The organism is uncultured Allobaculum sp. (assembly GCF_948576815.1).
Classification (GTDB): Bacteria; Bacillota_I; Bacilli_A; order Erysipelotrichales; family Erysipelotrichaceae; genus Allobaculum; species Allobaculum fili.
In genome coordinates, this window is sequence record NZ_CAPAEZ010000010.1 from 1 (window position 1) to 47,517 (window position 47,517).

The 47,517-nt window shown below is 50.8% G+C and carries 36 protein-coding genes, 9 tRNA genes, 1 other RNA gene and 2 pseudogenes; 19 read left to right on the plus strand and 29 right to left on the minus strand.

What is annotated here, in order from left to right; genetic code table 11:
- The first annotated feature begins 341 nt into the window (after nt 1-341).
- Nucleotides 342-869 (plus strand): hypothetical protein, encoded by a 528-nt coding sequence (locus Q2J39_RS02315; RefSeq protein WP_230267205.1) that lies wholly within the window; start codon nt 342-344, stop codon nt 867-869.
- Between the two features lie 129 nt (nt 870-998).
- Here the strand turns inward: Q2J39_RS02315 and Q2J39_RS02320 are convergent, their stop codons facing one another.
- Nucleotides 999-1,895 (minus strand): DegV family protein, encoded by an 897-nt coding sequence (locus Q2J39_RS02320; RefSeq protein ID WP_288339050.1) that lies wholly within the window; start codon nt 1,893-1,895, stop codon nt 999-1,001.
- A complete protein-coding gene (locus tag Q2J39_RS02325) occupies nt 1,870-2,757 on the minus strand; it encodes a DegV family protein (RefSeq protein ID WP_230267203.1) in 888 nt (295 codons plus the stop codon). Before Q2J39_RS02325 ends, Q2J39_RS02320 begins: the two co-directional genes overlap by 26 nt.
- Before the next feature lie 606 nt (nt 2,758-3,363).
- On the opposite strand from Q2J39_RS02325, the gene Q2J39_RS02330 reads away from it, so the two are divergent.
- Both Q2J39_RS02330 and Q2J39_RS02335 read left to right on the plus strand, forming a co-directional pair.
- Nucleotides 3,364-4,065, plus strand: a complete 702-nt coding sequence (locus Q2J39_RS02330) for an ABC transporter ATP-binding protein (RefSeq protein WP_288339051.1) — start codon at nt 3,364-3,366, stop codon at nt 4,063-4,065.
- Nucleotides 4,065-7,430: an FtsX-like permease family protein gene (locus Q2J39_RS02335; RefSeq protein ID WP_288339052.1), complete on the plus strand. Its 3,366-nt coding sequence runs from the start codon at nt 4,065-4,067 to the stop codon at nt 7,428-7,430. The genes Q2J39_RS02330 and Q2J39_RS02335 overlap by 1 nt, the downstream gene beginning before the upstream one ends.
- Before the next feature lie 274 nt (nt 7,431-7,704).
- On the opposite strand, the gene Q2J39_RS02340 is transcribed toward Q2J39_RS02335, so the two are convergent.
- The 10 genes from Q2J39_RS02340 to Q2J39_RS02385 all read right to left on the minus strand — a co-directional run bounded on the left by Q2J39_RS02340 (nt 7,705) and on the right by Q2J39_RS02385 (nt 24,121).
- Nucleotides 7,705-9,060 carry a sodium-dependent transporter gene (locus Q2J39_RS02340; protein ID WP_288339053.1) on the minus strand — a complete coding sequence of 452 codons (1,356 nt, stop codon included), beginning with the start codon at nt 9,058-9,060 and terminating at the stop codon, nt 7,705-7,707.
- 402 nt (nt 9,061-9,462) lie between these two features.
- Complete coding sequence (locus Q2J39_RS02345) at nt 9,463-13,737, minus strand: beta-N-acetylglucosaminidase domain-containing protein (RefSeq protein ID WP_288339054.1); 4,275 nt, start codon at nt 13,735-13,737, stop codon at nt 9,463-9,465.
- Between the two features lie 394 nt (nt 13,738-14,131).
- Nucleotides 14,132-18,355: a beta-N-acetylglucosaminidase domain-containing protein gene (locus Q2J39_RS02350; protein ID WP_288339055.1), complete on the minus strand. Its 4,224-nt coding sequence runs from the start codon at nt 18,353-18,355 to the stop codon at nt 14,132-14,134.
- Nucleotides 18,356-18,857: 502 nt separating this feature from the next.
- Nucleotides 18,858-19,100: a hypothetical protein gene (locus tag Q2J39_RS02355; protein WP_230267197.1), complete on the minus strand. Its 243-nt coding sequence runs from the start codon at nt 19,098-19,100 to the stop codon at nt 18,858-18,860.
- Between the two features lie 35 nt (nt 19,101-19,135).
- Entirely contained in the window at nt 19,136-19,369 is a 234-nt protein-coding gene (locus tag Q2J39_RS02360; RefSeq protein ID WP_230267196.1) for an InlB B-repeat-containing protein, read from the minus strand.
- Nucleotides 19,370-19,426: 57 nt separating this feature from the next.
- The gene (locus Q2J39_RS02365) at nt 19,427-19,825 is read right to left on the minus strand and encodes an InlB B-repeat-containing protein (protein ID WP_230267195.1); all 399 of its coding nucleotides are present in this window, start codon (nt 19,823-19,825) and stop codon (nt 19,427-19,429) included.
- A 76-nt stretch (nt 19,826-19,901) separates the two neighbouring features.
- On the minus strand, nt 19,902-21,320 hold the full coding sequence (gene pyk, locus Q2J39_RS02370; RefSeq protein ID WP_230267194.1) for a pyruvate kinase: 1,419 nt from the start codon (nt 21,318-21,320) through the stop codon (nt 19,902-19,904).
- A 70-nt stretch (nt 21,321-21,390) separates the two neighbouring features.
- On the minus strand, nt 21,391-22,353 hold the full coding sequence (gene pfkA / locus Q2J39_RS02375) for a 6-phosphofructokinase (protein ID WP_230267193.1): 963 nt from the start codon (nt 22,351-22,353) through the stop codon (nt 21,391-21,393).
- 203 nt (nt 22,354-22,556) lie between these two features.
- On the minus strand, nt 22,557-23,024 hold the full coding sequence (locus Q2J39_RS02380) for a peroxiredoxin (RefSeq protein WP_230267192.1): 468 nt from the start codon (nt 23,022-23,024) through the stop codon (nt 22,557-22,559).
- Nucleotides 23,025-23,437: 413 nt separating this feature from the next.
- Entirely contained in the window at nt 23,438-24,121 is a 684-nt protein-coding gene (locus Q2J39_RS02385; RefSeq protein WP_288339056.1) for a Fic family protein, read from the minus strand.
- A gap of 726 nt (nt 24,122-24,847) precedes the next feature.
- On the opposite strand from Q2J39_RS02385, the gene spx reads away from it, so the two are divergent.
- On the plus strand, nt 24,848-25,279 hold the full coding sequence (gene spx, locus Q2J39_RS02390; RefSeq protein WP_230267190.1) for a transcriptional regulator Spx: 432 nt from the start codon (nt 24,848-24,850) through the stop codon (nt 25,277-25,279).
- 255 nt (nt 25,280-25,534) lie between these two features.
- Here the strand turns inward: spx and Q2J39_RS02395 are convergent, their stop codons facing one another.
- Nucleotides 25,535-26,494, minus strand: coding sequence for a Type 1 glutamine amidotransferase-like domain-containing protein (locus tag Q2J39_RS02395; protein WP_288339057.1), 960 nt, complete (start codon nt 26,492-26,494; stop codon nt 25,535-25,537).
- 307 nt (nt 26,495-26,801) lie between these two features.
- On the minus strand, nt 26,802-27,290 hold the full coding sequence (locus tag Q2J39_RS02400; RefSeq protein ID WP_353935197.1) for an XRE family transcriptional regulator: 489 nt from the start codon (nt 27,288-27,290) through the stop codon (nt 26,802-26,804).
- Between the two features lie 744 nt (nt 27,291-28,034).
- Here Q2J39_RS02400 and Q2J39_RS02405 point away from each other — a divergent pair.
- Nucleotides 28,035-28,160, plus strand: a complete 126-nt coding sequence (locus Q2J39_RS02405) for a hypothetical protein (RefSeq protein WP_255658196.1) — start codon at nt 28,035-28,037, stop codon at nt 28,158-28,160.
- Nucleotides 28,161-28,553: 393 nt separating this feature from the next.
- The gene (locus Q2J39_RS02410; RefSeq protein WP_230267187.1) at nt 28,554-28,763 is read left to right on the plus strand and encodes a hypothetical protein; all 210 of its coding nucleotides are present in this window, start codon (nt 28,554-28,556) and stop codon (nt 28,761-28,763) included.
- Between the two features lie 173 nt (nt 28,764-28,936).
- Here Q2J39_RS02410 and Q2J39_RS02415 read toward each other — a convergent pair.
- The 7 genes from Q2J39_RS02415 to Q2J39_RS02445 all read right to left on the minus strand — a co-directional run bounded on the left by Q2J39_RS02415 (nt 28,937) and on the right by Q2J39_RS02445 (nt 34,453).
- A tRNA-Ala gene (locus tag Q2J39_RS02415) sits at nt 28,937-29,012 on the minus strand.
- 67 nt (nt 29,013-29,079) lie between these two features.
- Nucleotides 29,080-29,456, minus strand: a transfer-messenger RNA (tmRNA) gene (ssrA, locus tag Q2J39_RS02420).
- Nucleotides 29,457-29,594: 138 nt separating this feature from the next.
- On the minus strand, nt 29,595-30,065 hold the full coding sequence (gene smpB, locus Q2J39_RS02425) for an SsrA-binding protein SmpB (protein WP_230267186.1): 471 nt from the start codon (nt 30,063-30,065) through the stop codon (nt 29,595-29,597).
- A 282-nt stretch (nt 30,066-30,347) separates the two neighbouring features.
- The gene (locus tag Q2J39_RS02430) at nt 30,348-30,569 is read right to left on the minus strand and encodes a helix-turn-helix transcriptional regulator (RefSeq protein ID WP_230267185.1); all 222 of its coding nucleotides are present in this window, start codon (nt 30,567-30,569) and stop codon (nt 30,348-30,350) included.
- A 577-nt stretch (nt 30,570-31,146) separates the two neighbouring features.
- Nucleotides 31,147-31,584 carry a hypothetical protein gene (locus tag Q2J39_RS02435; protein WP_288339058.1) on the minus strand — a complete coding sequence of 146 codons (438 nt, stop codon included), beginning with the start codon at nt 31,582-31,584 and terminating at the stop codon, nt 31,147-31,149.
- 69 nt (nt 31,585-31,653) lie between these two features.
- Entirely contained in the window at nt 31,654-32,256 is a 603-nt protein-coding gene (locus Q2J39_RS02440) for a PTS glucose transporter subunit IIA (protein ID WP_288339059.1), read from the minus strand.
- A gap of 406 nt (nt 32,257-32,662) precedes the next feature.
- Nucleotides 32,663-34,453, minus strand: coding sequence for an ABC-F family ATP-binding cassette domain-containing protein (locus Q2J39_RS02445; RefSeq protein ID WP_288339060.1), 1,791 nt, complete (start codon nt 34,451-34,453; stop codon nt 32,663-32,665).
- Nucleotides 34,454-34,802: 349 nt separating this feature from the next.
- Between Q2J39_RS02445 and Q2J39_RS02450 the strand changes: the two genes are divergently transcribed.
- From Q2J39_RS02450 to Q2J39_RS02465, 4 genes and pseudogenes are all read left to right on the plus strand, one after another.
- Nucleotides 34,803-36,563, plus strand: coding sequence for an ABC transporter ATP-binding protein/permease (locus Q2J39_RS02450; protein ID WP_288339061.1), 1,761 nt, complete (start codon nt 34,803-34,805; stop codon nt 36,561-36,563).
- The gene (gene cydC, locus Q2J39_RS02455; RefSeq protein ID WP_288339062.1) at nt 36,541-38,226 is read left to right on the plus strand and encodes a thiol reductant ABC exporter subunit CydC; all 1,686 of its coding nucleotides are present in this window, start codon (nt 36,541-36,543) and stop codon (nt 38,224-38,226) included. Before Q2J39_RS02450 ends, cydC begins: the two co-directional genes overlap by 23 nt.
- A pseudogene (locus Q2J39_RS02460) lies at nt 38,213-38,548 on the plus strand (nitrous oxide-stimulated promoter family protein); the annotation flags it as partial. The gene cydC and the pseudogene Q2J39_RS02460, both read left to right, overlap by 14 nt.
- Before the next feature lie 21 nt (nt 38,549-38,569).
- Nucleotides 38,570-38,917: pseudogene (locus tag Q2J39_RS02465) on the plus strand (YbaN family protein); the annotation flags it as partial.
- Between the two features lie 180 nt (nt 38,918-39,097).
- Here the strand turns inward: Q2J39_RS02465 and Q2J39_RS02470 are convergent.
- The 4 genes from Q2J39_RS02470 to Q2J39_RS02485 all read right to left on the minus strand — a co-directional run bounded on the left by Q2J39_RS02470 (nt 39,098) and on the right by Q2J39_RS02485 (nt 42,316).
- Complete coding sequence (locus tag Q2J39_RS02470; protein ID WP_230267179.1) at nt 39,098-39,313, minus strand: hypothetical protein; 216 nt, start codon at nt 39,311-39,313, stop codon at nt 39,098-39,100.
- A gap of 614 nt (nt 39,314-39,927) precedes the next feature.
- On the minus strand, nt 39,928-40,875 hold the full coding sequence (locus Q2J39_RS02475; protein WP_230267178.1) for a DNA-directed RNA polymerase subunit alpha: 948 nt from the start codon (nt 40,873-40,875) through the stop codon (nt 39,928-39,930).
- A gap of 77 nt (nt 40,876-40,952) precedes the next feature.
- Nucleotides 40,953-41,171 (minus strand): translation initiation factor IF-1, encoded by a 219-nt coding sequence (gene infA, locus Q2J39_RS02480; protein ID WP_230267177.1) that lies wholly within the window; start codon nt 41,169-41,171, stop codon nt 40,953-40,955.
- Nucleotides 41,172-41,344: 173 nt separating this feature from the next.
- A complete protein-coding gene (locus Q2J39_RS02485) occupies nt 41,345-42,316 on the minus strand; it encodes a rod shape-determining protein (protein WP_230267176.1) in 972 nt (323 codons plus the stop codon).
- Nucleotides 42,317-42,377: 61 nt separating this feature from the next.
- Here Q2J39_RS02485 and Q2J39_RS02490 point away from each other — a divergent pair, with 61 nt between their 5' ends.
- Both Q2J39_RS02490 and Q2J39_RS02495 read left to right on the plus strand, forming a co-directional pair.
- On the plus strand, nt 42,378-42,836 hold the full coding sequence (locus Q2J39_RS02490; protein ID WP_230267175.1) for a hypothetical protein: 459 nt from the start codon (nt 42,378-42,380) through the stop codon (nt 42,834-42,836).
- Nucleotides 42,837-42,864: 28 nt separating this feature from the next.
- A tRNA-Gln gene (locus Q2J39_RS02495) sits at nt 42,865-42,940 on the plus strand.
- 169 nt (nt 42,941-43,109) lie between these two features.
- Here Q2J39_RS02495 and Q2J39_RS02500 read toward each other — a convergent pair.
- From Q2J39_RS02500 to Q2J39_RS02510, 3 genes are all read right to left on the minus strand, one after another.
- Complete coding sequence (locus Q2J39_RS02500) at nt 43,110-43,580, minus strand: hypothetical protein (protein ID WP_230267988.1); 471 nt, start codon at nt 43,578-43,580, stop codon at nt 43,110-43,112.
- A gap of 350 nt (nt 43,581-43,930) precedes the next feature.
- A complete protein-coding gene (locus Q2J39_RS02505) occupies nt 43,931-45,160 on the minus strand; it encodes a cell wall metabolism sensor histidine kinase WalK (RefSeq protein WP_230267989.1) in 1,230 nt (409 codons plus the stop codon).
- Nucleotides 45,153-45,836 carry a response regulator transcription factor gene (locus Q2J39_RS02510; protein WP_230267990.1) on the minus strand — a complete coding sequence of 228 codons (684 nt, stop codon included), beginning with the start codon at nt 45,834-45,836 and terminating at the stop codon, nt 45,153-45,155. Before Q2J39_RS02510 ends, Q2J39_RS02505 begins: the two co-directional genes overlap by 8 nt.
- 446 nt (nt 45,837-46,282) lie before the next feature.
- On the opposite strand from Q2J39_RS02510, the gene Q2J39_RS02515 reads away from it, so the two are divergent.
- The 4 genes from Q2J39_RS02515 to Q2J39_RS02530 all read left to right on the plus strand — a co-directional run bounded on the left by Q2J39_RS02515 (nt 46,283) and on the right by Q2J39_RS02530 (nt 46,606).
- Nucleotides 46,283-46,358: transfer RNA gene (locus tag Q2J39_RS02515), tRNA-Val, on the plus strand.
- A gap of 3 nt (nt 46,359-46,361) precedes the next feature.
- Nucleotides 46,362-46,437: transfer RNA gene (locus Q2J39_RS02520), tRNA-Thr, on the plus strand.
- An 8-nt stretch (nt 46,438-46,445) separates the two neighbouring features.
- Nucleotides 46,446-46,521 (plus strand) — tRNA-Lys (locus tag Q2J39_RS02525).
- 11 nt (nt 46,522-46,532) lie between these two features.
- A tRNA-Gly gene (locus tag Q2J39_RS02530) sits at nt 46,533-46,606 on the plus strand.
- A gap of 84 nt (nt 46,607-46,690) precedes the next feature.
- Here the strand turns inward: Q2J39_RS02530 and Q2J39_RS02535 are convergent.
- Nucleotides 46,691-47,005, minus strand: a complete 315-nt coding sequence (locus tag Q2J39_RS02535) for a hypothetical protein (protein ID WP_288339063.1) — start codon at nt 47,003-47,005, stop codon at nt 46,691-46,693.
- Between the two features lie 9 nt (nt 47,006-47,014).
- On the opposite strand from Q2J39_RS02535, the gene Q2J39_RS02540 reads away from it, so the two are divergent.
- The 3 genes from Q2J39_RS02540 to Q2J39_RS02550 all read left to right on the plus strand — a co-directional run bounded on the left by Q2J39_RS02540 (nt 47,015) and on the right by Q2J39_RS02550 (nt 47,253).
- Nucleotides 47,015-47,090: transfer RNA gene (locus Q2J39_RS02540), tRNA-Val, on the plus strand.
- Between the two features lie 3 nt (nt 47,091-47,093).
- A tRNA-Thr gene (locus Q2J39_RS02545) sits at nt 47,094-47,169 on the plus strand.
- An 8-nt stretch (nt 47,170-47,177) separates the two neighbouring features.
- Nucleotides 47,178-47,253, plus strand: a tRNA-Lys gene (locus Q2J39_RS02550).
- The last annotated feature ends 264 nt before the right edge of the window (nt 47,254-47,517 follow it).

Genomic DNA, 47,517 nt, shown 5'->3' on the forward strand with positions numbered 1-47,517 from the left:
CTAGAAAGGCAAGGCACTGCTCACTTGTGAAGCTTAAGTGAACAGCATTGGAAAACAGACGCTTTTCTTACACGCTTTCAGCGTGTCATTTTCATTACGTTTTCATCATTTTTGCGCTTGCCTTTAGCCGCAATCAGTGACAGTATTGTGTCTTGCGCAGAGGTCGTCTTTTTTTATTTTCTCCGGTCTTTCCCCGCATCTTTTGCAGACCGGTACCGTTATTGAAATTGGCTGCGCAAGGCAGGAACATCATGTATTTCAATCCGATTCAAGCACGCCGGGCCCGCTCGGCTAGAGCGCGTCGTCGATTTTATCAGAAAAAACGTCGTTTCTTACTTCATATGCGGCAGTCCCAGACGCCGCGTCTTGTACTCAGCTCCATTCTGGCGATTACTGTACTGGCTGTTTTTTCCAGTCTGTTCAACCCGCTCATGGCTTCCGAAGCGATTACCTTCAAAAAGGAAGTAAGCCCCGTCGAAGCCGGTTCGGACTATTCGCTGTATGACATGATCGATAAGATTCATTACGAAACTGAAAGCACACCCGTCTGCTCGACCAACCTCAACATCAATAAGGCCGGCAGCTATACCGGAGCCTGCACGATCGACGGGCACCAGTCCCAGGTCGACATTCAGGTTGTGGATACGACTGCGCCGAAACTCGAAGTGCAGAATCTGACCGTCGGCGTCAGCGACGAAGTGGACGCCCAGAGTTTTGTAACCAAGCTCAGCGACTGTTCGCGCTGCAAGCTCTATATTCTCAATCCGTCCATGCTGATCCACGAACCCGGATCGCGCATGGTACAGATTCGCGCGCTCGACGAATACGGAAACTTCACCGTACGAACCGCGCTGCTGACCCGCAAATAAATTCACAGACCGAGTTTCCTCGGTCTTTTCTTTTTGAAAAACGCGAAATGCCGCCGCAGGTTTTCCTCGCCTACAGCGGCATTTTATTGTCTCTCCAATTTTTAATTTCGTTTTCGTACGAAAGTCGCATTAAATGCGGATCGTATCTTCGTCGGTATAAACCATGACCGGATAGCCGACTGGATCAAAAACCTGAACCGCCAGGCAGTTGAGTCCGGTATGAATGCCGACGGCGCTGACCAGATCGATTACGCGAACCGTAGCCCCGTCAAAGTTTTCCTTGATCTTGCGGGCGAACGCCTTCGCGCTTTCGAGAGAATCCACGTGAGCGACGGTAAAGTCATAGTCCTTATTGGTGCCCATATCCTTGAGCAGGCTGATCGTACGATCCTGCGCGCGGGACATCGTGCGGACTTTATCGACCGCGTCAACGCGGCCTTCAGTCTTGCGGTTGACGTGAAGGATCGGCTTGATTTTGAGCAGTCCGCCAAGAGCGGCTGCTGTTGCGGTCAGACGGCCGCCGCGGCGCATGTGCTGGAGGTCGTCGCAAAGAACGAACGTATCGCAGTTTCCCGCAATCTGTTCGAGCTTTTCCATGATTTCCTCAATGCTCTTTCCCTGCTCATACATCGTTTTGGCGGTGATAATGCAGTGGGACTGGGTTACGGCTGTCGTTCCGCAGTCAAACCCGTAAAAGGCCAGATCCATCTGGTGCGCAGCGGACTCCATGGCATTCAGGGTGCCGGAAAGTCCGCGGCAGATCGGAACGCAGAATACGCCCTCATATCCGTCTTTTTTGAGCTGTTCAAAGAGATCTTCGATTTTTCCAAGCGAAGGCAGCGAGGTCTTCATCAGTTTCTGCTGGTGAAGGTTGTCAATGACCTGGGCATAGGAGATATCTTCAAACTCGTCGTAGGTGTTCTGTCCTTCTGTAATCTGCAGAGGTACGGAATAAATTCCCTGCTTTTTCCAGTATTCACTGCTGAATCCGGTTCCGCTGTCAGTCACAAATGCGAGTTTCATCATATTCCACTCCTTCAATTTTCGGGATGTACTGTACGCCGACCGAGCCAAGTCCGGTGTGCGCCGCGATGACCGGGAACATGTTCAGCACATGAACCTTTGTTCCAGGACGCAGCGCCGCCATCATTTCTCTTGCCGCCTCTGCCGAAGCATCCGCGTTGCCGTTCAGAACGAACAGTTCGTAGTCGACGCCGTCCACAAGACCCTTGGCTACCTGTTCTACGCCGCGGCTGACCGCCTTATGGAAGGTGCGGACTTTTTCAAAGGAGTCGACTTTGCCCTGCGTATCTTTGGAAACGCGCAGAACCGGCTTAATCTTGAGCATGCCGCCAAGTTTGGCAGCAAGCGGCGTCAGACGTCCGCCTGCGGCGAGATGGTCGAGATTGTCGACCATCAGATAACCGGCTGAACCGTCGACTGACTTGCGCAGCGCGTCGACGATGGCTTCCGGATCCCTGCCCTGTTCGAGCAGCTGCTGGGCCGCAATGACCAGATACTGCTGCACGGCGAGGGTCGTATAAATATCGAGCGTATGCACGACGATATCGAAGCGTTTTGCGGTCGCCTGGATGATCTGGTTGGTTGAAGAGAGGCCGTTGGACAGATTGATGACAATCACGTCCGTTACGCCTTCGCTTTTCAGCCGTTCGAAAAGCTCTTCTTCAAGAAGAAGAGGCGGCTGGCTGGTCGTGGGCATTTTGCCTTCATCGAGAAGCTCATACAGCTTTTCGCAGGTCAGATCCACGCCGTCGAGATACTGTGTCTCGTCGACGAGAACCTGCAGGGGAAGAAATTCTATTCCTAAGGATTCGGCCTGCTTCTGCGTTAAGCCGCTGCCGGAATCCGTAATGACTTTTACTTTCATAATTGATCTGTTCTCCATTTTGCGGGAGCCATCGTTTCATGGTCCGCCTACATTTTAGCGGACCAGGCTCCGTTTTCCACTAATCGGACATGACTGAAATATACAGATCGACAGCTGTGTGTGCAAATGGCTTTGGCAGGCCGAAAATACAAGGAGAGAACAGATCGACAGACGCCATAACCAAATCCGCACAGAAATCCATCCGCATTTCATTCGTCCAGAAAACATGGAGCAGAAACACAGGAAAACAGGATCTATTTAAGTAATTTGGAATATTCTTTCATCTGGTTTTAAAAACAAGATGCCATTGCTTAGTATATCAGATCGTTTCATCCTGTCTGTACAGGCCGGCAACAGTTTCCTTTTTCGACAGTCTTTGCATCGTTTTGTCCGGATTTTTCCATTTTTCCTCTCGGGATAGAATCCGGCCTGAAAAACGCTTTCCAGCCGTTTTGGTCCTCTCTTTGGCCCCGGCTTTTCGTATTGCTGCCAAACGGTCAAAAGAGAGGCAGGAAATGAAGGTTTTCGCACAGTCCTGCTCAAAAGCAGGTCATAATAAAAGATAACTAACCTTCCCTATTTAGAGACTTCAGGAGGTGTTCTGCGATGAGTTTTATTGAATTCAAGGACGTCCGCAAGGACTATCAGATGGGTGAAGTATGCATTCATGCCCTGGACGGCGTCAGCTTTTCGATTGAAGAAGGCGAGTTTGTGATTATCGCCGGCGCCAGCGGGGCTGGAAAATCCACCATTCTCAACCTGCTTGGCGGCATGGATACCGTCAGCTCGGGAACCATTCGCGTCGGCGATAAAATCGTCAGTGATTTTGATTCGAAGCAGCTGACGCTCTATCGGCGCGATGACGTCGGGTTCGTCTTCCAGTTTTATAACCTGATTCAGAATCTGACCGTCCGCGAAAACGTCGAACTGGCGGCCCAGATTTCCAAAAGCCCGCTCGATATTACCGGAACGCTGAAATCCGTCGGACTGCTCGACCGGGAAAACAACTTCCCTTCCCAGATTTCCGGCGGGGAACAGCAGCGTGTCGCAATCGCCCGCGCGATTCCCAAAAATCCGCGCCTGCTCCTTTGCGACGAGCCGACCGGCGCGCTGGACTACCAGACGGGCAAGCAGGTTCTCGAAGTCCTGCAAAACATCTGTAAAAAGGAAAAGACGACAGTCGTCGTCATTACGCATAATCTGGCGCTGACACCGATCGGCGACAAGATTATTCGAGTGCGTTCCGGAAAAATCGAAAGCATTACCCGCAACGAGCATCCGATGAGCGCACGGGAGATTGAATACTGATGACACCCGCACTATGGAAAGACCTGTTCCGTGAAATCCGCCATTCCCTGGGGCGCTACCTGTCCATCCTGGCCATCACCGCTCTGGGCGTCTCGTTTTTTGCGGGCATCAAAGCCAGCGCGCCGGATATGAAAAATTCGGCCGACGTCTACTTTGACCGCTACAACCTGCAGGATATACAGGTGTACTCCACCGTCGGCTTAAGCGACAAGGATCTCGAGGCGCTGAAAAAGGAACCTGGCGTGAAGGACGCGCAAGGTCAGTTTTCCGCCGATTATCTCTGCCGCAAAGGCAGCCGGGAAATGACCGTTAAAGTCCTCTCCTATACGGACGGACAGACGATCAATACGCCGCGTCTGGTCGAAGGCCGCCTGCCGCAAAACGACAGGGAGTGCATGGTGGAAGGCGACAGCGCCACGGGAAACATTTTCGGGTCTTTTGAGATCGGGGATACGGTTCATCTGTATTCCGGAAACGACACGCCGGTCAGCGACGATCTCAAATACGACACCTACACCATTACCGGCAAAGCCTATTCTCCAAACTACCTGTCCTACGTACACGGCTCTTCTTCGATCGGTTCCGGTACGGTCGATACGTATTTCTTTATCCCGCAGTCCGCGATCAAGGCCGACTACTTTACGGAAATCGATCTGACCGTCGACGGGGCCAAAGAAGCGGATACGTATTCCGACGCCTACTTCGATCTGACCGATCCGGTCGTCGATGAAGTCGAAACGCTCGCCGACAGCCGAACCGTCCTCTGGAAAGACGAACAGCGTCAGAAAATTGACGACCAGGAAAAGGAAGCCCAGGACAAGCTCGCCGATGCGAAAAAGAAGCTCGACGACGCGAAAAAGAAACTCGAGGATGCCGCGCTGCAGATTGCGGATGGCGAAAAGCAGATTTCCGATAACGAAGCGCTTCTGGCCAGTTCAAAAACGCAGCTCGATCAGGGACGCAGCGCGCTCCAGTCCGGAAAGCAGCAGATCGCCGACGGCCTTGCTCAGATTGATGCCGGGCTGGCTCAGCTGCAGGGCATCGATACGACCGCCAGCGATCTGATTGCCAGGCGAGATGCGCTCACGCAGGCCATTCAGGGCGTCCAGTCCATCGATCAGGCCATTTCCGGAATCGAATCGCTCGATCAGGGTATCCAGACGCTGAGCCAACAGATTGCCGCGCTCGAAAGCGCCGATCCCCAAAATACGCAGCTGCCGGCTTTAAAAGAACAGCTTGCGGCGCTGCAGGCACAGCTGCAGGGCGTACTGGCCCAGGCAGTGCCCGGCGCGCCCGACGCAGCTTCCGCTCTAGCTGCGCTGAACACGCAGAAAAGTTCTATTCTCACCTCGATTGGCGGATCGCTCGATGCCGCAAACGCCTCTCTTACTGCCTTAAATGACGGAATTGCTCAGGCGCAGAGCGCCATCGTACAGCGCGACGCCTTAGTCAAACAGCGTCAGGAACTTGCGGCCCAGCAAAATGAGCTGGCTGCGAGTGAAACGCAGCTGGCCGCAAACCAGAAAACGTATGACGATGGCGTAGCCCAGCTCAATCAGGCCAAAAACGATCTGGCAAAAGCCAGAAGCGATTACGCCAGCGGTCAGAAAGAATACGAAGACGGTCTGGCCGAATACAATACGAACAAAAAAGAAGCCGAAGACAAAATCGCGGACGCGAAAAAGCAGCTCGACGATCTCGAAGCCAAATGGATCGTGCTCGATCGCAACTCGCATTATTCCTATAAAGACTACGAAGCCTGCGCCGACCGCATGGACGGCATCGCCTCCGTCTTCCCTGTCTTCTTCTTTCTCGTCGCCGCGCTCGTCTGCATGACGACAATGACGCGCATGGTCGATGAGCAGCGCAACGAAATGGGAACCCTCAAGGCCCTTGGCTACTCCCGCCGGCAAATCGCCGCGAAGTACCTGCTCTACGCGGGATCCGCTTCCGTTCTTGGCAGCATTCTCGGCTGTGCCGTCGGCATGTACGTGTTCCCGATGATCATCTACTCCGCCTGGAACATCATGTACAACCTGGAAGCCATTCAGTTCCGCTTCCAGCCGGGTCTGATGCTCTTTGCGTCTTTAAGCGTTACCGGCGTCGTGCTGCTCGCTGCGCTCTTCTCCATTATTAAGGAACTGCGCGAAGTGCCGGCCCAGCTCATGCGGCCAAAAGCCGCAAAGGCCGGCAAGCGGATTTTGTTAGAACGCGTCGGCTGGTTCTGGTCAAAGCTTTCGTTCATGCATAAAGTCACATTGCGCAACCTCTTCCGCTATAAGAAGCGCTTTTTCATGACCGTCATCGGCATCGCGGGCTGTTCCGCCCTGCTGGTCGCCGGCTTTGGTCTGAACGACTCCATCAGCGATATCGTTCCGCGCCAGTTCCAGGCGATTTACCACTTTGATGCTGCCGTGGATGCCAAAGAAGAAGACGGACGGCAGCTGGCCGCCGATCTGAAAAAGGAAAAGGGCATCGAAGATACGTTCAATCTCGAAACCCTTCCTGTTACCGTTCACTATGACGATAAGGATGTGTCCGCCACGCTCAATATTGTCGAAGATCCTGAAGCCTTCGAAGAGTTCATGACGTTTATCCCGATGGACGGTTCCGAACGTCTGTCTTTAAACGACGGCGTTCTCGTTTCCGTCAAGACGGCCGAGAAAATGCACCTGTCCAAAGGCGATACGATCCGCTTCAAAACGGCGGACGATGAAGAAGTAGATCTTCCGATCGCCGGCATTTTCGAACAGTACACCGGCCACATGCTTTACGTAACGCAAAAGACGTTCGACCGTCTCCATATTCAGGAAGAGCCGGACGCGCAGATTCTGCTGCTTAACGACGATACGTCTCCGGAATTTGAAAGCGAGCTGGGCAGCTGCGTTCTCCAGCACGAGGGCGTCCGGTCCGTCACCTTCTATTCGGAGACAATCGACAACTTTGAAAACATGATTTCCTCGATCAAGTCGATCGTAGTCGTTCTCGTTCTGTCGGCGGCGATGCTGGCGTTCGTGGTACTTTACAACCTTTCCAACGTCAACATTTCCGAACGTCTGCGTGAAATTGCGACCATCAAGGTCCTTGGCTTTACCGAAAAGGAAGTCAACGCCTACATCAACCGCGAAAGCATAATCCTTGCCCTCATTGGCGGACTCGTCGGTCTGCTGCTGGGCATTTACCTGCACGATCTGATTATGAACCTTGCCGAACTCGATACGATCCGCTTTGGCCGCACGATTTTCTGGCAGTCCTATGTCTATTCCATCGGTCTGACCATGCTTTTCGCTCTGCTCGTCAACTGGATCATGAAATACCGTCTGCGCAAGATTCAGATGGTAGAATCGCTCAAAGCGGTCGAATAAATCCGATCGCCTTACCGGCTATTTCCTGTCTCTCAGACGGAGCCCCGGTAACACGCATGCCTCAGACATACCTCTGGCACGCCTCAGTCCTGTTTTCCCAACGGCGAAGCAAAACCGCCTGCCAGCAAAGCTTTAAAACTTACGGCAGGCGGTTTTCTTATGTCCCGCAATACGCGCCGCTCGCTTCGGGCCATACAAAAACGCCGCCCGCAATACGGTTAGCGGTCGGCGAAATGATTTTGTAAAAAAGCAGCTTCAGAACACATGCGAAGGATCAGATCAGACCGATCACCAGAATCACCAGAATGATGACCGGCAGAACGTACTTGCAGTAAGGGTGCAGCCACTCAGGCACTTTGGCTCCTTTTCCTTCGTTGGCTTCCTTGCGGAAGTTTTTCCAGCCCCAGCCAAACTTGGTGCAGCAGAACAGAACGAAAATGAGCGATCCGCCAGGCAGCAAATTGTTGGAAACCAGGAAGTCTTCAAAATCCAGGATGGTCGTTCCCGCTCCTAGCGGTGCCGCGCCGGACAGAAGCGACCAGCCCAAAGCGCAGGGCAGCGACAGTACGAAGACTGCCGCCATATTGACCAGACACGCTTTTTTGCGGTCCCAGCCAAACAGGTCCATGCAGCTCGAAAGGATGTTTTCGAAAACCGCCAGAACGGTTGAGAACGCTGCAAACGTCATGAAAAGGAAAAACAGCGCGCCCCACAGACGGCCAAACGGCATCGCGTTAAAGACGTTGGGCAGCGTGACGAAGATCAGACCCGGACCGGCATTGACATCGACCGAATAGGCGAAGCAGGCTGGAATGATGATCAGGCCGGCAACAATCGCGACAAACGTATCCAGAACGGCGACGTTGATCGATTCGCCGAGCAAGGCACGATCCTTATTAATGTAGGAGCCGAAAATCGCCATGGCACCAATACCGAGCGAAAGGGTAAAAAACGCCTGGTTCATCGCCGCGACGATGACATTCCACGGTCCGATTTCCATGAAGCGGTTCCAGTCCGGCAGCAGATAGTAGCGAAGACCGGCGTTGGCGCCTTCCAGAAACAGGGAGTTGATCGCCAGGACGCTCATTAAGATGAGCAGCGAAATCATCATCACTTTCGTTACGCGCTCGAGGCCTTTCTGCAGACCGAGCATGCAGATCAGAAAACCGGCGACGACAATGACGCCCATGTAAAATACTTCGCTGCCTGCATTGGCCAGCGTGGCATCAAACGCCGCACCGATCCCGGCGCCATCCAGACCTTCAAACCGGCCCAGACACATATCGACAAAGTACTTCAGCATCCATCCGGCGACGGTCGTATAAAACATCATGAGCAGGTAGTTGCCCGCAATCGCAAAACCGGTATGCCAGTGCCACTTGCTTCCTTTCGGTTCCAGCGTCTTATAAATTTTGGCTGGACTTTTCTGGGCGGCACGTCCCATCGCAAACTCCATCGTCATGACGGGGATGCCCAAAACCACGAGGAAGAACAGGTAAATCAGAATAAAAATTGCACCGCCGTTCTGTCCGGCGATGTAGGGGAATTTCCAGACGTTTCCAATACCGATCGCGCATCCGGCGCTCAGCAGGATAAAGCCCAAACGGGACCCCAGCTGTTCTCGTTTCATATGTAATTCCACTTTCCTTTTCTCTTGCGGCTTCTTCCCGGCCTTTCGCAAGGAAGCTTTCGCATTTTCTGCGATCGCTTGCGTCGGGAGCAGCCGTAATTTTTTCAAAGATTCCGCCTGTCGGATGCGGACGGAATCAGTGTTTTCATTTTAGCGAAAATCGAAAAAAAACCATAGATTCCCGAAAATCCCCTCGGCCATACGCGGGGATTGATACGTTTTCCTGCCGGTTTTCGACCGTTTTTTTCCATTTTTCAAGCCGCTCACAGCGCGCGAACGAGTTTTGAACGATCTGGACTGCACGCAAAAACACCGCAGCAGCCGCAGCGTATGGCTGCGGTTTACTGCGGCGTAATGGGTTGAGAAAGACGATGAATCCTGATGACCTGGAAAGAACTCGTCTTACTTCAGACCGTTCAGGCGGTCAGCTTCCGGTGCAATGCGCATCGTCAGCAGTGCACTGTTCAGGGCTCTGGCGGCTTCGTTAATCTCGTTCTGGGAAGCGGAAGCAGCGTTGATGACTTCATGCGCCTGCGTGATCGCTTCTTCCAGATCGGATCCGTTCACAAAGGAAGACTGCTGCGCGGTCGCCTTGTTCCAGGCCAGAAGAAGCTGGGAATAATCCAGATTCTGCACGGTCGGATTCTCGCTGGTGAAGCGGATGATTTCCGAAATTTCCGGCGCGTTTCCATCCGTCCATTCGATCTTCACGGACAGAATCTTATCGATATCGTTCGACCCCATCGTGTTCAGCGAACGTACCAGATGACCAAGAGTTTTCCATTCAATCTTGCCGTCTGTATTGACCGCGCGAACCGAAACGGTGGCATTGCTCAAAGTGCCTTTCTGAATGATGTTCAGCGTATTGGCATCGAGCTCGTCGGAGAAATCATACTGTACCGATCCGGCCTGGCTGGAGGCTGGTTTGTAGGACGTGGACAGATCGCTGTCGAACATGTTGAGCGCGCTGTGGTTTTGCGCTTCTTCCACAGCAGCCGTTACGGCTGGATGCGGAACGGATTTGTATTCGCCGTCGTTGATCAGAATTTCATTGAACAGTACGGCCCGGCTGGCGTTGCCTGCGGTGAAATAAATGCGGATATAGCGGGCGTCCTGCGCGGTTTCGAGCGTTCCGACTTTGGTAACCTTGTTCGGATAGCGGCTGCTGGCCATGTAGCCGGTATCGGCATCCTTGGCCGTTACGTCTGCGTCATCCGTGTTTTCCACACCGTCACCGATTTCCATAACGTCCGTCCAGTTTTCAAGGTCGCTGGAAATCTGGATTTTCGCGTCGCGGATATAGTTGACGGCGCTGTCCTGGTTTACGATTTCCAGTTTGGAAATCGAGCGGTTCTGACCGAGGTCATAAATAATTTCGGAGCCTTTTGCGGGGAGCGTGGCGAATTCGGTGGTGGTATCCACATCGCCGTCAAACGCCGCTCCATTGTCACGCGTATCTTCGCTCGCCCAGCCGGCGGACGTAATGCCGACCGTATCCGAGAGACGGTACGGACCGCTGATCTTCGTTACCGTTACCGAAAGCGGCGTACTGAGATCTGCGGAAACGGAAGCATCCGTCGTATTGATCAGACGTACATAGCGGGCATCTTCTGCACTGGACGCATCCGCTGCAACGCTTACCCATTCGTATCCGTTGCGGGAAACTTCCAGTGACAGGCTGCCCAGGTCTCCGTGCGTAAGCGACGCGATTTTCGTAATCTCGCCAAGATCAACGCCGGCGTATTCCCCAGCTTTGAGGACGAGATTCTGACCATCGCTGGTCAGCAGCTGGCGGCCGTTTTCGATTTCCGAAGTTACCGCGCTGGTGCTGTCCGCATTGGTGATCAGATGTTCTGTATCGTAATCCGAACCGTCGCCTGGAACGACGTTGAATTCGGCAATCTGGAGCCATTTGTGGACGCTTTCCAGGTTATTAATGCGAATGGCTTTTACGCTTGCACCATGAAGTTTTACACGGAAGGTACTTTGCGCCGACTCCGGTTTTGGATCGGTATACTCGCCGGCGGTTTTCCATGTGGTACCGTCTTCGGAGTATTCCAGAGCGAAATGCGTGAGCTTATCGTTTTTCGCGCCGCCGTTGACAAAGACGATTTCGTTAAGCTGAACGGCCTCCGAGAACGTACGGGTTACGATCGGGCCGACTGGTGCGTAATCGCCTGGCGTTGAAATCCAGGCGAAGGTGGACGTATCGCCATCCGTCATCTGATCCGCCGTGCTCTGCTGATAGTAGGCGCAGCCGTCTCCCAGCGTGAAGGTGGAAGAAGGCAGTTCGATCTCACTGCTCCCCCCCTGCTCCGGATTGATTCGAATGTCGCGAACGCCAAGCCAGGTGTTGGTTTTGTCTTCGGTAGAAAGAACACGGACTCCTCGCACGCCCTTCAGATCGAGATCACTCAGATGGATTTCCTGCGGCGTTGTATACACGGTGTCATTCAGATCGGTCCAGGTTTTACCGTCCGCGGTGATCTGCACTTTGGCTTTGGAGAACGTATCATTCAGGTTGCCGGACTGACCGAGCAGGAACTGAATTTCGTAAATGTCTTTCGGCTGGGTATATATGACACCAACGTAGTCGCCTGCAGAAAGGGTGCTTGGCGTTTTGAAAACGATCTGCGTCGAGGCATTGCCGTCAAACACATTGTCCAGCGATCCTTCCGGCGTATCCGAACGGCTGGTAATGAACGTCGCCGTATCCAGGTTCGGGTCGATCAGCGGAAGAATCCGTGCGGAAAGCGCCGAATCCAGTGCGTTCATGAACGGCGTGATGTGAATGCGGCCCGCCTTGGCGTATTCCGTATGATCCACGTAATGGAAGCCATGGGTTCCCGCCTGGGTCTTGGCGTTCTGGGCGCTCGCAAAATGATCCCATACCGCCGCGGTGGATTCGCCGTGATTCAGTGCGCTGAGGGCATCGAGATAGCCGAGCACCGCGCTGGTCGTATCATCCCATGCGTCAATCCAGTAAATGATCTGCGAGAGCGTCCGTTTGTTTCCGGTTTCTTCGCGATACGTTCTTGCGGCATCACGCAGCTTCTCAAATTCAGCGCGGATTTCGGCGATGTCTTCGTCCGTAATCGTCTGGTTTCCAGTCAGCTTTGCTTTAAAAGCGTCCAGCTTCGGACTGAGTTCTTCGGATTCGCTGTTGCCGATCTGCTTCGAGTTTTTCATGTGCTTGGAAAGCTCGCGATAGGCGTTCGAACCCGCGGTTTCTTTACCGGTTCCATGGTCGATATAGGCGAAGGAGTCGTTCCATACCTGAGTGTAGTGATCCGCGTCGCTCCAGATATTCCACGCATAATCGGCGTTGGTGAACAGACCCTGCTTGCTGGGCTCCGACTGCTGCATCGGGTTCAGAACGATGCCGTTAACCGTATTTGGATTGGTATTGGGCTTGAGTACCGCTTCGGCACCGCCCATGATCAGGCCGTCTTTCGTATTGTCGGAGCATGGCCAGTTGATCCACATGAACGCCGGGCGTCCCATTCGTTCATAAAAAGGATCGTTGAACGAAGGTCCGACTTCGCCCCAGATCCGGCCGCCGGTCTGCACGATGGAAACCGAATCCGGCAGCTGCTTGAGCGTCTGCATTTCCGCGCTCGAGCCGTTGCCCATGTAATCCGCCGGGCAGAAAATCATGTCGGATTTCAGACCCGGATATTCGGACTGCTTAGTTTTGATCCATTCGGTCAGATCCGTCATGAGCGTGACGTAGTTTTGCGGATTGCCGCCAGGCACCGCGGCATCGTCTGCCAGAATTGCGAACTGTTTTACGCCGACCTGCATCAGCTGTTCGAATTTGTCCTCGATGATCTTCAGATCGCGCGCATAGTTATCTCCGAAATTCACGGCATTATGCATGAAGGGGTGCAGCGCGTAAATGTAGTAGCACTTGGATTTGTTGCCGGCTTCTGCAAGCTCTTTATGCTTCTGCAGCTCGTCTTCCGTATACAGTTCCCGCCATTTGGCGTTATGCTTCGGGTCATCTTTTGGCGCATAGAAGTAGCCGTTGAGCTTATAGTCGCCGCCAAATTTCATTAAATCGAGACGGTCTTCGTGGCTCCACGGGTTTCCGTAGTAGCCTTCAATGAAGCCGCGGGTTTTGACGTCGGCAAAATCTTCGATGCGCAGGCTGCGGACCTCACGGTTTTCCACCTGCGAGAAAATATGCTTCAGCGACGTCAGGCCGTAAAAGGCCGCATCGGTCGATACGCCCAGAATGGCAATCGTTCCCTCGCCGATTTCCAGCGCATAGCTGTCGGTCTTTTCAAACAGATCTTTGGCTGCAATCGTATGGGTTTCAAAATAATCCGCTGCGGGGGATTCCTCGCCCTGGATTCCGACGAGCAGATTGGTTTTGCCCTCTTCTGGCGTGTCGCCTTCGCTCAGGGTTACGTCCTGACCGAGCAGAGCGAATACCTCTTTGGCATGGTCTTTTGTGAACTGGTCAATTCCTGCCGAATACACGACATGGACATCCTTAGAAACCGTCGTCGCGCCTGTTCCGTACACAACAGACTGCGGCGTCGGATAAATTTTATATTCAGCGCTTGCGGCTCCCGTATCCGGTTCGGATGCGGCAGCGGGCAGGCTGAATGAAGGAATCAGCATTGCGGCGGCTAAAAAGCTGCTCGCAATTTTCCTGGAAGTTTTCCTCATTTTTCCTCCTTATGACACCATTCAAAATGGTGCAGCGGATTAAGCGTACCATTGAGAGCGTATTCACTCAAGCGCTTTCAAGGAATTCTTTCAGATCAAGGAATGATACTTTTTCACTCAGATCCTATCCGTGTCGGATAGGATCTTGCGCTGTTTCCAATATTTATTTTCTATTTATTTTCCTGTCTTTCTGTGCGAGTGCCGGAATTCTATGTACTGGGTTTCTATTCAGCGCGTTTTAAACCGCGTTCCGATCTCGTTCTGTCGTGCCCTCTCCTGCACAAAAAACGGCCCCGGATTTGGAAGCCATCCAGGCATCGTCCAAATCCGGGACCAGATTTATATTTCATCATTCCGTTTTCACAAAATCGAATCTGTGCGTTCGGGGTAAAACTTAGATTTCTTCGAGTGCAGAAGCCGAAGGGGTCTTTCGGGCTTCGAGCAGAACATCGTTCAGGCTCTTGGCTGCTGCATCGACCGCTTCCTGACTGCGCTTATTGCGGTAAGCCGCTTTTGCGCTGTCAAGTCCGGCCCCAAGGGCACTCTGGGACGCTTCGTTGAAATCACTCAGCGTGAGACCTTCGCCTTTATCGATTGCGGCTTTCAGCAGCGTCGTATCGATTTCTTCGAGGGATGCCTTGTAGGCGATGATTTCCGAAACGACTGGCTGTGTGCCTTCCGGCCAGCTGATCTTCACGGTCAGCACTTTATCGATATCGACTGCGAACTGGCTGAGCGAATGGTCGAGCGTTCCGAGGTCGTACCATTTCTTTTCGCCGTCTTTAACGCCAAGAACGGAGAAGGCAGCCTTGCTGGCGTCGCCTTTGGTGATGACGTTGAAGTGGTTCTTTTCGAGGCCTTCGGAGTAGTCGTATTCGATGAATCCGGCTGCATCGGTATCCGGTGTCCATGCGGTAGCAAGACTGCCGTCAACCAGGTTAGCTGGAATATAGTCTTCGCGCTGTGCGGAATCCGTACGGAATGCGGCGTTGTAAACCGGAACGTACGCGCCGTCATTAATTTCAATTTCATTGAAGCCAGCGAAGCGAACGTCGTTATCGGCAGTGAACTCAATCTTCACGTAGCGGGCATTCGTCGAAGTAATTTCGCCGGAAGCCATGACTTTGTTTGGATAGGTGGAAGACGCGGTAAAGAGTTCGGAGTTTACCGCATTGACTGTCAGCTCATTGGTATCGGGCTGACCATCACCGATTGTAAAGACTTCGGTCCAGTTTCCCTTATCGGCAGAAACAGAGACTTTGAAGTCGGTCAGGTAGTTGGTTGCGGAATCCTGCGTGTAAATCGTCACTTTGGAAACCGGACGGAGCTGTCCAAGATCGTAGATGATGTTCTGGCCCGCTTTCGGGTAGTCCGCAAAGAGGGTTGTCGTATCTACGTCGCCGTCAAAGGCTGCGCCGTTATTGCGGGTATCCTGATAGCCGTACTCGTCATCTTTGCCCATCGTCGAGGAATCCAGCTTGATCACCGCTTCGGTCTTGCATGTAACGGTCATTACATCGTCGATGGTGAAGGTTACCGGCTGGTCGGTATTGTTGATCAGACGGACATAGCGGCCAATCGGATCTTTGGCATCAAATGCCTGCCATTCGTAATCGTTGCGGCTTGTCTGAACGCTCAGACCTGCTGCATCAGTTCCTGGATCAATCGATTCCATCTCAACGATGCGTTCCAGATCCATACCGAGGTATTCGCCCGGCTGGAGCGTAATGCTGCCTTCCGCCTTCAGTTTGCTTTCGGCTGCGGTGAAGAAGACGCCGGCTTCAATGTCGGTGTTGGTCATCAGATGGCTGGCGTTGTACGGATCGCCAGCTTCGGTTTCTACAGTAAATTCAGAAAGCTGAACCCAATTTTCTACCGCTTCGAGGTTGCGCAGACGCACGTATTTTACCGATGCGTTCTGCAGGTCGAAGTTGTATTCATCGGCGCCTTTTGGCGTACTGGTGAACGTTTTGTGTTCGGTCCAGTTCGTTCCGTCTACAGACGTTTCGAGAACGAAGCTGGTCCATTTATCGGCGGAAGAGCCGTTGCCCATAATGATATGGACGTTGCGTGCGCGGACTTCTTCGCCGTATGTCCAGGTAAAGGTATCGCCGACAGCGGCTTTCTGGTTGGTCCACAGGTACGTGGAAGCATCGCCGTCATAGGCTTTCTCTTTCGTGTTCGTCTGATATGCGCCATTTCCTGCAGGGAGGGAGAAGGAGCCTTCTCCGGTTTCCCCGCTGTCGCCTCCGGCTTCTGGATTGAGGACAAAGTCACGGACGCCAAGCCAGATGTTCGGGTTACTGCCTGTGCACAGAACGCGCATGCCCAGAACGTTTTTCAGGCCAAGGCCAGTCTGGCTCATGTCGGTGGTACTGCTCGTTTCTTCTCCGATATCGATCCAGTTTACGCCATCCTGGGTGTACTGCAGTTTGGCGGACGGGAATGTATCGTTCAGGTTTCCGGACTGACCAAGAAGGATGCTGACAGAATCGACATCAATCGGGGTTGTGCGCATGACACCGATGTAATCGCCAGGTTCTACTTTGCTTGGGGTTTTGTAAATGATTTCCGTATTCGGATTGCCATCGGTGGCGTTGGCCATGGAGCCGGTCGGCGTATCGATACGGTTGGTAATGATATGAACGCGGTCTGCACTCGGATCAACGAGCGGCAGAATCTGGTCAGACAGAAGCGTGTCCAGACGGTTCATGAACGGAGTGACGTATTTCGTTCCGGCTTTCGCATATTCCCAGTGATCGATGTACCAGAGTTTATGCGTTTCGGACTGGTCGCGGGCAGCCTGTGCTGCGGAGAACGAATCCCAGATTTCCGACAGCGGTGCGCCGCTTTCCAGCTTGTCGATGGTATCGAAGTAGCCAAGAATCGCATCGGTCGTATCTTCCCAGGCATCAATCCAGTACGTGATCTGGCCAAGGGTACGTTCGTTGCCGGTATATTCACGGTAATCCAGGGCGGCCTGGTGCAGTTTTTCGAATTCAGGACGGAGCGCTTTTACATCGTCGACGACGGTCGCGTCGCCGGCTGCCAGCTTATTGCCCAGAGCGCTCATGGCATCCTTGATTTCAACGGATTCTTCCGTGTTCACAGCTCTCGAATACTGCATGTGCTTGGACAGTTCACGATACGCGGCAGAACCGATGGTATCTATGGAATCGCCATGGTCGATATAGTTAAAGGAATCGTGCCATACGGAATCGTATTTTTCTTCCGAAGTCCAGATGTTCCAGGCGTAGTCCGCATTGGTGAAGATCGCCTCTTTGGACGGTTCCGACTGCTGCATCGGGTTCAGAACGATACCGTTCACGGTTTCCGGATTCGTATTCGGTTTCAGGAAGGTCAGCGCGGCACCCATGATCAGGGAATCCTTGGTGTTGTCCGAGCAAGGCCAGTTGATCCACATGAACGCTGGACGCCCCATGTTGGAATAGAAACGGTTGTTAAAGGAAGGACCGACTTCACCCCAGACACGTCCTCCGGTTTCGATGATCGAAACGGAATCCGGCAGCTGCTTGAGCGTCTGCATCTGCTGGCTGCTGCCGTTGCCCATATAGTCGTTCGGACAGAAAATCATGTCGGTTTTCAGGCCCGGATATTCGGACTGCTTGGTTTTGAGCCAGTTGGTCAGATCGGTCATGAGCGTTACGTAGTTCTGCGGTTCGCCGCCTGGAACACCGGCATCGTCAGCCAGAATGGCGAACTGTTTTACGCCCACACCCATCATCTGTTCAAACTTGTCCTTGATGATCTTCAGATCGCTCTGGTAATTGGAACCGAAGCTGATCGCATTGGTCATAAAGGGATGAAGCGCGTAAATGTAATAGCATTTGGATTTGTTTCCCGCTTCCGCCAGCATGGCGTGGTTTTTCAGTTCTTCTTCGGTATACAGTTCACGCCATTTTGCATTGTGCTTGGGGTCGTCTTTCGGGGCGTAGAAATAGCCGTTGAGCTTATAGTCGCCGCCAAATGTCATCAGATCCGCACGGTCTTCAAAGGACCACGGGTTTCCGTAGTAGCCTTCGATAAATCCGCGGGTCTTAACGTCCGCGAAGTCTTCCATGCGCAGGTTTCGAACTTCCTTGTTTTCCACCTGTTTGAAGATGTGTTTCAGCGAAGTCAGGCCATAGAAGGCGGCATCGGTAGAAACGCCCAGAATGGCAATCGTTCCATCCTGAATTTCAAGCGCATAGCTATCGGTCTTGGAAAAGAGATCCTCAGCCGTAATGGTATGCGTGTCAAAGTAGGTTTTCGCCGGAGAATCCTCGCCCTGGATTCCGACCAGCAGGTTTGTTTTTCCCTCAACAGCAGCATCGCTCGTCGTGAGTTTTACATCCTCGCCAAGAAGCTTGAAAACATCTGCTGCATGATCTTTCGTGTACTGGTCAATGCCTGCAGAGTAGACAACGTTCACGTCATTGCTGATTGTCGTCGTTCCAGTTGCGTAAACAACGGAATGAGGCGTCGGGTAAATCTTGTACTCAGTGCTGGCGACTGGCTCTTCCTGCGGTTCAGCAGCTGCAGCCGGCAGACTGAATGAGGGGATCAGCATAGCAGCGGCTAAAAAGCTGCTTGCGATCTTTCTGGAAGCTTTCCGCATGTTTCCTCCTCTTTCCATCCATCACAGATGGTCTCATGATTTCAGGTTAGCATTGTGCACGCTTACACTCAAGAGCACCCCGCTTGTTTTTCCGCGATGAAGTGAGTGATTTGCGCATAAAACTGAAGGGAAATGATTATGAATTGATACTGCCTATCTATTTTTATATCTGCCTGCGATCTCTGTCCTGAGCGATCTTCATTCCTCTTCTTTCCGCGTTTTCCTGGATGGTCAGCAGGCAGCCCTGCACGGCAGCATGGGCCTGAAACCGGACCGGGCGCAGAACCCAGAACCCAATCCGAAGAACTTACGCCGGAAGAACACGAATATACCCATTCCCTGACGAACTCGAACATAACCATGTAACTCGAACATAACCATATAAAGAAAGGCGGCTGCAGATTTCGCTCTGCAGCCGGCCTTTTGAATTCTTTGGCAATTCGGTTTCCATTGTAAATCGGGAAGAATCCGACTGCCTTGATTTCCTGCTCGATCAGCCGGATTATTCAAGGTTCAGCAGATCTTTACTGGATTTCAGACGAAGAACAAGTTCTGCCGAAGCGAGTTCTCTGGCCATGCGGTCAATTTCCGACTGCGTGACCTCTTCTGCACTTCTGAGCGCTTTTGCGCGTCCAAAGGCTGCGGAGAATTCACTCTTGTCTTTGTCCTGATAGCTGGCCAGCTTCGTATTGACGTTCTGGCCTTTGGCAATGGCCTGATTCAGAAGCGTCCAGTTCAGTTCCACAACCGGTTCTTCTTCGGCCCACTAGGCGTACAGGGTCAGGCTCTGCTCCGGTTTGCCTGCGCAAAATCGAATTTGTTCGTGCAGCTTTCCTCTGTAAACCAGCCTTCAGACGTGTAGCCGGTGGGAACCGGATCGCTCAGCTTCGTGATGGAAGATGCACAAAGGCAGAGAACATCTTCCGATTCTTCCTCGATCTGCGCATCGAAGGTGACGCGGACGGTCAGCGTTGCCGATTGGCTGTCGCTCGAACCGTTTTCTTCGCTGCCCACTGCGGTAACGGTAATTGTCCAATCGCCTTCTTTGGTCAGAGCCGTCGCAAACTCGGTTTACGTTCCGGCCATGCCGCCCTGCGTCCAGTCGATTCCATCCGGATCCGTCAGCGTCACGCCATACCCGCTGACTTTTCCTTCACCCGCTTCTACTGCATCCCAGCGGAATGTTCCGCTCAGTACGCCGGTTTCACTACGGGATGTGCTAACTCTGAGTTTAGCCGGGGCATCCAGGGCTGTGAGGATCCGCGTACACCTGGCGTAAATCACGGTATCGGTTTCTGGTTTTGCCGTTTCGAAGTTAAAGGCGTTTTTGCCTTCGGAATCCGTAAACCAGCCCTCAAACGTATAGCCTTCACGAACCGGATTGGCCGGTTTTGCGATGGAAGAACCGGACAGATCGCCCCTCTCCTGGCCGGACGCAAATAAATAAGCAAAAAATAAAAATAAATGCATAAAAAAACAGGAGCCACAGAGTTTTATTGCAGCTCCTGAAAGGAAATCAAATTAAGCGGAAGAATCGTCAGTCGGTTTAGACAGTAACGATTTTCATCATGTTGGTCGATCCGCTTCCAACTGGATAGCCGGCTACAACGATGATGTTGTCTCCGTGATGCAGACCGTTTTTCAGAGCGATGTTGCGAGCGAGCTGAACGTCGTTCTGCTGGGTGTTCTGCACGTCGGTAACGACAGGCTGTACACCGAAGACAGGAAGCAGAGAGCGCTGAACTTTTTCATCGAAAGTTACCGCAATGATCGGTGCTTCCGGACGGAATTTCGCCAGACGTTTAGCGGTCAGGCCGGACTGTGTGAAGGCAATGATGGCCTTGATGTCCATGGCCAGAGCGGTTTCCGCAGCGGAAATGGCGATGGAGTCGCTCATGTTGCGCTTGGAAGAAGCAATACCATCAGCCAGACGTTTCTTGTAGTCAATCATCGGTTCGATGGCATTGGCAATTTTTGTGAATGTATGAACGGCTTCTGCTGGATAGCTTCCTGCAGCTGTTTCAGCGGAAGTCATAACCGCATCGGTGCCATCCATGATCGCATTGGCAACGTCACTGGCTTCTGCACGAGTCGGACGCGGGTTGCCCTGCATGGATTCGAGCATGTGGGTAGCGGTGATAACCGGCTTGCCGGCATCGTTTGCCATTTTGATCATCTGTTTCTGGTAGATTGGTACGTATTCGAGTGATACGTTCACGCCGAGGTCACCGCGGGCAACCATGATGCCGTCGGCTACTTCCAGAATGTCAGGCAGGTTGTCGAAACCTTCCTGGTTTTCGATTTTCGCAATGATCTGAATATCATCCTTGCCTTCGGAAATGAGAACATCCCGAACCGCAAGAACGTCTTCTTTACGACGTACAAAGCTCAGAGCTACGTAGTCGATATCGTTTTTCGCACCAAAGCGCAGATCCGCTTCATCTTTCTTGGAAAGGAAAGGCATGGAAAGAATGATTCCTGGCAGGTTGCAGCCCTTCTTAGACTTCAGGAAGTGGGGGTTGGCTACAATTCCTTTGAATTCCTTGCCTGGAGTAACTTCCGTAATATCCACGCGCATTTTACCGTCATCCATCAGGATGAAGTCGCCGGGTTTTACATCGTTAAAAACTTCCGGTACGCTGATCGCAAATCTTTCGCGGTTGCCGAGCAGTTCCGCATCGTTGACGATGGTCACTACGTCGCCTTTTTCAAACTGGACGCCGCCGTCTTCAAATTTGCCAAGACGAATTTCCGGGCCCTTGGTATCGAGCATGATACCAATCGGTTTTTTCATTTCCTTGGAAACCTGGCGGATGCGCTCGATCCGTGCTCCATGTTCCTCATAATCGCCGTGAGAGAAGTTCAGACGGCAGATGTTCATACCTTCTTCGACCAGCTTTGCGATCATTTCAGGGTTTTCGCTGGCTGGGCCGATCGTACATACAACTTTTGTTTTTTTATCCATACATACACCTCTAGAGTTGAATCCGTTGAGATTTTAAACCATTCCCCTCGCAATTGCACGAATGATCTCTCTATCCGAGACGTTCGAACAGGTTGGTGAGCGGTTTTTTCGATTCAGACGGCATAACAAGTGCTTTTTCGATCGGGAAAGACGTGATCTTGTTATTCCGGATAGCGACACACTGTCCGCCGATGCCCTGCATCAGCAAGTCCACGGCCTTCTCGCCCATTTGGCTGGCGAGCATACGGTCAAACGGGCAGGGCGAGCCGCCGCGCTGGATGTGACCAAGAACGGTAGCCCGGCCGGAGAAGCCGGTATTGAGCGTAACTTTTTTCGCAAACTGGTGAACATCGGTAATTTTTTCCGAAATGATGATGATCGCGTGCTTTTTCTTTTTAATCTGATCGAGATCGCGCAGACGATCGAGAATATCCTGCTCATCAAAACCGCTTTCGCTGGTAACAACGATTTCCGCTCCGCAGGCGATACCTGCCCACAGGGCGAGGTCGCCGCAGCGGTTTCCCATGACTTCTACAATGGAGCAGCGGTGATGCGAGTTGGATGTATCCCGCAGTTTATCGACTGCATCGACAATTGTTTCGAGAGCTGTCATGAATCCGATCGTAAAATCCGTACATGTAATATCATTATCAATCGTTCCCGGCAGACCAATGCAGTTAATGCCCATGTGAGTCAGTTCAAGCGCGCCTCGGTAAGAACCGTCACCGCCAATAACAACTACAGCGTTAATGCCGCGGCGTTCAAGCTGCTTGATGGCTTTTTTACGGACTTCCACATCCTTGAATTCCGGCAGACGGGCAGACCCGAGAACGGTTCCGCCCCGGGTAAGAATTTCGCTGACGGATTCGGAAGTGAGCGGCTCGATATAGCCTTCAACCATTCCTTTATATCCGTTGAAAATTCCATAGACTTCCAGTCCGGCATTGATGCCTACACGAGTGATGGCACGTACCGCTGCGTTCATTCCGGGGGAATCGCCGCCGGAAGTAAGAATGCCAATTCGTTTAATCATCTTATCCTCCCTCATCCGCAACTGATTTTTTGTTTAAACGGTGCCTCGCAGTGCCGCTCGATGATAAACCTTCCCTTTCGCTTAATAAGGAATGGCGGGCAATGGAAGCGCTGGGCAGAATTCGTCCTCCGTTCTACGGATGAATCTGTATCAATTTTAACATAGTCAGGCACAAGCAGGATTTGTGCCTTGCACGGTTTGGCTTAGAGCTTTGCGTTTTCAATATCCTTTAAAACCGTCTCGCTGTCGGTTTCCGGCTTGACCTTCTCATAGGCTTTGAGAATGATGCCGTTTTCATCGATCAGGTACGTTGTCCGTACGGTACCGAGAACCTTTTTCCCATACATGGTCTTTTCCTTTACGACATCGTATTCATGGAGAACCTTTCGTTCCGGATCGGCGAGCAGCAGAAACGGAAGCTCATATTTGGCTTTGAAGTTGGCGTGGGAGCGGATCGTATCCTTGGAAATGCCGATGACGACCGCGCCTTCCTTTTCAAAGTCTTCAAAATGGTCCCGGTAACTGCAGGCCTGTTTTGTACAGCCAGACGTATTGTCTTTCGGATAAAAATACAGAACGACTTTCTTTCCTCTATAGCAAGAGAGCGTGTGCAGATTTCCATCCTGATCCGGCAGCGTGAAATCCGGAGCCGGTGTTCCTGGAGTAAGCATGATTTAAATTCCCTTCTGCGCTTTGCGCGCTTCCCCCTATTGTACCTGTAAACCGTTTTCATGCATCGGAAGAATGCAAAATTTGTATCCGTTTTCCAGACCTGCTGCCGGCCTCTTTGCATTCTTTTCTGCCGATCCGTACCAGAGGCCCGCTTCCCCATATATCTTCCCCATATATGGATATACAGGGATATGGTTTCAGGGATCTGTGCCGTGAGAAAATTTTGCGTCTCACTTTGCCCTTCCTATGTATCTTTTGTTTGTATCTTTTGTTTCTTTCTGTGGGCCTCCTATCTATGTCCCTTCCTGTCTATGTTCCTTCCTATGCGCATCTCCCGTTCCCCGCCCAGCAAAAAAGCAGCCCGAAAGCTGCTTTTCTGATTTCTGATAATGGGTAAAGCGAAAAGAGAAGACTACTGCAGATCCGCGAACGTTTTCAGACGTTCAGCTTCTTTTTCCTGAAGGCCGGTGAACATCTTGGCCATGTCTCTTACATTGTTGGTTTCCAGCAGTTTGATGTAGTCATTGCGCATCTCGAGAGGGATGACAATCGGGGTCTGGTTGTTGGCGATCAGCATAGAGTTGATCAGAATGCGGCCGGTGCGTCCGTTTCCATCCGAGAACGGATGAATGTTCTCAAACGAAATATGCATGTCCGCTACGTCTTCCATCGTAAATCCGTTTTTAACGAGGTCATTATATTTGGCAATGAAACGGTTCAGGAAGGATTCGATTTCTTCAGGTCCTGGGAATACCTTGGTCGATCCGGATACGATAGCCGGATCTTCACGATAGGCTCCGCCGAACATGATGTTTTCGTTGATCGTATCGTTGACGGACATCAGATATTCGGCCGTCAGCGGTTCGCCGGCGTTCAGACGCTTTAGCATCTGCATCATGGCACGCTTGTGGTTGATCGCCTGATGAATCTCCTTGGCATTGGCGTTGATGGCGCAATGGTTGGAGTCAAAGGTCAGCGCGTAGGTTTCATTACGCGTCAGGGTACTGCCCTCAAGAGCGTTCGAGTTGTAGACAACCCGGGTGATGAAATCTTCGAGGTAACTCTGGTTATTGTTAAGTACTTCAATAATTTCCATTTTGTTTCTCTCCTTGCTGGGTCACAAATCATTATAGAGGATTTTATGGATGCCGTTTCAATTTTTTGCCCGCTGGAGAGCGGATATTATGCATATCGTCATTTTATTTCATCTGGTTCGGATTTATATTCCGTCTTATATTAATGGGATATTTATCCTCATAGAATGAATGTGCCCCAGAGCAGCCTGAATCTGGGCAAATCGCAAGAAAATCATCGGACATATCCGCAAAAGGAATGCGGCTTTTGAGTGTCAAAAATTAAAAAAGCCTTAATTCGTATAAAGATAATGTTAAGGCTAAGAAAGAATATAAAGATTCATGAGAGCCGTTTCACGCAACGAATGTACAATTTTGATTGATTTTTATCTTCATAAAAAAACAAATTGTACAAATTATCCGCTCTGCGTTTAAACCGAGAAAGGGCAAGACTAGCTTTATTTGCCACTTTTCTCATCAATTTAACGCTTTCGCCACAATATTAAGAACTCAAATGTACCTCAATGAAAGCGCGTTCAAATTAGTTATTATTGATTCCCCCTTTATTTATAGGACGATTGCTGCAAATAAAGTTTTCGGATTTTCTTTCTAAAAAAGGTTGCATCTTTACTCGGGTAAGACATAAAATAAAGATGCAATTAAGAAATGCATTCCTTCAGGAAATGCAAATCTAAGACACTGACCTATCAAGAAAAAAGGAAACAATTATGTTTCGGAGGAAAAATAATATGAAAGATGCCGTATTGTTCTACACGTCGCCTGGATGCGCAAGCTGCCGCAAGGCAAAAAGATGGCTCGAAGATAACCACATTAATTTTGTTGAAAAGAATATCTTCTCCAACCTGCTTTCTGAAGCTGAGATCAAATATCTGCTTTCCCGTTGCGAAAACGGTACAGAAGACATTATCTCGACACGTTCAAAAGCGTATCTCACACTGAAGGAAGAAATCGATGAAATGTCACTGACCCAGCTCACTCGTTTTATCCAGAGAAACCCGTCGGTTCTGAAACGACCGATCATGTTATCCGAAAAGAATATGGTCGTTGGCTACGATGATGACGAAATCACAGCCATGATCCCGGTTAGCCGTCGTAAAGAAGAGCTTCGCCGGATCGAACGTTCCATCTTGGAATCCACACTCGAACTTCGTACGTTTTAACTTAGACTTGTAATTCACGGATCTATCCTCACCCATGAACTTCAAAGGGCGGCCTTCGCAAATCAAAGCAAAAGCCGCCTTTTTCTTTTGCCAAAAAAGCCAGGGCATGCCCTGGACTTTATATTTCGGAATTTCATCATCGACAGGCAGGCGGTTTTTAAAGAATAACGCGTAACTATACGTCATCCTATGTCACGTCATTCTGTGCCGCCCGGATTGTCTCTTTGTCAGTTTTCTTACTTTCCGTTTTCCTGCTTATTTGGTTTTTGGATCGAAGCATGTCACCGCTCCGAAGAAGCTTTTTGTTCCATCGGGCTGAACAATCATGCCGCCTTTTTCGTCGATCGCATAAACCGGACGGTGGCGTTCGCTCAGTGCCCGCTCAATATGCCGGAGCTGATGGGGCGTGTTCTGAAAATGCACTTCCACATCGAAGTCCGTGAGATAGCCGAGTCCGTTTTTCCAGCAGAACTGCGGATAATCTTCATCCGGGGTAATGTGGTATTCCCCAAGCTGGATCATGGCGCCGGCGGAATAGCCGATCACCAGACCCTGATAGCGCCGAAGCAGGCCGGAAAGCTTCTTTTCCCGAATGCGCCGATACATCAGATCCGGCGCGCCGCCAGTCAGAAGAAGCACACTGGAATTAAGAATGGCTTCTTTCATCTGCGGGATGGAGTCGGTGAAGTAATTGACCCAGTGAATCTGTTTTTCTTTCAGGCCGTAGGCGAAAAACACATCCGTATTCGAGCGGTACCAGATGCCCTGGCCCTTCTTGTACTGACGGTTCCAATCCTCAAGCGTTTTCGTATCGTCAAAAAAGCTGAATGCCAGAACGCAAACTTCGTCATCCGGGGCAAGGAGCGGCTTCAAAGCCGGTCGAACCCATTTTTCATCAATCATCGACGTGTTCATCAGTACGCAGGTCCGCTCAATTGAAGCCGCAGGCCGTATGGAAAACGCGTGCGGATGGCGAAGCGGCGTGTCTTTCACACTCGTCCAGGTCCGCACAAGATCCGTTTTGCCTTCCACGGGATTTTTGAGATTTTGTCTGTCCACTACAATTTCCAGATCTTCCGGCTCTGGTCTGGACCAGAGCGCATCTGCGCCATTGGGCATGCAGAAAACCAGTCCACAAAGATCCTTTTCTTCCATCGTCTGCGTCTCGTTCCACTTTTTGAGCAGAGCGGGTGTCATTCTCGATACCAGTTTCATTTCCGTTTTCTCTCCTGCAGCTGCGTCTGTCCATCCTGCCGGCAGTCCCGCACAACCGCGCGTAATATTCACCTTATCGTGCGCCGGATTCCCCGTTTTGTTTCGCGGTAAATCTTCCCGCCGTTTTTAAGTGTCGCCTGCAAAGCGACCGGTCAGCCTGCCAGCTTTAGCAGGATTCGCTCGTCCCATTCAGACTGAGTGGACAGCTCCTGAATTTTAACAAATCCGGAGCGAACGCTCGACTCAACGCGGACAGGATAGGGAGAAGATACGGCAGAAACGGTTAGAACGTACCGTTCAAAAGCATTTAATGAAGCACCTTCTCTACCGAAACCGCAACCCCAAGAATTTGAAACTTCGGATTGAAGAAATCTTCGTAATCCGGATTATCCGCCCGCAGCATCGTCACGCCGTCTTTCTGAATCAGGCGGCGCACGACGATGGCGCCATTCACATCCGCTAGAACCAGATCGCCGCTCTGCGCAGCGGAGGTCTTGTCCAATTTCACAGTATCGCCGGCATCGATTTTATTCATGACATTATCCCTGGCTGTCCAGGTAAAGGACTGGCCGTTGAGATCATTCATGTCGGATTTGCTGAGAAGGTAATCGCGGGTGGTATGCAGAGCTTTTTCCCACGCCTCAATGTTGTTGAGCGGGAAATTGTTCTCGCCGCGTTCAATGCGGCTGATCGCAGCTTTGCTGGTGTAGCCCAGACGCTCCGCCAGTTCGCTTTGCGTAAGACTAATTTCTTTTCTTCTGCGCTTAATACGTTCTCCCTCGTTGTCATATGCGATTCTCCTAACCTTTGAATGATCTGTTTTTCAGAAAGACTGAGCAGCAGATGCCTGCACCTGGAAATGCGGGATTCACTTGCCGGCATTCTCAGTCCGATTCAGGAAGCGCAAATCAAAAATCATCGCTGGTACAGGGCGGAAGGATCCGCGAAGACGGGTAAAATTTCCATTTTGAAAGTTCTCCACGTTCTCCAGTGCTCTGTCCGCATTTCTTTTTCATTTTTTCATCCATTTTCTCGGGCGCATCCTGAAAGCCCGGATTCTGCCTTTTCGGATTCGGGTGTTTGGGAATCCTCAATCTTCTGAATTTCTTATCCTTCATCTTTGGACTTCAAGTCTGAAGAAAGCGAGGTAAAAACCGATGTACCATGAATCGAATCCCGATTTGACTGAAGATCGCTCCTGCAAAAGCAAATCACGTACCCGATCCAGAATCAAAAGAGCTCTGGAAGATCTTCTCTACTGTTCCCTGCTTCTTTCCGCTCCACAATTCCTTGTGGATCTGGTCAGTTCACTAATCGCCCTGCTGCTGTAAGCGAGCGGGTAAATCGACACACCGCCTTTGGAATGGATTCGAATGTCTTTTCTGCACATGGTAACCAAAATTCATGCACAGCACGCATTACTATCTGATTAAGGCGATATCCAGCCTCATCGTGATTGTCCTTATTGGAGTCTTCCTGCACTGGTATATTTCCAAAAAGAAGAAAGACGTAAATCCCGAAATCATCATCAAATGTTTGTATGCCGCTGGATTTATGCTATGACTTCCATTGCGCCTGCCGCGACCAGGGCATTTACGAGAATGACGCCATTGCTCAGGAGATGGAAAAATTCATTCCGCAGCACGATTCAGAGAGCGCTGCCTAGCCAGCGCTTTTTTTGTCTGTCCAAGGAGGTGCAATTTCTGATGCAAGCGACAAGCGGTCTGATCTTCCTGTTTTGCAGACACAGGATCTCATTTCTGTTTCAGAAAATTCAGAAACCTGCTTTATATTTAAATATGGTATATATCCATCAAACTTGAACAGGTCGTATTCCTCGTGCCTTAACAAGAAAAGTGGCCTGATGTATTCACCCGGAAGAGCAGGGTTCCGATAACTATGACAGGGAGGCCCCCCTTCCGACCAAAGTGGAACAGTTTTCAATTGATAAAAACTAAAATTGGAGAGTATATCTCAAAGACTTCAAATGAAGATACAGATACTGTTGTGATAAATTTTTCCAAGACAGGAGCACATCTAGTTCCGGGGAGACCATCAAATGAGTTTAGAAGACGTAATGAACAGAGTAAAAATGAAAACAGATAAGCCCATTTCGGTGGTTTGTACAGATAGCCCGCCGGTTAACGGCATATTCATTCAGATTTTAGATAAAGATGATTTTGACAATTATGATGATGCTTTGCTTATTGAAGGGATAGATGGCAACCTAATCGAAATACCAATTCAATCTGTTTCAGCGATTTATTAAGATCCCTGACCGACTCTTTTCTTTTTCCGGAAAGGAATAATCGGCCACCTGGTCGACAGATCAGAAGACGATGTTCTGTCGGCACTGCATACGACCAAGAAAAAATCGCACACAAATCGCACATAACAAAAAAAAAGCCCTTTAGGCGCTTTACCTAAAGGGTTATTTCCATATGGTGGAGCGTAGGGGGATCGAACCCCTGACCTCATGGCTGCCAGCCATGCGCTCTCCCAGCTGAGCTAACACCCCATATTTGATGAAGACGGATAGACTTGCACTATCTCTGCAGAGGACTTGCATCACTGTGGTCTTCATTTGGTGGAGATGGCGAGAGTCGAACTCGCGTCTAAGCAATGTCCCACGAATCAGTGTTTACAGCTTAGTCTGTCATTTGACCATCAGACTTGGACAGACACAATTTCTGATGGGGTGACTGTTGGATTTTCGTCCGGCGAAGCCAGTCGCTTCGTCAGCTTATCTTCTTTACGCCATCTGTTCAGACGATAAGAAAGCGAACTGATCTGAACAGGCTGCGATCACGCGTAGTGAATAAATTAAGCAGCGAAGGCCATGGCACCAGTGTTGGTGCGGCCGAAGTTAAATGTGTTAGCGTTTATTTTGAATGATTTTAACGGAATCACCCGGCTGTGACTGAGTCCAAACAATTACTCATCGAATGCCAGAAACATCCCCGGCATGTCGTCCTCGATTAAATATTCTAGCAAAATTCAAACTGTATGCAAGCAAAAGATTTTCGATTTCAATTTTTTTAAGCGGCGGCCGGTTTTGACCGTTTTCCAGGCGGTACAGATCCAGAGCGGTAAAGTGCGATCAGGACCAGCTGCCTTTGAGCGCCTTGCGAATATCGCGTTCCGCATCGCGCTTTTTGGCGGTTTCCCGCTTGTCATGAATGTTCTTGCCTCGGGCCAGCGCAATTTCCAGTTTGGCCAGACCATGGGAAATATACATGGACAGTGGAACCAGAGTCAGCCCTTTCAGGCGGACTGCCTGATCGAGTTTCAGAATTTCGTTTTTGTGAAGCAGCAGACGGCGGTCCCGGGTTTCATCATGGTTGAAGCGGTTGCCAAATTCATACGGGGAAATGTGCATATCCTTCACCGTGGCCTGTCCATTGCGAATGGAAATATAGGAGTCCTTCAGCTGCACTTTTCCTTTTCGTACGCTTTTGATTTCGGTTCCCTTGAGTTCAATGCCTGCCTCGTAAGTTTCGAGAATTTCATACTCATGCCGGGCGCTCCGGTTGTAGGCGATGACTTTTTTTCCGTTGTTAGCTTGCGACATGGTATTCCTCCGTATTCTTGATGCCGTTTCCTGCATGGCTTCTGGAATTGTTTCGAACTCCTCTCTTTCGAGATTTGCAGGAGAAGCACTTTAATCGATCTTTCAGCAGGAGCGGATCGGGTTCGTTTTTCAGTATAGCAGGATTCCCTCACGCTTTTATGGGCGGGTGAAATCTTCCGCTTTTCCAAAAATCCAGGTAAAGAAAAAAGAAACAGAGAAACCGCGCGGATCTCTCTGTTTTTCTATGATCAGTTCGTCGATGATTGTACTTGCTCGAGATTATTAATTGTCGTGATTCTCGCAAGGGACATAAACCAGTTCAATATCGTAACCAAGAGCCTCCATCATCTGAATAAAGGTCTTGTTCAGAAGGCCCTCTTTCTTCTTGATGATGCGATTAACGTACTGGGAAGTAGTTCCAATTTTGGTGCCGAGACGTTCCTGGGTATATCCCCCTTCGAGAATTTTAACTTTAATGTCCACTTCGATGTTGTTCTTGACCATAAAGATACCCTTCTATTTCTTCTACGTTCTTTATACTACCTGTAACGATTGAAAAATCAACATTCCCTGATTTGTAAACCTCAAATCGTTAGAATTTCTTGCCGCATGAGGCGTTTTTTTTCGAATATTCCTGTATGCATATCCGCTTCGCCTGACATATGCAATCGTTTCAGATATAGCTATAACCTCTTATTGTTGATTTTAACAAGCTTATAGGGAATCCGACAACAATTTTAGCCATCGATTCCATACAAAAATGTCAAGTGCAAAAAGACAAACATCTGATCAGAATTCTTAACTTTTTTCATCTCAGAATCCAGCTTTTTGCCTTTCAAATCCCGGTTGAAGGAGCCGTCCGGTCCCATCGCATTCAGATCATTTCTGATGCTTTGCGGGCACTTTTTTCAATGATTTTTCGCCTCGGTTATCCCCTGGAAAAATGCTTCATTTTCCCGTTTTCCGACTGACCGGTTCTTCGTAAAGGCAGCCGGTCCGTTACGGAACAAAAAGTTTTCAGCAGGAAAAAGGCCGGAGTTATCCGGCCAGATAATTATTCAGTTTTGGGTATGCCTGGGGACTACTTTTTGAGTTTGTCTTCTGCTTTTTTCACGTCGGCTTTTACATCTTTGTTGAAAGCTTCGACTTTTTCTTTCGCATCGGCTGTGTCTTTTTTTACGTCAGCTTTTGCTTTGTCAGCAGCGTCTTCGACTTTGTCCTTAACGTCGTCATAGCCTTTTTTCACATCGCTGGCAAATTTTTCTGCACCGGCTTTGACTTTTTCGTTGAAGGCTTTGGTATCGGCTTTTGCCTTGGCATCATCCTTGGCAAGATCTGCCTTGCATTCAGCTTCTTTGGCTTCGGTCTCTTTTTTTACGTCTGCGGCTTTTTCCTTGGCTTTTTCCTTGTCGCTTTCGAAGTCAGCTTTCAGCTTTTCCGCTTCCTTTTCTACAGAGTCGGACATTTTGTCCCAGCCCTCTTTCACATCTTTTCCCAGATCTTTAAAGAAATCACTCATGATTCAGACCTCCTTGATTGACTTCATTATATCGAGCCCTGTCATGGGCCCTTTTGGATATGCCCGTCTTTACGCCTTGTACACTTTTGCCTTCGGCTGGGTGGTGATAATAATTTCGTTTCGTCCGATGACGCCCGGTTCATGGTTTGGAACGTAGCCGGCGCCTTTAAAATCCGCAAACGTCTTCGGTTCCGCCAGCATCAGCTTCGACTTAGCTTCGATCGGATGGGCGAAGCGAACTAACGGCTGGCCGGCCTGTACATCCTGACCGGGATGAACGAGAATCGTCGCATCCTTTTCAAAGGAAACAGTGCCGACGCATACTTTAATCGCCAGCGTATTCACGGGACTGGTCTTGATCACAATCGTATTTTGCGGCAGATCGATTGATTCAATCACACCGTCCGCTGGCGCACAGATCGACTGATCTTTCACTGCCATGACAGCCAGCGTCCGCATTTCCTGGTCTTTCTGCGAAATTTCCTTCTCGTCAAACGGAAGGGCGAGCAGACTGCCGTCTGCCCAGGCAAACAGATCATGGTAGGAATCCAGTTCCGCATTTTCTGCAGCGGCATCGGCTTCAAAAGATTCTTTGGCATGATCCCATACGTCCTTGATTTCTTCGCCGCCCTTTTCGACATCTTCTTTTAAATGATTCAGAAAATCACTCATCGCTATCCACTCACTTTCTGCAGGCTCCAACAAATTTCTGTCGATCAGAAGGTCGGCCGCACTCTTGAGCGCCCTGGGCCCGAGATCTTGCCCTAATTTGAAAGCATTGATCCGTTCCATCTGGCTTCTGCTCGAAAAAGAGACCTGCTGTGCATTCATTATAGAAATGCTCCCCAGAGGCCAGGCTGCCTTATGCCCGAAGGCCCTGCAGATCCAGAGCGTCCATGCGAAAAGCCGGTCTGGACAGGCTCGAATCCAGACCGGCTTTTCGCATCGTTTTAAGTTTTCAATTTTTCGAACGAATTCTTTCGAGAGAAGCGTTTTTGAGCGAGCTCTTCGGGCTTTCCTCTTTTTTCTTGTTTTTCCTGTTCGTCTTCTTACTCGTCTAGTATTCTTACTCGTTTTCTTATTTTTTCGCGGCGTAAAGTTTTGCGGTTTCTTCCCGCTTTTCTTCGAGCTCCATCCAACGCTCTTCAAGCTGTTCATTGGTCTGGCTAAGGGCTTCGCGTTCATCGCTCAGCTCGGCCACTTTTTTATAATCCGTTTCCGACTCGAGAAGATGATCGATTTCTTCAATGCGAGCCGTATTGGCTTCCAGTTTCTGTGGAATTTCTTCCAGCTCCCGTTTCTCTTTGGAGGAAAAGGAAATCTTCTTTTCCTTTGGACGGGCAGAAATGGCTGCACTGGCCGGTCTGGCTTTGTCCTGGCGGCGTTCTTCTTCCTTGAACACCTGCAGATCGGAATAGCCTCCGCTAATACGCAGGAAGGTCCCGTCGCTTTGCAGTTCAAACAGCTCGGTCGCGGTACGGTCGATGAAGAAACGGTCGTGAGAAACGAACAGCACTATGCCGGGGAAATTATCGAGATAGTCTTCGAGAACTTCCAGCGTTTCGATATCCAGATCGTTTCCCGGCTCGTCGAGCAGCAGGACGTTCGGCGCTTTCATCAGCACGCGAACGAGTTCGAGACGGCGCCGTTCGCCGCCTGAAAGCCGGTTTAACGGAAGATACTGCCTGGTCTTATCAAACAGGAATCGTTCGAGCATAGCCGAAGCGCTCTGTTCGCCGTCGAGGGTAACGACTGCCTTGGCTTCTTTTTCGATATAGTCCAGAACACGAAGGTTTCCATCCGCCGGATCGGGGATCTGTCGGAAATAGCCGATTTTTACTGTGGAGCCAAAATTAAAGGCGCCGGTGAGCGGCGTCAGATCGCCGTCGACCAGATTGAGGAACGTCGATTTTCCGCAGCCGTTCGGTCCGACGAGCGCGATGCGGTCCGTTCTTTTGCAGTGGTAGGAAAAGTCATGAAACAGAATTTTCTCAGGCGTATAGCCAAAGGAAAGGTTCTGCCATTCGAGCGTCTTCTTGCCCAGGCGTTCGCTGGGAAAGCGCAGTTCCATCGTCTTGTTCTGCCGGCTGGTTCGCTGCGCGCGCAGTTCTTCAAACCGGTCGAGACGGGACTTCTGCTTTGTGGAACGCGCCTGCACGCCAGCCCGTACCCATTCGAGTTCGTGACGGTACAGGTTTTCCCGTTTGGCGGCTCTTGCCTGTTCATCCGCTTCCCGTTTTTCTCTGGCTTCCAGGTATTCGGCGTAGGAGCCGGGATGACTGTACAGATGACCGTCGGTCAGCTCCAGAATTCGGGTGCATGCCTGTTCCAGAAAGCGGCGATCATGCGTAACGGTAATGACAGTCGCCTTCGTTTTGGAAAGCCAGTTTTCCAGCCATTCAATCATTTCAATATCAAGATGATTGGTCGGTTCATCCAGAAGAAGCAGATCCGCCCGGTCCGCCAGCGTCAGGGCAAGCGAAAGACGGCGCTTCTGGCCGCCGGAAAGCGGTTCGATCGGCGCGTCAAAATCGTCCAGCTTGAGACGCGTCAGAATGGCCTTGAGTTCATAGTCATCGCGCGGATCGCTCAGCGCGTCGTTGGCCGCTTTCATCTCCTGCCAGATCGTCTTTTGCGTAAAGACGGGATTCTGTTCCAGAATGTGGGTTTTCATTCCGGACTTGCGGATGATTTTGCCCGCTGTGGTCTGGGGATCCGCCAGGATTTTGAGCAGAGAGGATTTCCCTGCACCATTGCGGCCCACCAGTCCGATTTTTTCCGAAACTTCGGCGTCCATCGATTCATCGTCGAGAATCGGTGAACGGCCGTCTCCATAGTCCAAATGCAGATGGGATGCCGATATCAGCATATAATCGCTCCTCTCCTTACGGCCATGCGGCCTTTTTCATTTTCTGCTCATTTTTTTGCGTAGACGATAGATTTTCTATTCTTTCATCCGCTCTCCTGTCCGTCAGTCCGGAAAGCGAATTCATACAAATTGGATCCCTTTTTGTTCGAAAAGCGAAAGGAATGGCTTGCACACGGGAAAATCCATCTGTATAGTTAGTCAGCGCAAACCGTTAATCCACGCTAACTTTCTGACTCTCCCCCGCCTTTTGAAAACAGACCGGGTCAGCGCGGCAGCATGGATTGCGACCTTTTTCATTTGGAGACGGAATGTCCGTCTTTATGCAAAGAGCATCAGAAAGGAGCCCTTTATGCTGAACAAACGTCTTCTGAAAGCCTTCCCGGATACGTTTCCTTATATTAGCAGAAACATTTTCTTTCAGTGGATTTCCCTGCTGGCTTCGAGCCTTTCCACGATCGCGCTGTGCGTATGCGCAGCCTCCATTTTCGGGACGCCTTCCCTTTCCGTATGGAATACCGCTTTACTCGTTCTTGCCTGTCTGATTGTGCGCCAGATGGCTTTAAAAATGGCCTCCCGTGCTTCGTTCCAGGCCGCGGCCCTTGTTCGCCGGCAGCTGCGCGAACGTCTTTTTGACAAGCTCAGCCAGCTTGGCAGCAGCTATCGCAACCGATGGAGTACCTCGGAAATTTCCCAGCTGACCAGCGAAGGCGTTGAACAGCTCGAAGTCTGGTTTGGCCAGTATTTGCCGCAGTTCTTTTACGCTCTGCTCGCTCCGCTCACGCTGTTTCTGATCGTCGGATTTCTTTACTGGCCGGCAGCCCTTGTGCTGTTTGTCTGCGTTCCGCTTATTCCTGTTTCCATCATCGCCGTACAGAAATTTGCCAAAAAACTGCTTTCCTGCTACTGGGATCAGTACACGGGGCTGTCGGATGACTTCCTGGAAAACCTGCAGGGACTTACCACCCTCAAGCTTTACGGAACGGATGGCCTCTATCACGAAAAGATGAACCGTCAGGCGGAAAACTTCCGCCGCATTACCATGCGCGTTCTCATCATGCAGCTCAACTCGATTTCCGTCATGGACCTTGTTGCCTACGGCGGAAGCGCGCTGGGCATGGGTATGGCGCTTTACGGCTGCCTGCACGGACAGATCGGTGCCTCCACAATGCTTTCGATCATCCTGCTTTCCGCGGAATTTTTTCTGCCGATGCGTACGCTGGGCAGTTATTTCCATATTTCCATGAATGGATCCGCGGCAGCCGATAAAATGTTCGCAATTCTCGACACTCCCGTTCAGGACGGCAGCGAGGAACTTTGTCTGGACTCGGCTTTTCCGGCTCTGGATATCGAAGCCAGAGATCTGTCCTTCACGTATCCAGAGGCGACAAAGCCAGCGCTCGAACATGTATCCTTTTCGCTTCAGGGAAACGGTCTGTATGGCATCGCAGGCGAATCTGGTTCGGGAAAAAGCACTCTGGCTTCCCTGCTTTATGGACGCCTGCGTTTTGACGATGGAACGCTGACGCTCAACGATCAGCCGCTGGAAAGTCTGTCGAGAAAAAGTCTGGCTCGTCACATCGGCGTTCTGAACAGCCAGCCGGTCCTCTTTGCGGGAACCGTCCGCGAAAACCTGTGCGGATCAAGAGAAATCGATGATCCAACCCTGATCGAGATTCTCAGAAAAACGCTGATCTGGCCGCTCATCCAGAAGCGGGGCGGCCTGGATTTTGTCCTGGAGGAAGGCGGATCCAACCTATCCGGCGGACAGAAACAGCGGCTGGCGTTCGCCCGGCTTCTCTCCAGCGAACCCTCCGCGCTTCTGCTCGATGAAGCAACTTCTTCCATTGATGCTGCCAGCGAAGCCATTCTCGTTCATTTAATCGAGGAATTTTCCAAAGAGCATCCCGTCTTCTTTATTACCCATCGCCTTTCCAACGTGAAACGCGCGAAGCAGATTCTCGTTTTCGCCCATGGAAAACTCGTTGAACAGGGACGATTCGAAGATCTGAAAGAAGCCGGGGGCGAATTCGAACGCATTTATTCTGCCCAGCAGAAACTGGAACAGTACGTGAAAGGAGAAAGTCTGTATGAACGCGAAGAAAACGAATAAGAATCTCTCCACCTTTGGCGTACTGCGCAGTCTGCTCAAGCTGGTGCACGGCATGGAATGCTGGATGATTCTGGCCATTCTGGCCGGAACCGCCGGATTCGTGTGTGCTGCCGGAATCGGGATGATGGCCGTCCTGGCCGCATTCTCCCATATACCTGGCTCCATTTCGATCTCCTTCGGGACAGCCTGCCTTTGCATGGGACTGTTCGCCGTTTTGCGCGGCGTCCTTCGCTATGGCGAGCAGGCGTGCAACCACTACATTGCCTTTCGTCTTCTGGCCACGATTCGCGATAAAGTTTTCGGTCAGCTGCGCCGGCTCGGTCCAGCCCGGCTGGACGGGCGTAAAAAGGGCGATCTGATCGCTCTGATCACTTCGGATGTGGAACTTCTGGAAGTGTTTTATGCCCACACGATTTCTCCGTTCTGCATCGCGATCTGCTGCGCCGTCCTCTTTGGAGCTGCCGGTTTCTGGATTCACTGGTCCATCGGCGTCCTGCTTCTTTGCAGCTACGCGCTGGCTGCCTTTGGCATTCCGCTGATTTTCGGTTCTGCCGCACAGAAAACCGGCATAGCCCGTCGTAAGGCTGTCGGCGATCTGAGCGCGACAGTGCTGGAAAGCGTGCGCGGCGCGGACGAAATCATTCAGTACGATCTTGAAGGCGTCCGCAAAGCACGAATGAACGAAAAGACGGAAGAACTGCTCGTGCTGGAAGACGAGCAGAAAAAACAGACCGTGGCCGCTTCTTCTGCCTCTCTGGCTATCGTTACTCTCTCGATGCTCTTCATGCTTTTTCTTGGTCTCTATCTTTACCGGCACGATCAGATCGGTGCACAAAGCTTCTTTGCGAGTCTCGTGCTCCAGTCCTCAACCTTTGGACCATTTCTGGCGCTGGCCAATCTGTCGACCGGTCTGTCCTCCACGCTTGGGGCCGCTCGCCGCGTCCTGACGCTGTTTGATGAAGAAGTTACCGTCAGGGAAAACGAAAAAGGGGCCTGCCCAGAATCGAGCGCCATGGCGGTGGAAAATCTCGCCTTTGCCTATGACGATCAGGCGATCCTGGAAAGTCTTTCCCTGTCTTTTCCGGAAGGAAAAATCACCGGAATCGAAGGCAGAAGCGGCTGCGGAAAATCCACTCTGCTTCGCCTGCTCATGCGCTTTTTCGATCCGCAGGCCGGGACAGCCCGCCTTGGCGATGAAAATCTGAAAGACGTACAGACGGATTTCCTGCGTACAAAACAGTCTGTGGTTTTGCAGGAGAGCGTTCTGTTTACCGATACCCTTCGCAATAACCTTTTAGCCGCCAAACCCGATGCGACAGACAAAGAAATTCGCAGAGCGTGCAAAAAGGCCAGCATCGATACCTTCATCGATTCCCTCGATCAGGGGCTGGATACCATGCTGGCGGAAAGCGGAAGTTCTCTTTCGTCCGGCGAAAAGCAGCGCATCGGTCTGGCCCGCGCCTTTTTGCACGATGGCGATATTCTGCTTCTCGATGAGCCTACCAGCAATCTCGACGCGCTCAACGAAGGCACCATTCTTCGCGCACTCGACGAGGAAGCCAAAGGGAAAACGGTCGTCCTCATCAGCCACCGCAAGGGGACGCTCTCCTTTGCTGATCATATTATAGAAATGGAGGAACTTCATTCTCATGCCGTCCAGTAAAACAAAAACCAAACGCCTGCAGCGCAGGGCTGAAAAGAAACGGGCCTTTGAGGCACGTGTCGTCCAGGAAATGATCGCCCTCTACTACAAAAAGTATCCCAATCCCCATGAAGAAAAAGAGCTGCTGGAATACGCCCTTGTGCGCATTTCCAAATGCCCGTTCATGGAAACGAAAACATTCTGTTCCCAGTGCCAGGTGCACTGTTACCGAAACGAGCGGCGCAAACAGATTCGTCAGGTCATGCGCTATTCCGGCCCGCGCATGCTTCTCCATCATCCAGTCATGGCTCTTCGCCATCTGTACTACGACAACCAGAACCGCATCGAAAAGCCGCTGTTTCTGCTGATCGGCTTCGTCGGACTGTTTCTTTGCGTTCTTGGAGCCATCCTGCCCGTTCTGCCGTCCTTTCCTTTCGCGCTGATGGCCGCCTTTGGCTTTGCGCGAAGCAGCGAGAAGCTGCACGATCGCTTTGTCGCATCCCGGCTGTATCAGGACAATGCCAAAGACTGGGTTGAACACCGTGCCATGCGTCCGCAGGCTAAGAAGCGCGTTCTGATGACGATCTCGCTCGTGCTTCTCTGCAGCTGGCTGATGCTCTTCCATCTGCCCTGGGTCCAGTGGATTCTTGTGGCCGTCTGGATCGGCCACGTCCTTTACTTCCGCTTTGGAATCCGCACACTCGAAGACTAAGCCTGCCCATACATCCCTGTACGAAAGCGGCCCGTACCGCAGAGCCTTCCCCTCAAGGGAACGTTCTGCGGTACGGGCCGCTTTTTCGTTTTAAATACGTTTTGTGCTTTTTTTAGCAAGCCTGTCATACAGCCTGTCCTCGAACGTCATACGCTGCGCGAGAAAACAGGCTTTTGGCGATTACGCTTTGGAAGCCTGCGGCACTTCTTTCCAGGTGCCTTCTTCCTTTGTCAGGTAGCGGTAATCATCGCAGACCATTACCTTGGCGGTTTCACCGTCCACGTCGAGAATGTCGATCGTGTAGTATTTGGACTCATCGAATTCATTCGAGCCCTGCATGTTATCGAGAATCGTGCTGATAATCGCTTTGCGATCTTTGAAAAAATCTTTTGCCATAAATATGCAATTCCTCACTTTCTGTGCTTACTGTATGTAAATGCATGCGGCGCGGCCGAAGCATTTTCGGGATTCGATTTGTGAAAAGTCTGGGCTTTCTTCTCTGGATTCTTGGTATCCGGAACGCCTGTTCTTGTTCTGCCTGTTTTGTTCACTCTGTACTGCCCTGCAGATTGAAAAAACGGGAGTAAACGCAAACGCTGAAAGCTGTTTTCATACTGTTCATTTCAAATCATTTGGTTTCATTTCTATAAAAATATCATAGCTAAATCGAAAATCCGGATCAATTGCCCTATACTTACGTTTTTCTTAATGCAATGTACAGACGTTTTTCAAAGGGACGGGATCCTTTTCTTCACGATAAATCCAGCCGCTTGGGATGGTATTTTTCCGCCTGTCGAATATCGGTGGATTTCGTCCTTTTATACGCCGATAACGCCCCTGAAAGCAGAAAAAGAGGAGGTCCGATTCGATCCGAACTTCCTCTTTCTGTATCGATAATGGATTTCGTGCTGGCTGACAGCGCGCTTCGTGTTCTGAAATTCCGTTCCCGCTTTGCGGGCTGAAATTTCTCCCTCTTCTCAGGGAATACAGCGCAGCCTGCTTGCCTGGAATCAGTCGTACTGCCGGAAACCAAGTCCCATGGCTTCGAGACGGTCCTTGACTTCCTGAAGCGACTTCTTGCCGAGGTTTTTCACGTGCATCATTTCATCTTCGGTCTTCTGGGTCAGCTCTTCTACAGTCTGAATGCCTGCACGTTTGAGGCAGTTGTAGGAGCGGACAGACAGCTCAAGATCTTCGATCATCATTGTCGAAGACTTCGCCACTTCTTCCGTAACCGGCGGCTGAACGGTGAAGCTTTCTTCGAGTTCCATCTGCGCAGCCGGATAAATATTATCGAGATAGCCGATGACAATACGCGCAGCTTCCGTAACGGCGTTCAGCGGCGTAATGCTTCCGTTGGTATGAATGTCGAATGTGACTTTGTCATACTTCGTATCGTGACCAAGCAGCGTCGGCTCGGACAGATATTCTGCGGATTTAATCGGTGTAAAGGTTGTATCGAGGCAGACCGTTCCTTCGGGAAGGTCGTATTCTTTTTCAATTTCGCCTGCTGTCTTGTAGCCGCCGTCGGTCGCCGCAAACAGCGTCATGTTCAGTGTCTGGTTTTCCTTAACGGTGCAGATCACCTGATCCGGATCGGTAATCGTTGTGTTTTCCGGGCAGATCAGATCGCCGGCGGTTACTGTGCAAGGGCCGGTTTTCACTAACTGCAGTTCGGTGATTCCCGTATCTTCGGTTTCAAGCTGGATCTTTTTCAGATTCAGTTTCAGACGAATAATATCTTCTTCGATTTCATCAAGTTTAGCGGCATCGGCAGGAGCGCCTTCCACTTTATAAGCCATAACGGCTGTGCTCGGAAGATCCGAGAGCAGAGTTCTGCAGATGGCGTTGCCAATGGTGGTTCCAAACCCGCGTGCGAGGGGTTCAAATGTAAAAGAGGCGCGAGTATCCGTGCCGTCAGGAAGCTGATTGAATGCTGCCCGGGTAAAAACTTCCATGATGTACCTCCTTGTTCAGAATTCGCTGACTCTGAACTTTCCTGTCGTATGTATCCTGTTTATTCAGGCGGTATACCTTATTTGTAGCGGAAGGTGATGCGTCCGCGTGTGAGGTCGTAAGGGGAAATATCCACTCTTACTCTGTCGCCGGGAAGAATACGAATGTGGTGCAGACGAATCTTTCCAGAAACATGAGCCAGAATTTCGTGTCCGTTTTCCAGTTTTACTTTAAATGCGGCGTTTGGAAGTGTATCCGTTACCAAGCCATCAAGTTCGATCATGTCCTGTTTAGCCATGTATGCTCAAGTTCCTCCTGTTTAGTTTCTATTTTCAGCCAATTTTTAGCGAATCCTGTTCGCAAATTGAAGCAAATTTATCGTGAATTGTATAAATAGCCATCTATCAATATATTCAATTGTCACTTTGTTTGCAAACGAAAAGTCCGAAAGCCTGAAAGGTATGCCCTTTCTCAGCGTCCAATGGTTTCGAGAAGCGCTTCCATGCCCCGGGAGACCGTTCGATCGGGCTCATCGGTGCAGTAAACGGGACATCCGGCCAGCGCGCCGATCTGATCGGCCAGGCCAAGCATCTTCATCGTACCGCCGCTGGCGACAATTCCCCGTTCCGAAAGATCGAGCTGAATGTTTTCCGGCAAGCCGCGCACAAACGAAGAAACCCACAGACCGAGTTCTCTGGCAAACGGTGCGAGTACCGCAGCCATTTCATTCTGGCTGACCGGGATTTCAATTTGCTTTTCGGTATCCCGCAGGCGCCCTTTGATGCGCACGTACTGATCCTTAGATGAAAGACGTACCGCGCCGATGGACTGAATCAGCAAATCGAGCGTCTGCTCATCCGGAATCAGATCGTGATGGCGAAGCAGGTACTTTGCTGCCAGCTCGCTGGCTCTGCGGCCATTGAGCGAAGGGTTCGAAGCGTGATAAATGCGCTGTCCCTGACGGAAAATGGCGATATCGCAGTTGGAAAAGCCGACCGAAAGAACGCAGCTCGAAACCGGCAAGAACAGATCCAGGCCGGATCCAACGGCTGCCATCCAGATTTCCGGATCGAAATAAATCTGACTGGCGCCCAGATCGAGAAGCGTCTGTTTCAGATGCAAAATATCTTCTTCCGAAAACGCAGAAGAATAGCTTAACAGAAGCGTCGTTTTCTGGAACAGTCGAAACAGCCGGAATTCATAGCACAGTTCGTTGAGCATGGCTTCGAGCGCTTTTGTATCCACGCCCTGATCACGGATCGGGCGGACTAAACGGATCGTCCGGTCCCTGGACGAGCGCAGATCGTACGCCTGCTCCCCGATGGCCAGAACATCTCCCTTTTCATTGAACGCGACAACAGAAGGCTCATCAAATACAACGCCCTCTCCGTCCACAATCAGCCGCAGACTGTGGGCTCCTAAATCTATACCCGCTCGAACCATTAGACGATGCCTCCCTGAGTTGCTAATATTATATCGTACAGAACCACGGATTTAAGAGAGTATGAAAGACCTGTTGAAAGACCACCCGCTTGTTTTAAACATTCTGATTGCTTCTTCCACGGCGGACCTGCTTTCCAGAAAGCTCGTGCTGCTGCAGGAGTGGTCAGTCTGGTTTGGCGTACTGAACTGCCGGATCCATCTTGTCCTTTGCGGCAAGGACCCCGACAGCTCTGTCAAAGCCATTGTTTCCACGTTTCACTGCCATACGTACCTGTCGTTTGATCCCGATTACCGGATCGCTTCGGAAGCCGGACTGCTTCAGATGCGCCCTGTATTCGGACGGCAGATCAAGAGCGCCTTCAATTCCATTTCCTTATTTGAAAACGATCAGATTCGTTTTGAAAGCCGCCGGATCAACGATTCTGCGCTGGAAAAAGTCGTTTCCAAATGCCTCTCTTTGCAGCACAAGTGGCTTCAGTCGCACATTCCTGCGTTCGTTGACAGGAAAATTCGCGGTTGATACAATACCTTTGCTTTTTTGTGCGCCTTGGGGTATAGCCAAGCGGTAAGGCACAGGACTTTGACTCCTGCATTTCACTGGTTCGATCCCAGTTGCCCCAGCCATCGCAAATTCATGTCCAGCTTATGGACTCAAATAAAGGGACATCGTCTGGCGATGTCTTTTTCTTTATTCTGGCCGGATCCCGTCCTTTCTTTCAGACTTTGACGGACCGGCTTTTCCTTTGCTTTCAGGCTGAGAATTCATGCTTCTCATGAAAAAAGACTCTGAAGATCAGTCCTTCAGAGTCATCATTTCGTTCATTTTAAAGCAGAACGCGAAGTAGAAAACAAAGCCAAACACCATTCCGATCACCAGAAACCATACGTTCCAGGCATCCGGAATTCCCAGCCATACGGCTGCGGCGCGGGAATTGGCGGTGTTGTAGTAATAGGTGTAGCCGTTGAGCAGCAGGCAGCCAAAGCAGAGATACGGCATCATGCGCGAAGTCGCGGAAATTTCGCGGACCTGCTTATCGTCGATCGCCTCAAGCGTCTTCTTCTGCTTGCGCGTCATTTTGCGGATGACATCCTTGTTGTCTTCGAGCTGTTTTTTGCGCTTTCTGGCCAGATGCACGCAATACGCAGCCGTAATGACGACCGCCGCATTGGCAACCGCATACCAGCCGACATAGGCACAAAGGGCCATCATCAAGATCTGGCCGATGCCGTAAACCATCCAGGTTCGGCTTAAAAACTGTTTCATATCTTTCCCTTCCGGCAGTGCCCGTTTATCGCACAGAACTTTGCCGGTTTCCTTCCTTCAATCTCCCGGATCTGCCTTTTCCCCATTCCAGTTTGATTCACTGAGACTGGTGAACCATCGAAACGGAAAATTCCAAAAGACCGATCGATCCGCAAACAGATCCATAATATCCAGATTCGAGCGGTTTAGAAAATACCATTTCAAAAGGCGATGCAAAATCTGTCTTCCCCCGTGCGGACAAAGGTATTTTGCCAGAAGTTCAGGCTCTCTTTTGCAGCCAGGGAAAAAGGCGCGATCGTTCTCGCGCCTTCTGGCTGTTACACATGGATTTGCATATAGACCGGATCGGATCAGGCCGCTGCGTGAAGAACGACCGTAAAGGTGGTCCAGCCGCCATGGCAGTCAACTTCAATCTTGCCTTTGTGCCGGTTCACGATGCTTTTGGCGATGGCCAGTCCGAGACCGTACCGGCCGGAGGAACGGTTTCTCGATTCATCGGCACGATAGAAGCGTTCGAAAATCTTTTCCCTTTGATCGGGCGGAATCGGAACGCCGGTATTGGAAACCGAAAGCAGAACGTCTTTTCCCTGCCGGCGAAGCGTGACCGCGATCTTTCCATCGGAATGCGCCGCCGCATTATCGAGCAGAATGGCGATCACCTGTTCGAGCATAGACGACTGACCGTTCACCGTAAGATCCGGTTCGATGGTTTCGCTCAGCTCAATATGATGTTCAAACATGACCGCTTCCTGAATCAGGCACTGCTTTTCCACAAGACGGGAAAGGTTGACCGGAAGCATCTGGATTTCCTGCTGCTCGTTTCGCGTCAGATCCAGCAGATCGGTAATCAGACCGTTCATGCGGCTGGCTTCTTCTTCAATATTGGAAAGCCATTTGGGGTTCGGGTCCTTTTCCATGGCTTCAGCATTGGCCAGAATGACCGCGACCGGCGTCTTCAGTTCATGGGACGCGTCGGCGATAAACTGGCGCTGCTTCTTGAATGTCTCTTCGATTGGGCCGATCATCCAGGCTGCCGCCTTGCGGCAGGCGATGTACAGCAGGCCTTCAAAGCCGATGCCGATCAGGATGGATATGAACAGATGGCTGATCAGTTCGTTGCGGATGGCGGTTACGTCGATCATCATCACCATATTGTTGGACGGATGATAGCACACGTAGCTGCTCACCAGAAGGTTGCCGATCGCCGGATTCGTATCCGGGCGGCTCGTTTTCTCGACGAACTGCGCTTTCTCGACAATCTTGTTGATCGTCCCTTCATCTGTATCCTGCGTGGTCAGAAAATGCATGGGCTTCTGCGCGTTATTGAAGACGATCATGTAGACTGGATTTTCATAAAGCAGAGCCAGCCGGGAATCTTCATCTTCGTCCTGCGGAAACGGACCAAGCGCGGTCGGATTCCAGAGTTCGCGGGTCATTTCCGAAATCTCCAGAATACTGGCGGATAGATCGTTTTGTACGGTCGCGTAGTTCTGAAAATCAAAGACGCCGACAATCAGCCAGACCATGATGCTCAGCAGCCCGAACAGGGTAAGCATCATCTTCCGACGAAGTTCATTCATCTTTCATCCCCATGCGATAGCCCAGACCGCGTACCGATTTCAGTTCCACTTTGGAACCGAGCAGACGCAGCTTCTTTCTCAGAAAGGAAAGATAGGCTTCCAGATTATTGGATTCAATATTGTTGTCCCAGCCCCACACTTTGGAGTACAGCTGATCCCGGCTGAGAATCTGTCCTGGATGGGAAAGGAAATATTCGAGAAGCGTGTATTCCTTGCCGGCAATCGGAATGCTTTCGCCGCTTTCCCGGCTTTTGAGCATGCACGACTGCAGATCCAGTGAAATGTCGCCATATTCAAGCTTATTGGATTTCACGGCGCTCGTTTTCTTCAGCTGGATATCGACACGGGCCAGCAGTTCTTCCATATGAAACGGCTTGGTCATGTAGTCGTCCGCTCCATTTTTCAGACCGGCCAGCTTATCGCTCAGTTCGCCGCGTGCCGTCAGCATGATCACCCGGGTTTCCGGAGCCAGCACTCGAATATCTTCGAGAATTTCAAAGCCGTCTTTTTTTGGCAGCATTACATCGAGAATAACCAGATCGTAAATGCCGCTGGACGCCTTTTCGGATCCCGTTTCTCCATCAAACGCCAGATCCACACTGTAGGCATTCTGGCGAAGCATCGCGGCTGTCGCTTCGGCCAGACGCGTTTCATCTTCCACAATTAAAATTTTCATATTCGGCTCCTTTCCAGAAACCGGCCTTTCGCCGATTTTTTCGATATATATTTTTGTCTGTTTACGATTTCGATCCAGGAAAGCTTCCCGATCCATCGTTTCTTTTTTCATTTGCGGCAAGCGTGCCGAGGACAGCAGGCTGTCGACTCCGTTTCCAGACTCAGAGAAATTTCAGGTCCAACCGTCTTTTGACGGCTGCTGGATCGGTACGCTCCCGGATTTTTTCAGCTTCTATTTTAGCGGGGAAGCTGAAAGAAACTTTAAAGTTTACTTTTTTCGAATGGACTTCGTAAAGATAAAAAAGCCAAAAATACGACAGGTAAAGGAAAAAGACACGCCTTGCCAAAATGGGCAACGCGTTTTCTTCCGCCCTCGTTTCATTTTTTTGAAATTAATACTTGCACGATCGGGCCGCTTTGGGTATGATGATCAAGCGTTAAGCGAATGGAGGCTTAGCTCAGTTGGGAGAGCGTCTGCCTTACAAGCAGAGGGTCAGCGGTTCGAGCCCGTTAGCCTCCACCATTCGCCGACTTAGCTCAACTGGTAGAGCAACTGACTTGTAATCAGTAGGTTGGGGGTTCAAGTCCTCTAGTCGGCACCACTTAAAATGACTCGGTAGCTCAGTTGGTAGAGCACTTGACTTTTAATCAAGGGGTCCAGGGTTCGAATCCCTGCCGAGTCACCATTTTTATTTTTGCAGGTGTAGTTCAATGGTAGAACTTCAGCCTTCCAAGCTGACTACGTGAGTTCGATTCTCATCACCTGCTCCATTTTTTTTGGCAGTCCGCCGCCTGACCCCTCTGCACTATATATTTCTTCATGTCAGGTCTGGGCTTTAAATATAGAGCGTTCAGTCATGCAGGCTGACCACAACGTCCCGGGATGCTCACCCGGTATTTTTTTTGCCATTTTTTCGGATCTGGCTGCTCGTATGGCAGGCAAACCGTATTTTGCGGCTGCCTCTTTCCTTTCTGTATTTCTGAAACCGGCAAAGGCAAACATCCGTCTTCCAGACGCACATGCGGTTGCCTGGCTTTAGAGATGCAGAGGCGGACCTGGCGCATTTTCTTCCCTGCAGTTCTTCCTGCCTTTCTTCCCTTTTCCGATTTTCCAAAGTCAGGTTTACTTTCTTGCAAATGAAAAATGAATGAGCTACAATGATCAGGCATTCAGCAAGAGGAGGCTTAGCTCAGTTGGGAGAGCGTCTGCCTTACAAGCAGAGGGTCAGCGGTTCGAGCCCGTTAGCCTCCACCATTCGCCGACTTAGCTCAACTGGTAGAGCAACTGACTTGTAATCAGTAGGTTGGGGGTTCAAGTCCTCTAGTCGGCACCACTTAAAATGACTCGGTAGCTCAGTTGGTAGAGCACTTGACTTTTAATCAAGGGGTCCAGGGTTCGAATCCCTGCCGAGTCACCATTTGAAAATTCGCTCCGCAAGGAGCTTTTTTTATTGTCTTTTTCTTTGTACTGCTTTCTATGCGCAGCTTTCCTTAGACAGCCTGTCGATCCGGCGCTTTTCTTCTCTGCCGCTCCGACAGGCTTTTTCTGTTTCTAAAACCGCCGCTCGACGGTCCGGCCGATCCGGCTGGGATCAAACCCAGGAGCATGACTCCCCGAGCAGCACAGAGACGTAAGCGTCAAATAAAAGACGGGTATTTTCTCGACCGCCTCCTTGGGATAA

What these genes read in the sequence shown, in the direction of transcription:
- cydC (WP_288339062.1), top strand. Translation starts at nt 36,541, where the DNA reads ATGAACGCGAAGAAAACGAATAAGAATCTCTCCACCTTTGGCGTACTG.
- Q2J39_RS02450 (WP_288339061.1), top strand. Translation starts at nt 34,803, where the DNA reads ATGCTGAACAAACGTCTTCTGAAAGCCTTCCCGGATACGTTTCCTTAT.
- spx (WP_230267190.1), top strand. Translation starts at nt 24,848, where the DNA reads ATGAAAGATGCCGTATTGTTCTACACGTCGCCTGGATGCGCAAGCTGC.
- Q2J39_RS02380 (WP_230267192.1), bottom strand. Translation starts at nt 23,024, where the DNA reads ATGCTTACTCCAGGAACACCGGCTCCGGATTTCACGCTGCCGGATCAG.
- Q2J39_RS02385 (WP_288339056.1), bottom strand. Translation starts at nt 24,121, where the DNA reads ATGGAAATTATTGAAGTACTTAACAATAACCAGAGTTACCTCGAAGAT.
- infA (WP_230267177.1), bottom strand. Translation starts at nt 41,171, where the DNA reads ATGGCTAAACAGGACATGATCGAACTTGATGGCTTGGTAACGGATACA.
- Q2J39_RS02365 (WP_230267195.1), bottom strand. Translation starts at nt 19,825, where the DNA reads ATGCATTTATTTTTATTTTTTGCTTATTTATTTGCGTCCGGCCAGGAG.
- Q2J39_RS02320 (WP_288339050.1), bottom strand. Translation starts at nt 1,895, where the DNA reads ATGATGAAACTCGCATTTGTGACTGACAGCGGAACCGGATTCAGCAGT.
- Q2J39_RS02395 (WP_288339057.1), bottom strand. Translation starts at nt 26,494, where the DNA reads ATGAAACTGGTATCGAGAATGACACCCGCTCTGCTCAAAAAGTGGAAC.
- Q2J39_RS02490 (WP_230267175.1), top strand. Translation starts at nt 42,378, where the DNA reads ATGAAAGACCTGTTGAAAGACCACCCGCTTGTTTTAAACATTCTGATT.
- Q2J39_RS02445 (WP_288339060.1), bottom strand. Translation starts at nt 34,453, where the DNA reads ATGCTGATATCGGCATCCCATCTGCATTTGGACTATGGAGACGGCCGT.
- Q2J39_RS02330 (WP_288339051.1), top strand. Translation starts at nt 3,364, where the DNA reads ATGAGTTTTATTGAATTCAAGGACGTCCGCAAGGACTATCAGATGGGT.
- Q2J39_RS02340 (WP_288339053.1), bottom strand. Translation starts at nt 9,060, where the DNA reads ATGAAACGAGAACAGCTGGGGTCCCGTTTGGGCTTTATCCTGCTGAGC.
- Q2J39_RS02350 (WP_288339055.1), bottom strand. Translation starts at nt 18,355, where the DNA reads ATGCGGAAAGCTTCCAGAAAGATCGCAAGCAGCTTTTTAGCCGCTGCT.
- Q2J39_RS02485 (WP_230267176.1), bottom strand. Translation starts at nt 42,316, where the DNA reads ATGGTTCGAGCGGGTATAGATTTAGGAGCCCACAGTCTGCGGCTGATT.
- Q2J39_RS02345 (WP_288339054.1), bottom strand. Translation starts at nt 13,737, where the DNA reads ATGAGGAAAACTTCCAGGAAAATTGCGAGCAGCTTTTTAGCCGCCGCA.
- Q2J39_RS02475 (WP_230267178.1), bottom strand. Translation starts at nt 40,875, where the DNA reads ATGGAAGTTTTTACCCGGGCAGCATTCAATCAGCTTCCTGACGGCACG.
- Q2J39_RS02510 (WP_230267990.1), bottom strand. Translation starts at nt 45,836, where the DNA reads ATGAAAATTTTAATTGTGGAAGATGAAACGCGTCTGGCCGAAGCGACA.
- Q2J39_RS02500 (WP_230267988.1), bottom strand. Translation starts at nt 43,580, where the DNA reads ATGAAACAGTTTTTAAGCCGAACCTGGATGGTTTACGGCATCGGCCAG.
- Q2J39_RS02535 (WP_288339063.1), bottom strand. Translation starts at nt 47,005, where the DNA reads ATGCCTGATCATTGTAGCTCATTCATTTTTCATTTGCAAGAAAGTAAA.
- Q2J39_RS02405 (WP_255658196.1), top strand. Translation starts at nt 28,035, where the DNA reads ATGCCGCTGGATTTATGCTATGACTTCCATTGCGCCTGCCGCGACCAG.
- Q2J39_RS02410 (WP_230267187.1), top strand. Translation starts at nt 28,554, where the DNA reads ATGAGTTTAGAAGACGTAATGAACAGAGTAAAAATGAAAACAGATAAG.
- Q2J39_RS02440 (WP_288339059.1), bottom strand. Translation starts at nt 32,256, where the DNA reads ATGAGTGATTTTCTGAATCATTTAAAAGAAGATGTCGAAAAGGGCGGC.
- Q2J39_RS02435 (WP_288339058.1), bottom strand. Translation starts at nt 31,584, where the DNA reads ATGAGTGATTTCTTTAAAGATCTGGGAAAAGATGTGAAAGAGGGCTGG.
- Q2J39_RS02430 (WP_230267185.1), bottom strand. Translation starts at nt 30,569, where the DNA reads ATGGTCAAGAACAACATCGAAGTGGACATTAAAGTTAAAATTCTCGAA.
- Q2J39_RS02505 (WP_230267989.1), bottom strand. Translation starts at nt 45,160, where the DNA reads ATGAATGAACTTCGTCGGAAGATGATGCTTACCCTGTTCGGGCTGCTG.
- smpB (WP_230267186.1), bottom strand. Translation starts at nt 30,065, where the DNA reads ATGTCGCAAGCTAACAACGGAAAAAAAGTCATCGCCTACAACCGGAGC.
- Q2J39_RS02470 (WP_230267179.1), bottom strand. Translation starts at nt 39,313, where the DNA reads ATGGCAAAAGATTTTTTCAAAGATCGCAAAGCGATTATCAGCACGATT.
- pyk (WP_230267194.1), bottom strand. Translation starts at nt 21,320, where the DNA reads ATGGATAAAAAAACAAAAGTTGTATGTACGATCGGCCCAGCCAGCGAA.
- Q2J39_RS02315 (WP_230267205.1), top strand. Translation starts at nt 342, where the DNA reads ATGCGGCAGTCCCAGACGCCGCGTCTTGTACTCAGCTCCATTCTGGCG.
- Q2J39_RS02325 (WP_230267203.1), bottom strand. Translation starts at nt 2,757, where the DNA reads ATGAAAGTAAAAGTCATTACGGATTCCGGCAGCGGCTTAACGCAGAAG.
- pfkA (WP_230267193.1), bottom strand. Translation starts at nt 22,353, where the DNA reads ATGATTAAACGAATTGGCATTCTTACTTCCGGCGGCGATTCCCCCGGA.
- Q2J39_RS02335 (WP_288339052.1), top strand. Translation starts at nt 4,065, where the DNA reads ATGACACCCGCACTATGGAAAGACCTGTTCCGTGAAATCCGCCATTCC.